This is a genomic window from Kitasatospora aureofaciens (assembly GCF_019192735.1).
In the GTDB taxonomy this organism is placed as follows: domain Bacteria; phylum Actinomycetota; class Actinomycetes; order Streptomycetales; family Streptomycetaceae; genus Kitasatospora; species Kitasatospora aureofaciens_A.
Genome location: NZ_JAHTKP010000042.1, coordinates 1 through 57,671, shown reverse-complemented (window position 1 = coordinate 57,671; position 57,671 = coordinate 1). Strand labels below are relative to the sequence as shown.

Annotated in this window: 43 protein-coding genes and 4 pseudogenes (1 of these 47 running past the window's edge); 21 read left to right on the top strand and 26 right to left on the bottom strand. The window is 71.8% G+C overall.

The genetic code is table 11. The annotated features are described in order from the left end of the window. From KV557_RS30145 to KV557_RS30055, 19 genes and pseudogenes are all read right to left on the bottom strand, one after another. Positions 1–929: the 5' portion of a DUF4910 domain-containing protein gene (locus KV557_RS30145; RefSeq protein WP_218204710.1), read on the bottom strand. 346 nt of this gene lie to the left of the window's left edge; only the first 929 of its 1,275 coding nucleotides appear in the window; its start codon is at positions 927–929; the stop codon falls past the left edge of the window. Further along, the gene (locus KV557_RS30140; protein ID WP_218204709.1) at positions 926–1,951 is read right to left on the bottom strand and encodes an NAD-dependent epimerase/dehydratase family protein; all 1,026 of its coding nucleotides are present in this window, start codon (positions 1,949–1,951) and stop codon (positions 926–928) included. Before KV557_RS30140 ends, KV557_RS30145 begins: the two co-directional genes overlap by 4 nt. Before the next feature lie 3 nt (positions 1,952–1,954). Beyond that, a complete protein-coding gene (locus KV557_RS30135) occupies positions 1,955–2,602 on the bottom strand; it encodes a PIG-L deacetylase family protein (protein ID WP_218204708.1) in 648 nt (215 codons plus the stop codon). Further along, positions 2,599–3,426 carry a glucose-1-phosphate cytidylyltransferase gene (locus KV557_RS30130; protein WP_218204707.1) on the bottom strand — a complete coding sequence of 276 codons (828 nt, stop codon included), beginning with the start codon at positions 3,424–3,426 and terminating at the stop codon, positions 2,599–2,601. The genes KV557_RS30135 and KV557_RS30130 overlap by 4 nt, the downstream gene beginning before the upstream one ends. Beyond that, positions 3,423–4,658, bottom strand: a complete 1,236-nt coding sequence (locus KV557_RS30125; protein ID WP_218204706.1) for a class I SAM-dependent methyltransferase — start codon at positions 4,656–4,658, stop codon at positions 3,423–3,425. The genes KV557_RS30130 and KV557_RS30125 overlap by 4 nt, the downstream gene beginning before the upstream one ends. Continuing rightward, positions 4,659–5,930 (bottom strand): glycosyltransferase, encoded by a 1,272-nt coding sequence (locus tag KV557_RS30120; RefSeq protein ID WP_218204705.1) that lies wholly within the window; start codon positions 5,928–5,930, stop codon positions 4,659–4,661. A gap of 2 nt (positions 5,931–5,932) precedes the next feature. After that, the gene (locus KV557_RS30115; RefSeq protein ID WP_218204721.1) at positions 5,933–7,252 is read right to left on the bottom strand and encodes an O-antigen ligase domain-containing protein; all 1,320 of its coding nucleotides are present in this window, start codon (positions 7,250–7,252) and stop codon (positions 5,933–5,935) included. Position 7,253: 1 nt separating this feature from the next. Further along, on the bottom strand, positions 7,254–8,780 hold the full coding sequence (locus KV557_RS30110) for a right-handed parallel beta-helix repeat-containing protein (protein WP_218204704.1): 1,527 nt from the start codon (positions 8,778–8,780) through the stop codon (positions 7,254–7,256). 8 nt (positions 8,781–8,788) lie between these two features. Then, positions 8,789–10,747, bottom strand: coding sequence for a heparinase II/III family protein (locus KV557_RS30105; protein WP_218204703.1), 1,959 nt, complete (start codon positions 10,745–10,747; stop codon positions 8,789–8,791). Then, positions 10,744–12,945, bottom strand: a complete 2,202-nt coding sequence (locus tag KV557_RS30100; RefSeq protein ID WP_218204702.1) for a bi-domain-containing oxidoreductase — start codon at positions 12,943–12,945, stop codon at positions 10,744–10,746. Before KV557_RS30100 ends, KV557_RS30105 begins: the two co-directional genes overlap by 4 nt. 28 nt (positions 12,946–12,973) lie before the next feature. Beyond that, on the bottom strand, positions 12,974–14,908 hold the full coding sequence (gene asnB, locus KV557_RS30095; protein WP_218204701.1) for an asparagine synthase (glutamine-hydrolyzing): 1,935 nt from the start codon (positions 14,906–14,908) through the stop codon (positions 12,974–12,976). A 3-nt stretch (positions 14,909–14,911) separates the two neighbouring features. Beyond that, complete coding sequence (locus KV557_RS30090) at positions 14,912–16,552, bottom strand: Wzz/FepE/Etk N-terminal domain-containing protein (protein WP_218204700.1); 1,641 nt, start codon at positions 16,550–16,552, stop codon at positions 14,912–14,914. After that, a complete protein-coding gene (locus KV557_RS30085; RefSeq protein WP_218204699.1) occupies positions 16,549–17,913 on the bottom strand; it encodes a Wzz/FepE/Etk N-terminal domain-containing protein in 1,365 nt (454 codons plus the stop codon). The genes KV557_RS30090 and KV557_RS30085 overlap by 4 nt, the downstream gene beginning before the upstream one ends. Continuing rightward, positions 17,910–19,175, bottom strand: coding sequence for a glycosyltransferase family 4 protein (locus KV557_RS30080; RefSeq protein WP_218204698.1), 1,266 nt, complete (start codon positions 19,173–19,175; stop codon positions 17,910–17,912). Before KV557_RS30080 ends, KV557_RS30085 begins: the two co-directional genes overlap by 4 nt. After that, complete coding sequence (locus KV557_RS30075) at positions 19,165–20,481, bottom strand: nucleotide sugar dehydrogenase (RefSeq protein ID WP_218204697.1); 1,317 nt, start codon at positions 20,479–20,481, stop codon at positions 19,165–19,167. Before KV557_RS30075 ends, KV557_RS30080 begins: the two co-directional genes overlap by 11 nt. Before the next feature lie 73 nt (positions 20,482–20,554). Continuing rightward, positions 20,555–22,084, bottom strand: coding sequence for a sugar transferase (locus tag KV557_RS30070; protein WP_308130144.1), 1,530 nt, complete (start codon positions 22,082–22,084; stop codon positions 20,555–20,557). A gap of 721 nt (positions 22,085–22,805) precedes the next feature. Continuing rightward, positions 22,806–24,065, bottom strand: coding sequence for a transposase family protein (locus tag KV557_RS30065; RefSeq protein WP_218204696.1), 1,260 nt, complete (start codon positions 24,063–24,065; stop codon positions 22,806–22,808). A gap of 390 nt (positions 24,066–24,455) precedes the next feature. Then, a pseudogene (locus tag KV557_RS30060) lies at positions 24,456–25,503 on the bottom strand (IS701 family transposase); the annotation flags it as partial. Between the two features lie 320 nt (positions 25,504–25,823). After that, the gene (locus tag KV557_RS30055) at positions 25,824–26,771 is read right to left on the bottom strand and encodes an AraC family transcriptional regulator (RefSeq protein WP_218204695.1); all 948 of its coding nucleotides are present in this window, start codon (positions 26,769–26,771) and stop codon (positions 25,824–25,826) included. Between the two features lie 74 nt (positions 26,772–26,845). On the opposite strand from KV557_RS30055, the gene KV557_RS30050 reads away from it, so the two are divergent. Continuing rightward, complete coding sequence (locus KV557_RS30050; protein WP_256178150.1) at positions 26,846–27,631, top strand: SDR family oxidoreductase; 786 nt, start codon at positions 26,846–26,848, stop codon at positions 27,629–27,631. Between the two features lie 578 nt (positions 27,632–28,209). Then, positions 28,210–28,905, top strand: coding sequence for an alpha/beta fold hydrolase (locus tag KV557_RS30045; protein WP_218204694.1), 696 nt, complete (start codon positions 28,210–28,212; stop codon positions 28,903–28,905). A gap of 341 nt (positions 28,906–29,246) precedes the next feature. On the opposite strand, the pseudogene KV557_RS43210 reads toward KV557_RS30045, so the two are convergent. The 4 genes and pseudogenes from KV557_RS43210 to KV557_RS30030 all read right to left on the bottom strand — a co-directional run. Then, positions 29,247–29,444: pseudogene (locus KV557_RS43210) on the bottom strand (hypothetical protein); the annotation flags it as partial. Between the two features lie 229 nt (positions 29,445–29,673). Beyond that, positions 29,674–30,033, bottom strand: a pseudogene (locus tag KV557_RS44965) (xanthine dehydrogenase family protein molybdopterin-binding subunit); the annotation flags it as partial. Between the two features lie 21 nt (positions 30,034–30,054). Next, complete coding sequence (locus KV557_RS30035; RefSeq protein WP_218204692.1) at positions 30,055–31,041, bottom strand: FAD binding domain-containing protein; 987 nt, start codon at positions 31,039–31,041, stop codon at positions 30,055–30,057. Beyond that, positions 31,028–31,561 carry a (2Fe-2S)-binding protein gene (locus KV557_RS30030; RefSeq protein WP_218204691.1) on the bottom strand — a complete coding sequence of 178 codons (534 nt, stop codon included), beginning with the start codon at positions 31,559–31,561 and terminating at the stop codon, positions 31,028–31,030. The genes KV557_RS30035 and KV557_RS30030 overlap by 14 nt, the downstream gene beginning before the upstream one ends. A 468-nt stretch (positions 31,562–32,029) precedes the next feature. On the opposite strand from KV557_RS30030, the gene KV557_RS30025 reads away from it, so the two are divergent. Beyond that, positions 32,030–33,514 carry an FAD-dependent monooxygenase gene (locus KV557_RS30025; RefSeq protein WP_218204690.1) on the top strand — a complete coding sequence of 495 codons (1,485 nt, stop codon included), beginning with the start codon at positions 32,030–32,032 and terminating at the stop codon, positions 33,512–33,514. A gap of 13 nt (positions 33,515–33,527) precedes the next feature. Beyond that, positions 33,528–34,085, top strand: a complete 558-nt coding sequence (locus KV557_RS30020) for a cysteine hydrolase family protein (protein ID WP_218204689.1) — start codon at positions 33,528–33,530, stop codon at positions 34,083–34,085. A 319-nt stretch (positions 34,086–34,404) separates the two neighbouring features. On the opposite strand, the gene KV557_RS30015 is transcribed toward KV557_RS30020, so the two are convergent. The 3 genes from KV557_RS30015 to KV557_RS30005 are packed head-to-tail and all read right to left on the bottom strand — an operon-like array spanning position 34,405 to position 39,519. Further along, complete coding sequence (locus KV557_RS30015) at positions 34,405–37,155, bottom strand: alkaline phosphatase family protein (protein WP_218204688.1); 2,751 nt, start codon at positions 37,153–37,155, stop codon at positions 34,405–34,407. 4 nt (positions 37,156–37,159) lie between these two features. After that, complete coding sequence (locus KV557_RS30010; RefSeq protein WP_218204687.1) at positions 37,160–38,560, bottom strand: ABC transporter permease; 1,401 nt, start codon at positions 38,558–38,560, stop codon at positions 37,160–37,162. Continuing rightward, positions 38,557–39,519 carry an ABC transporter ATP-binding protein gene (locus KV557_RS30005; protein ID WP_218204686.1) on the bottom strand — a complete coding sequence of 321 codons (963 nt, stop codon included), beginning with the start codon at positions 39,517–39,519 and terminating at the stop codon, positions 38,557–38,559. The genes KV557_RS30010 and KV557_RS30005 overlap by 4 nt, the downstream gene beginning before the upstream one ends. 440 nt (positions 39,520–39,959) lie before the next feature. Here KV557_RS30005 and KV557_RS44585 point away from each other — a divergent pair, with 440 nt between their 5' ends. The 17 genes and pseudogenes from KV557_RS44585 to KV557_RS29920 form a co-directional block, all read left to right on the top strand. After that, on the top strand, positions 39,960–40,871 hold the full coding sequence (locus KV557_RS44585; protein WP_218204685.1) for a helix-turn-helix transcriptional regulator: 912 nt from the start codon (positions 39,960–39,962) through the stop codon (positions 40,869–40,871). Between the two features lie 276 nt (positions 40,872–41,147). After that, positions 41,148–41,342, top strand: coding sequence for a hypothetical protein (locus KV557_RS29995; RefSeq protein ID WP_218204684.1), 195 nt, complete (start codon positions 41,148–41,150; stop codon positions 41,340–41,342). A gap of 53 nt (positions 41,343–41,395) precedes the next feature. Beyond that, positions 41,396–42,730: a nucleotide sugar dehydrogenase gene (locus tag KV557_RS29990; protein ID WP_218204683.1), complete on the top strand. Its 1,335-nt coding sequence runs from the start codon at positions 41,396–41,398 to the stop codon at positions 42,728–42,730. 32 nt (positions 42,731–42,762) lie between these two features. Further along, positions 42,763–45,891: an amino acid adenylation domain-containing protein gene (locus tag KV557_RS29985; RefSeq protein ID WP_218204682.1), complete on the top strand. Its 3,129-nt coding sequence runs from the start codon at positions 42,763–42,765 to the stop codon at positions 45,889–45,891. Beyond that, the gene (locus KV557_RS29980; RefSeq protein ID WP_218204681.1) at positions 45,888–46,694 is read left to right on the top strand and encodes a polysaccharide deacetylase family protein; all 807 of its coding nucleotides are present in this window, start codon (positions 45,888–45,890) and stop codon (positions 46,692–46,694) included. The genes KV557_RS29985 and KV557_RS29980 overlap by 4 nt, the downstream gene beginning before the upstream one ends. Beyond that, positions 46,691–47,992 carry an MFS transporter gene (locus KV557_RS29975; RefSeq protein WP_218204680.1) on the top strand — a complete coding sequence of 434 codons (1,302 nt, stop codon included), beginning with the start codon at positions 46,691–46,693 and terminating at the stop codon, positions 47,990–47,992. Before KV557_RS29980 ends, KV557_RS29975 begins: the two co-directional genes overlap by 4 nt. Positions 47,993–48,020: 28 nt before the next feature. Then, a complete protein-coding gene (locus tag KV557_RS29970) occupies positions 48,021–49,313 on the top strand; it encodes an ATP-grasp domain-containing protein (RefSeq protein WP_218204679.1) in 1,293 nt (430 codons plus the stop codon). Between the two features lie 89 nt (positions 49,314–49,402). Then, positions 49,403–49,798 carry a glyoxalase gene (locus tag KV557_RS29965; RefSeq protein ID WP_218204678.1) on the top strand — a complete coding sequence of 132 codons (396 nt, stop codon included), beginning with the start codon at positions 49,403–49,405 and terminating at the stop codon, positions 49,796–49,798. A 35-nt stretch (positions 49,799–49,833) separates the two neighbouring features. Then, positions 49,834–51,396 (top strand): Ldh family oxidoreductase, encoded by a 1,563-nt coding sequence (locus KV557_RS29960; protein WP_218204677.1) that lies wholly within the window; start codon positions 49,834–49,836, stop codon positions 51,394–51,396. Next, positions 51,393–52,328: a Gfo/Idh/MocA family protein gene (locus tag KV557_RS29955; RefSeq protein ID WP_218204676.1), complete on the top strand. Its 936-nt coding sequence runs from the start codon at positions 51,393–51,395 to the stop codon at positions 52,326–52,328. Before KV557_RS29960 ends, KV557_RS29955 begins: the two co-directional genes overlap by 4 nt. After that, positions 52,325–53,071: a hypothetical protein gene (locus tag KV557_RS29950; protein WP_218204675.1), complete on the top strand. Its 747-nt coding sequence runs from the start codon at positions 52,325–52,327 to the stop codon at positions 53,069–53,071. The genes KV557_RS29955 and KV557_RS29950 overlap by 4 nt, the downstream gene beginning before the upstream one ends. Further along, positions 53,068–53,934: a sugar phosphate isomerase/epimerase family protein gene (locus tag KV557_RS29945; protein ID WP_218204674.1), complete on the top strand. Its 867-nt coding sequence runs from the start codon at positions 53,068–53,070 to the stop codon at positions 53,932–53,934. Before KV557_RS29950 ends, KV557_RS29945 begins: the two co-directional genes overlap by 4 nt. Next, positions 53,931–54,743: a sulfotransferase gene (locus tag KV557_RS29940; RefSeq protein ID WP_218204673.1), complete on the top strand. Its 813-nt coding sequence runs from the start codon at positions 53,931–53,933 to the stop codon at positions 54,741–54,743. The genes KV557_RS29945 and KV557_RS29940 overlap by 4 nt, the downstream gene beginning before the upstream one ends. Before the next feature lie 11 nt (positions 54,744–54,754). Next, the gene (locus KV557_RS29935; RefSeq protein ID WP_218204672.1) at positions 54,755–56,032 is read left to right on the top strand and encodes an ATP-grasp domain-containing protein; all 1,278 of its coding nucleotides are present in this window, start codon (positions 54,755–54,757) and stop codon (positions 56,030–56,032) included. Positions 56,033–56,075: 43 nt separating this feature from the next. Further along, a complete protein-coding gene (locus tag KV557_RS29930; protein ID WP_218204671.1) occupies positions 56,076–56,894 on the top strand; it encodes a glycosyltransferase family 2 protein in 819 nt (272 codons plus the stop codon). A 39-nt stretch (positions 56,895–56,933) separates the two neighbouring features. Next, positions 56,934–57,482 carry an adenylyl-sulfate kinase gene (gene cysC, locus KV557_RS29925; protein WP_374106692.1) on the top strand — a complete coding sequence of 183 codons (549 nt, stop codon included), beginning with the start codon at positions 56,934–56,936 and terminating at the stop codon, positions 57,480–57,482. Further along, a pseudogene (locus tag KV557_RS29920) lies at positions 57,479–57,671 on the top strand (sulfate adenylyltransferase subunit CysD); the annotation flags it as partial. The gene cysC and the pseudogene KV557_RS29920, both read left to right, overlap by 4 nt.

Below are 57,671 nucleotides of genomic sequence, written 5' to 3'. Positions count from 1 at the left end.
CCGGCGTACGGGGTGCGGCTGAGCGAGCCCACGCCGAGATCGAACCCGGGCGAGCAGAACTGCCGCTCGTCGTAGCCGTACGGAGTGAACTCGGCGACGCGGTGCGGGCGTTCGGAGGCGAGCAGCACGTGCCGCAGCACCCGGTCGATCTCCGCGTTGCCGCGCCTGCTCTGCTTGTACGTCAGCCGGCCCGAGTCGCCGGCGCAGGCCAGCACCAGCCCGTGCTTGACCCGCTCCACCCGCTCCGCGTTGCGGGCCAGCCAGGTAATCGCCCCGATGGTGCCGGGCGCGAACAGGAACCGGTAGGTGTACCACGGGGTCTGCTCCGCCAGCGCCCGCGCCAGGAACGTCGCCACCGCGATGCCCGCCAGGTTGTCGTTGGCCAGCGACGGGTGGCAGACGTGGCAGGAGACGATCACCTCGTCGGCGACCTGCCCGGGGACCACGTGCTCGGCGTAGGTGAGGTGGCCGTCCGCGAGTGTGGAGTCGATGCGCACCTCGTACTCGCCGTCCGGCAGCGTGTCCAAGGTCTCCTGGGCCAGGCAGAACCCCCATTCCGGCGTGTAGTAGCTGGTGCGGTACGGCACCCAGGCCGGGTGGTCCGGCAGGGTGTGCAGGTGTCCGCGCAGCTCGGTCAGCGGCATGGTCGCCGACACCGGCACGCTGTAGCCGAGCACGTGCAGGCTGGACGCGGCGAAGTCGACGACCCGGTTGCCGGCGGTGTCGGCGATGTACGCGTCCCGGATGTTCCACTCCTGCGGCACCGTCCAGTCGAGGACCTGCGTCCCGGTCGGCACCTCGTGCACCTGTAGCGGAATGTACTCGCCGACGATCTCCAGGGTGGCGCGCACACCGTCGCCGGTGATGCTCCGGCACAGCGGGTACAGCCGCTCCACCAGCGCGTACATCTGTTCGCCGGCCGCGGTCATCGGCGCCACCGCAGGGTGTCGTCGACGGCGCCGGCGGCGGACGCCGCGCGCAGCACGGCCAGCCGGGTGAAGCGTCGCTCGAAGTCCTCCCGGGTCAGCCCGAACTTCCGGTAGGCGTCGGCGAGTTCGAGCGCGCCCTGCTTCACCGTCCACTCGCAGTCGAAGCCGGGCAGCGCGGCGCGGAACCGGGAGAAGTCCACCCGGTACGACCGCGGATCGGCACCGGTCTCCCCGGTGATCACCACCCGCGAGCCGGATACCGCCTCGGCGACCTGCTCGGCGATCTCCGCGACCGTGACGTTGTTGATCTCGCTGCCGATGTTGAACGCCCGGTCGTGCACCGCTTCCTGCGGCGCGATCAGCGCGGCCGCGAAGGCCCGTGCGATGTCGGCGGCGTGCACCAGCGGGCGCCAGGGGGTGCCGTCGGAGAGCACCAGCACCTCGCCGGACAGGAGCGCGTGGCCCACCAGGTTGTTCAGCACGATGTCGGCGCGCAGCCGGGGCGAGTAGCCGAAGGCGGTGGCGTTGCGCATGAACACCGGGCTGAAGTCGTCGTCGGCCAGCGCGTGCAGGTCGTCCTCCACCCGCACCTTGGACTCCGCGTACGGCGTCACCGGGCGCAGCGGGGCGTCCTCGGTCACCAGGTCGTCGTCGCCGGCGGCGCCGTACACCGAGCAGGTCGACGCGTACAGGAAGCGCCGCACTCCGGCGTCGCGGGCCAGCCGGGCCAGCCGTACGGAGGCGTGGTGGTTGATGTCGTAGGTGAGGTCCGGCGACAGCGAGCCCAGCGGGTCGTTGGACAGCGCGGCCAGGTGGATCACGGCGTCCACCCCGGCCACGTGGTCGGCCGTGACGTCGCGCAGGTCCACCCGCCGCCCCGGCGGGTCCGCGGGCGTCGGGCCGAGGACGCAGTCCGCGAACAGGCCGGCGTCCAGCCCGACGACTTCGTGCCCGGCGGCCGCGAGGACCGGGGCCATCACGGTGCCCAGGTAGCCCTGGTGTCCGGTCAGCAGTACGCGCACGGTTCATCCCTCCAGGTTGAGCGTGAGTTTGGTGACGGCGAACGCCTCGGCGTAGCGCGCGTGGCATTCGATGCCGCGGATCCGCGCCAGCCCGAGGAACGCCTCCCGGTCGTACCAGGGCCGGTGCCGTTGCGAGGGGTAGTGCTCCTGCAACAGCCGCACCTTCTGTTCGGCGATCTCCGGCGACAGCGGCTGGTACGCCGCCGGACGGCCGAGATCGCCGTCCCACTTGACGATCTCGTAGCCGAGCACGAGGTGGTCGCGGAACGCGGTGGTCACCAGCTTCGCCAGGCCGCGGTGGTCCTGGTGCGCGTCATCGGTACGCGGTGCAAGGACCAGATCCGGCTCGGTCTGCCCGCGCAGCTCCTCGACCGCGGCCTTGGCCTCGTCCCAGTGCGCGGGCATCCGGCCGTCCGGCAACTTGAGCACGGTCAGCCGCAGTTCGGCGCCCGGGCAGAAGGCGGCGAGCGCGGCCCGCTCCTCCTGCTCCCGCTCGCTGCCACCGCCGGAGAGCACCAGCGCGTCGACGCGCAGACCCGGCCGCGCGAGGCACAGCGTCAGCAGCGTGCCGCCGGCGCCGATGGCGATGTCGTCGCAGTGCGCGCCCACCGCGACGAGCCGGTCCAGGCGCCCGGCCCCGAGCCGGATCACGCCCTCGCTCCGGCGCCGTACCCGCTGCCGGTCGCGCCCGCGCCCGCGCCGTCCCGTTCCCACACGGCCCACGGGCGGTCGCCCCGGGCGTAGCCGGCGTCGAGCGCGGCCCGCTCCTTCACGGTGTCGGTCGGCTTCCAGAAGCCGCGGTGCTGGTGCGCCACCAGCCGGCCGCGCTTGGCCAGTTGGGCGCATCCGTCGGCGACCAGGTCCCCGCCCTCCGGGATGTGGTCGAAGACCTCCTGGCGGAGCACGAAGTAGCCGCCGTTCTCCCACAACGGCAGTTCGCTCACCGCGGTGATGCCCCCCACCAGGCCGTCCTCGCCCAGGTCCACGCAGTGGAACGAGGACTGCGGCGGCACCACCATCATCGACGCACCCGCGTCGCGCCGGGCGAACCGGTCGATCATCTCCGGCAGCGGGGCGTCGGTGAGCACGTCGGCGTAGTTGGCGAGGAACATCTCGTCGCCGTCCAGGTGGTGGCGCACCCGGCGCAGCCGCTCCCCGATCGGCGACTCGATGCCGGTCTGCGCGAACGTGATCGTCCAGGAGGCGATGTCGGTGGACAGCAGCTCGGTCTGCCCGTTGCGCAGCACGAAGTCGTTGGACGTCGTCTCCTCGTAGTTGAGGAAGAAGTTCTTGATGTGGTGGGCCCCGTACCCGAGGCACAGGATGAACTCCGTGTGCCCGAAGTACGCGTAGTAGCGCATGACGTGCCAGATCAGCGGCCGCGGGCCGACCATCGCCATCGGCTTGGGCATGTCGTCGGAGGCTCCGCTGCGCATGCGCAGCCCGTAACCGCCGCAGAACAGGACGACCTTCATGGCTTGACCTCGACAATGCTCAGTTCCGGGATGGGAAAGACCAGCCGGCCGCCCCACTCGTGCACGAAGGACAACTGCTCGATCAGCTCGGCCCGCAGGTTCCACGGGAGGACGAGGACGTAGTCCGGCCGGTCGGTGCCGATCTGCTCGGGCGGCAGGATCGGGATGCGGGTCCCCGGGGTGAACCTGCCGTGCTTGTAGGGGTTACGGTCGACCGTGTACGGGAGCAGGTCGGGCCGGATGCCGCAGTGGTTGAGCAGGGTGTTGCCCTTGCCCGGGGCGCCGTAGCCGACGACCGTCTCGCCGCGCTCGGCCGCCTCGATGAGGAACCGCAGGAGGTCCCGGCGCACCTTGGCCACCCGGGCGGAGAACTCGGTGTACCCGGACAGCTCCTGGAGCCCGGCGGCCTTCTCCCGGTCCAGCACGTCGGCCACCCGCCGGGTCGGCTCGCCGGCCACCTCGGTCGGCCGGGCCCACAGCCGGATGGAGCCGCCGTGCGTGGGCAGCAGCTCGACGTCCACGAGCGTGAGTCCGCCGCTCGCCAGCGCCCGGGTCGCGGACGCGATCGTGTAGTACTGGAAGTGCTCGTGGTAGATCGTGTCGTACTGGTTTTCCTCGATCAGGGTCAGCAGGTGCTGCACCTCGATGGAGACCCAGCCGTCGTCGGCGACCAGGGCGCGCAGCCCCCGGGTGAACCCGACCACGTCGGGGATGTGCGCGTACACGTTGTTGGCCACGACCAGGTCCGCCGGGCCGTGCTCGGCGCGGACGGCCGAGCCGGTGGCCGGGTCCAGGAACTTCGTGAGCGTGGGCACACCCGCGTCCCGCGCCGACGCGCCGACGTTCACCGACGGTTCGATGCCGAGGCAGCGGATCCCCCGGTCCACCACGTGCCTGAGCAGGTACCCGTCGTTGCTCGCGACCTCGACCACGAAGGCGTCGGGGCCGAGGCCCAGCCGCTGCACGGCATCGGCGACGAACGTGCGCGCGTGCTCCACCCAGGAGGTCGAGTAGGAGGAGAAGTACGCGTACTGGGTGAACGTCTCCTCCGGCGTGATCAGCGGAGGGATCTGCGCGAGCCAGCAGTCGGTGCAGACCCGCAGGTGCAGCGGGTACGCCGGCTCCGGCCGGTCCAGTTGGTCCGCGGCGAGAAAGCTCTCACACGGCGGGGTCGCCCCCAGATCGACGACGCTCCCCATCGCCGCCGAGCCGCAGAGTCGGCATCGTGTCATCTACTGCCCCCAATTCCTGCTCGCGCGGGTGCCCCGCCGCGAGCCAGCGTTTCCGTTCCCTACCGGCGGCGTGCCGTTCGCGCCGCCGGACCGACCCGCGATCGCGGTGCGGTACCCCTCCACCAGGCGCTCCAGCCCGACGGCCGGGCTGAACCCCTGCTCGTAACGGCGCCGGGCCGCCTGGCCCATCTCCCGGTTGCGGTCCGGCTCGGCCGTGATCCGGCGTAGGCAGGACGCGAGTGAGGCTGCCTCGCTCGGCTGGTGCAGCAGCCCGGTCACCCCGTCCTCGACGAGTTCGACGAAGGCGCCGTGACCGGCGGCGACGGCCGGGACCCCCGCCGCCATCGCCTCCACGACCACCAGGCCGAACGCCTCCAGCCACGTCGAGGGAGCCACCACGGCGACCGACCGAGCGACGGCCTGACGGCACTGGGCCGGGTCGTACAGGCCGACGTACCGCACGTCGTCCCGGCCCGCCGCCCAGGCCGTCACCTCCCGCTCCAGCGGCCCCGCGCCGGCGACCACGAGCGGCACGCCCACACCGCCGTCCGCGGCGAGCTCGTCCCACGCGGCCATGAGCAGCCGCACACCCTTGGCCTCCGCGAGTCGGCCCAGATAGAGCAGATGCTCGCCGGCGCCCGTTCGGCAGGCGCCCGGGTCGGGCACGAAGTTGTGCTTCACCGCCAGCCGCTCGGGCGGCAGGCCGGCCCGCACCAGGACGTCGCGCTGCGCCGCGGAGATGCAGAAGAACCGCTCCACGCCGGACCACCACCGCCGCCGGTTGATCGACAGGCTGACCGCGAGCGGCACCGTCGCCAGCCGGGAGTTCCGGTAGCAGCCGTGCCGGACGGCGGGCAGCGGTGACGCCCCGACGCACTCGGTGCACGGCCGGCCGTCCCGCTGCAGCGTGCCGGGCGGGCAGACCTGGGTGTAGTTGTGCAGCGTGGCGACGGCGGGCACGTCGGCGTCGGCGCAGGCGGACAGCACCGCGGGCGACAGGAGGGGGAAGACGTTGTGGACGTGCACCACGTCCGGCCGCTCGGTGCGAAGCCGGGCGGCGAGCTCCGCGCGGACCGCCGGGTTCCACGGCACCAGCAGCGGCACCGCGGCCTTGCCCAGCAGGGACCGGGCGGTGATGTCGTCGCTGCGCCGCTCGAACACCTCGACCCGGTGGCCGGCCTCGCGCAGCAGCTCCACCTCCTGGTCGACGACCTTGTTCTCCCCGCTCGGCTGCGTCGAGGCGTAGCGGTTGTGCACCACGAGGATGTGCATGCTCAGGTCACCTCCGAACTCTGGGCCCGTTGTGGTACGCGTCGTCGAGGGACTTCGGGCGTCGACAGGGGAGCGGCCGCGGCAGGTGTCGCCAGCAGCGAGGCGGCCACGGTCAGATGCAGCAGATACGGCGAGGCGTCGCCCAGCCCGGCCTCGGTGTACGACGCGATCGCGCAGTAGCTGATCAGGAAGATCGCGCAGGCCCTCGACAGCGACGGTGGCCGCAGCAACGCGACGCCGCCCAGCACGATGATGATCGCCGCCACGATGGCGACACCGGTCAGACCCTGCTCGTTGTAGACGGCCAGCCAGCTGTTGTCGATCGGCAGCCCGCCGAACGACTTGTCGCCCAGGCCCACGCCGAACAGCTGCTCCGTGGTCGTCCGGGGCGCTGCCAGCAGGGCGTCCCAGACCTTGGCCCGGCCGGTGAGGTTGGAGAAGTTCTCCTGGCTCTGTCCACGCAGGAACCACGCCTGCAGCACGGAGCTCAACCCCACCGCGGCCACGGTGGCGCACAGCACGGTCCAGGCGAAGAACCGGCGCGCGGCGGCGCTGGTCAGGATGAGCGAGCCGATCGCCAACACCAACCCGATGAGCAGGCCGAGCGTGGCCGTCCGGGTGTGGGTCAGCGCGAGCAGGACGAGTGACGGCACGATGACTGCCGCCGCGCCGGCCCGGTCGGCCTGGCGGTCCAGGACGAGCAGCACGGTGAGCCCGATGATCACTGCGGCGTACTGTCCGATCTGCGGCGGGGTGAGCGGCCACAGCGCGCCGACCAGCCGTCCGCCGTAGAGCTCGGGCATGGCCGCGCCCGGTGAGATGAGCAGGCCGGCGGCCACCGACGCGAGCACCGCGAAGTACGTCCGGATGTGGTGCCGGACGAACCTCGGGCTGCCGTCCCACCAGCGGCTGAGCAGCCACAGCGTGCCGACGAAGAGCGCCAGCCGGAAGCAGCGGAACAGCGCGCCGAATCCGGACTCCAGGTGCGCGCTGGAGATCACGCTGAGCACCAGCAGCAGGGTGAGCAGGAACAGGAAGGCGCTGGCTCGGATGCGCAGCCGGAGATTGAGGGCGAGCGCCAGCGCGAACGCGGAGACCAGCGCGCCCATGGTGGCCATCTGGATGAGGGAGCGGGGCAGCGGGATGATGGTCTTCGCCCCGGCGGAGCCGAGCGTGTTGAGGACCAGCAACCCCCAGACCAGCCCGACGGTCTTCGGCGTGCCGGCCGGGCGCGGTTCGGCGCCGGGCCGCGTGCCCGCAGTGTCCGTGCCAGCGGTGCCCGGTCCGCCCGGCAGCTCGTCGCGCGTCAGGTCCCGGCCCATCTCAACCACCGGCCTGTGGCTGGAAGGTGCTGCCCGCGTCCTGCTGGTACGGCGTGCCCTGCCACTGCCCGAAGTCGAGCGTCCGGCTCGGGTCGTGGGCGACGAAGCTCCATGGTCCGAGGTAGACGTTGTCGTGCCAGCGGTTCTGCTGCTTGCCGGTGATCGCCTCGGCCACCGGTTCGCCCCTGTACGGCGACCAGTCCGGATAGGTGCCGTAGTTGGCCAGCACCGCCATCCGGCCGCACTTCACCGTGCACCCGACGACGGACGCGTCCAGTACGAAGCGGTTGTCGTGGATGTCCACCCGCTGGGTCTTCCACCGGCAGTCGGCGTAGAGCGGTGCGGTGGCGATCGTCGGCTGTGCGCAGCGGGCGGTGTCCTTCACCAGCAACGTGCAGTCGCCGGACGAGGTGTTGGCCGGGCTGTTACAGAACCGGTCGGCGTTCTCCCAGAGGGTGATCCCGGACCAGTTGTTCTCCAGCACGTTCCGGTCGATCTCGATCCTGTCCGTGCGGGCCGGGATCCGTGGTTCGCCGCCGGACTCGGACAGGTAGACGGTCGCGAACGGGAAGTTGTCGCCGCGGTCGGCGGATCTGCGGCCCTCGACCCAGTTGTTCCGCCGGATCGTGTTGTTCCGGATGACCGCGTTGTAGCTGGTCTCGTAGATCAGCGCGGCACCGTCGTTGGCCTCCAGCACGTTGTCCTCGATGCGGAAGTCGTTGTTGTTGGTGTCCGCCCACAACCCGGCTCCGCGGTTGTCGTGCACCCAGTTGCCGCGTACGTCGGCGCCGTTGACGGCCCAGAACTTGACGCCTCCGGTGCAGCCGCAGCCCGGCTGCCGGCGCTCCCACTCGTCGGTGTCGTTGGCCGTGATCTCGTTGCCCTCGACCACCAGATCGCTGATCGGGGCACCGGACTTGTAGGCGTTCATGCCGTACTGCCCGTTGCCGCGCAGGCAGCTGGCGCGGACCCGCTGGCGGGCACCGGCCATCAGCCCGGCGCCGGAGTTATTCTGGATCGTCGTGTGCTCGATCACCCACCCGTCGGCCGAGTCATGGTTGACCACGCCCTCGTTCTGCGGCGCGACGAATCCCTGCACGGTCAGGTAGCGGATGGTGACGTTGCCGGCGGTGCCGCCGAACGCGTACTCGTTGGTCTTCCGGCCGTCGAGCACCGCGCCCGGCGCGCCGAGGTAGCTGTCCCCCTCCTTGGGGATGACCTGGGCGTACCGGTCCGATTCGAGCGTGTGCGTCCCCGGCCGAAGCCAGAACGTGGTGTTCGGGGGGCTGCTCTTGGTCTTCGCGGCCAGGTCACCGACCACTGCGGGGTCGACTGTCACCGCGCCCGTCGGCGCGTTCGCCGGCCCGTCCGCGGGCTTGGCGCACACCTGGGCCACGGCCACGGACCTGGATGGCGTACCGGTCGGCTCCGCCGGGGCGTCCGACGTGCTCGTACAGCCGGTCGCCAGCAGGGCCAGGGTCAGCGGTGCCGCCGCCAACGCCCCCCAGTGCCGCCTCTTGATCCCCACCCGCCCCCCTAGCCGCGGAACCTGAGTACGGTGGTGAACCCCTGCGCGCCGTCGGCGAAGCCGGTGCCGATCAGCGTGGTGGTGGGTTCCTTGCGTCCGAAGCCGGCGGAGTACCAGCCCAGCGGCGGGTCGGTCTCGCCGCGATGCGCCCGCCAGGACAGCTGCCCGGGCAGGTCGAGCACCGCGGAGCGGTCCTCGCCGTCCCGGGTCCAGGTGAGCACCGCCCGGTTCCCCGTCAGGTCCGCGGCGATCACCGGGCCGAGGTGGAACGCCAGGCGCGCGGCCCGGCGCGGGCCGCGCACCTCGTCGATCACCCGCAGCTCCTGGCTCGCGGCGGTCAGCTCCACCCGGCGGCGGTGCACCGAGTGCTGGTAGCCGTCGTGTTCGGCGCACCAGCGGGCGACACCCTCGCCGGATGTGTCCGCGACCAGGACGCGGCTGCGGGCATGCCGGGTCCACAGGAACGGGCCACCGGAGACGGACTGGTCACCGCCGTCCACTTGCAGGGTGTTGTGGCCGAGGGTCGACCGGAAGTACTGCCGCCACTCGGGCTGCCCGTGGTAGCAGAACGTCCCCGGGTCGGCGAGCACGTCGACCCCGTCGTGCCGGACCTCCACGGACAGCGCGTCCGCGTGGGCATGCGCGGCGATCGACAGGAACCCGTGCGGACCACCGTCGCAGCGGCACCAGATCTCCGCCGGACCGCGCAGGATGGTCATGCCCGCGTCGGCGAAGTGGGCCGGTCGGCGTGCCGGGCGGGTCACGGCCGGTGCGGTTCCGTTCTTCGAGTACGGCCGGATGAGCGCGGCCAGCAGCGGGGTGCGCACATCGGTGCCGGTCACCGCCGGCCACCAGGCGAGCCGGCCGAACACGGCGTCCCCGGTGGCCAGCAGCGAGGCCCAGCGGTCGGTGCCCGCGCCGTCCACGACCAGACCGTGCCCGTCGTCCGCGTCCCCCTGGCGCGGCGGCCGTAACCGGTTGTCCACGACGGCCGCGAGCGCGTCGGTCATCCGCAGCAGTACCAGCCGGATGGACGCGGGGACCGGCATGGCGGCGGCATCCGCCTCGGCCACCGCGGCCAGGCCGAGTTCCAGTACGAGTCCGTGGTACTCGGTGGCCAGCTCGCGGTTGAGGCCGGAAGCGAAGGTGTTGCCGCGCAAGTGCCGCTCCAGCAACCGCAGCGCGCCGGATCGCCAACGCGCCGAGGAGGGGAACCACCCGAACGCGCAGGCCGCGGCGAACTGCCCGGCGGCCTCGGCGATGACGTGGTTGTTCGCCGAAGACCCCCGGCTGGGGAAGGCGGCCAGCCAGCGCTGGTGGTGCCAGATCTGGTTCAGCGCCGCCGGGTTGTCCTCGAACAGCCCGGCCGCGCCCGGCCAGCCGTCGAGCAGCCGGCGGATCCACACCCAGGACAGCAGCCGGATGCCCAGCTCGATGCCGCTGATCCAGTGCACGCCGCGCAGCGGTGGGTTGGCCGCCCACCACGACCGCAGGTGCTCGGCCACGCGCTCGGCGTACCGCTCGTCCCCGGTGATCGCGTAGGCGGCGGCGAGCACGGTCAGGTACTGGTGCCGGGACGGTTCCCAGATCTGCTTGATGTCCCCGACCGCGTCCTCGTTCCGGTACGGCACGTCGAAGGCGTAACCGGACGGAGCCCGGCGCCGGGTCTTCGGGTCGCACCACCAGTCCGGGTCGGCCAGGTCGTCGCGGGCCACCCCGAAGTACTCGGCGTGCCCGTCCATCAGCCGGTCCGCCTCGGCGATGAGACGTTTCGCGGCCTCCGGTGGCACCGCGGCGATCGTCCCGGCGGGCAGTACCGCGGTGAACCGGGCGCCGGTCACGCCCGGGCAGTCCGGCAGCGCCGACCGCCACCGCCGCCTGCGCACCGCGTCGCCGACCCGGCCGCCGACCTCCTGCGGTCCCATCCGGGAAAGCCGCCGCAGGTACCAGCCCGCGCTCATGGTCATCGCGCCCTCGCCAACGTGACCGGCGCGCCGGCGGCCAGGCCGGCCTGCACGGCGAGGGTGGCCGCCGTGGTGGCGACCAGCGACTCCAGCGGCACGGGCATCGGCCCGCCGGTCCGCACGGCCTTGATGAACGCGGCCAGCTCGGCGGACTGGCCCTTGTCCCGGGCCTTGGGCAGCCGCGAGCTGACCCATCGCTTGCGGCCGTACACCGAGGCGCGGACGAAGTCGTCGAGCTTCAGTACCTTGTCGTCCGCGATGAGGTCCAGCGTCTCCTTGGGGAAGCCGGCCGGGCCGGTGGTGACGTAGCTGAGGGTGGCGGTGGACCCGTCCGGGTAGCGCAGCACGACCTGCAGGTCCTCGTTGCCGGACGTGGCGGCCGCGTACACCGAGACCGGGTCGGCCTCTAGCAGCCAGCTGGCCGTGTCGATGAAGTGCCCGCCCTCGCCGGCGAACCGCGAGCCCTCCGTGCCCTGTCGGAGGTACCAGCTGCCGTGCTGCAGCCGACCCGCGTTGACCAGGTAGCGGAGGCTCGCCGGACCGGTCCGGGCGCCGAACCGCCCCCTGGCCTCCCTCAGCAGTGGCGCGAACCGGCGGTTGAAGCCCACCTGCAACCGGTCGTTGCCGGACTCCTCCACCGCCGCGAGCACGCCGGCCAGCTCGTCCTCGGTGAGGGCCAGGGGCTTTTCCACGAACACCGTCTTGCCGGCCAGCAGCGCCTTCCGGGTCAGTTCGGCGTGCGAGCTGTGCCGGGTGACCACGAATACCGCGTCGATCGACGGGTCCCCGAGCACGGCGTCGAGATCGGTGGTCGCCTGGGCGAAGCCGAACTTCCGCTGCGCGTTGGTCGCGGACAGCGCCGTGGTGGTGACGACCGTGGACAGCTCGACGCCGTCGCGCTGTGCCAGGTGCGGCAGCAGCATCGACGTCGCGTAGTTTCCCGCGCCGACGAACGCCAGCCGCACCGGCGCCCCTGCGGACCGGGCGAGCGCGTACCGGGCAGGGGTGGGCACCCCGCCGCTGCGTCGCACCGCGGGCACCGCCACCGCCGGGGCCTCCGCTTTCCCTTCCCCCGCGGGTTCGGGGTACCGGAACAGCACAGCCACGGCCTTCAAGTCGCCGTCCTTCAGGCGCTGGTACGTCTCGACGGCGTCATCGAAGTCGGCGATGTGGGAGACCAGGGGCTCCACGTCGACGCGGCCGCGGGCGAGGAGATCGAGGAAGCACGCCAGGTTGCGGCGCTCGGTCCAGCGCACGTAGCCGATCGGGTAATCCCGCCCCTCGAGCTCGTACTCCGGGTCGTAGCGCCCGGGGCCGTACGAGCGGGAGAACCGGACGTCGAGCTCCTTCTCGTAGTACGCGTTCCACGGCAGGTCCAGGCGGCACTTGCCGATGTCGACGACCCGGCCGCGGTCCCGGCTCAACCGGGCGGCCAGCTCGACGGGTTGGTTGCTGCCGCCGCTGGCGGCCAGGTACACCTGGTCCACGCCGTGACCGCCGGTGAGCTCGGTGACGGCGGCCTCCACGGCTGCGGACGCGGGATCGCCGCAGGCCGCAGCGCCCAGGCGCTCGGCGAGCTCGCAGCGCATCGGGTCGGGGTCGGCCCCGACGACGCGGACTCCCGAGGCGGCCAGGAGTTGCACCACCAGCTGCCCGATCAGCCCGAGGCCGATGACCAGCGCCACCTCGCCGAGTTGCGGCTCGCCGCGGCGGACGCCCTGCATCGCGATCGACCCGACGGTGCCGAAGGCCGCGTGCCGCGGCGCGAGGTCGTCCGGCACCCGGGCGTAGAGGTTCTTCGGCACCCAGTTCAGTTCGGCGTGCAGCGCGTGCTCATTGCCGGCGCAGGCCACGAGGTCGCCGACCTTCACATCGTCGATCCCGGCGCCGACCTGCTCGACCACCCCGCACAGCGAATAGCCCAGCGGCGTGTAGGAGTCCAGCTTGCCCATCACCTTGCGGTAGGTTGCGGGCACCCCGTTGGTGGCCACGCTCTGCATGACCTTGGCCACCTGGTCCGGCCGGGAGCGGGCCTTACCCAGCATCGACATGCCGGCCTCGGACACCTTCATGAGCTCGGTCCCGGTGGATATCAGCGAGTAGGCGGTGCGGACCAGCACACCGCCCGGCTTGCACCCCGGTGCCGGCACGTCGAGCACCGCCAGCTCGCCGCTCTTGTAGTTCTGCACAACCTGTTTCACCCGAAGTCCCCTATTTCTACGCCGTCTTCTACGCTGCCGAGCGAGCGCTCCGGTCGGACCCGGAGGTCGCGTCGCGGTACCAGTACTCGAGGGTCAGCACGTGCCACAGATGCTTGGAGAAGTCCCGCTGCCCGGCGGCGTCCTCGGCGACCATGCGCGCGAGCGCGTCGCGGCGCAGGAGCCCGGAGTTGACGAGCACGCCGTCGTGCACCACCTCGCGCACCAGCGGTGCCAGATCCCGGCTCATCCAGGCCCGCAGCGGGGCGCTGAACAGGCCCTTGGGCCGGTACACGATCTCCCGGGGCAGGATCGAGGTGGCCGCCTCCTTGAGGACGGCCTTGCCCTGTCGTCCGACAATCTTGCGATCGCCGGGCACCGCGAACGCCGCCTTGACCACCTCGACGTCCACGTACGGCACCCGCACCTCGGTCGACGCGGCCATGCTCGACCGGTCCGTGTACGCGAGGTTCAGGCCCGGCAGGAACATCCGGGCGTCGCCCAGGCACATGCGGTTGACGAAGTCGTCGAGGTCGTTGTCCTGGTAGACGTCCGCGTGCTCGGTCAGCACGTCCTCGACCGTCCCGGCCAGGTCCGGATCGACCAGGGCGAGCAGCTCGTCCTGGTCGTACATGGTGTAGCTGCGCCGGAACGCGGTCTCCTCCGGCAGATCGGCGAAGGAGAGGAACCGCTTCGCGAACCGCACCGACCGGTATCCCCGGCGGGCCGTGGCGACCGGCAGCCGGTCCACGGTCGCGGACAGGCCGCGCCGCAGGGGCCGCGGGATGCGCTGGTAGCGCAGCGCGATCAGGTTGGCCAGGTGCTTGCGGTAACCGGCGAACAGCTCGTCGGCACCCATCCCCGAGAGCATCACCTTGACCCCGGCCTCCCGGGCGGCCGAGCAGATCAGGAAGGTGTTGATCGCGGCGGGGTCGCCGATCGGCTCGTCCAGGTGGTACGTCATCTGCGGCAGCAGGTCGAGCACGTTCGGAGCGATCTCGATCTCGTGCAGGTCGACGCCGAACCGCTCGGCCACCTGCCGGGCGTAGCGGAGGTCGTCCGGCATCGCCTCGAACCTGGCGTCCTCGGCGCGGAACCCGATCGTGTAAGCGGAGATCCCGGGGTGGTCCCGGGCCGCCAGCGCGGTCAGGTAGCTGGAGTCCAGCCCGCCGGAGAGGAAGGTCGCCACGGGTACGTCGGAGAGCAGGTGGCGTCGGGTCGACTCCTCGACGACGGCGGCGACATCCGGCCGCTCGCCGGCCCGGGCCCGCTCCCGGCCCTCGGCGGCGACGTCCCGGAGGTGCCAGAACCGGCCGCGCTCCACCCGGCCGTCGGGCCGGTACCGGAGCCAGCTCCCCGGCGGCAGCTTCTCCGCTTCGCGGAACGCGCACCGTGAGTCCGGCACCCAGTAGTACAGCAGTGAGGCCACCAGCGCCGCATGGTCCACCTGCAGCGACCCGCCGGTGGCGGCGGCGAGCGCCTTGAGCTCGGAGGCGAACACCAGGCCCTCACCGCGCCGGAGCAGGAAGAGCGGCTTGATGCCGAGTTGGTCGCGGGCGAGCACCAGGTCACCGGTTCGCTCGTCGAAGATCCCGAACGCGAACATGCCGCGCAGCCGGGGCAGGCAGTCCGTGCCCCAGCGCCGCCAGGCCTCCAGCAGCACCTCGGTGTCGGAGGTGCCGCGGAAGCGCACCCCGGCGGCTGCCAGTTCGGCGCGCAGCTCGGGCGCGTTGTACAGCTCGCCGTTGTACGTCAGGACGAGACCGTCCGAGACCATCGGCTGGGCGCCGGTCTCGGACAGGTCGATGATGGCCAGCCGGCGGTGCCCGAGGTGCACTTCGCCGTCACCGACGGGGTGGCTGTACCGGCCCGCCCCGTCCGGACCGCGATGGGCGAGCGTGTCGGTGAGCCGGTCGGTCACGACCTTCCCGTCCGGCCATCGGTACGTGCCTGCGATGCCACACATGTCCTACCTCGCCTCCTGGCCGCTGTCCGGGACCGGTGCGGTCCCCATCGGTTGCCGCTTCGTCCGCCGCCGGCCCGTCCCGGTCCACCGGGCCGGCCGCCGGCTCCGGCCGCGCGGCGTGCCGGGCGGCCCGTCCCACAGCGTGCCGTCGGTCCGGTCACGCGGATCGGGGTCGATCAGCACCACACCGATCACCGGAATGCGCTGGTCCGCGAGCTGCCGTGCCACGGTGTGCAGCCATGCGGCGCTGCCGTGCCCGGCACGCACGACGAGCACGGTCCGGGTGCCGAGGTACTGGAGGTCGGTCCACGCCGTGCCGGGCGCCACCGAGCCGACGCCGAGCCGACGCTCCTGATCCGGCACGGCCGCGGCACGCTCGCCGCCGACCACGGTCGGGTCTCCCGGCTTGGGGCGGCGGTTGGCGAGCTGCGGGCCGGGCGCCACCGAGCCGACGCCGAGCCGACGCTCCTGATCCGGCACGGCCGCGGCACGCTCGCCGCCGACCACGGTCGGGTCTCCCGGCTTGGGGCGGCGGTTGGCGAGCTGCGGGCCGGGCAGACCGTCGACGATGACCACCGGCCCCTCCGCCGCCAGTGCCCCGGCGAGGTCCAGGGCGATCACGATCGTGCTGCGCGCACAGCCCAGTTCCAGCAGCGACACCGGTTCCGCGGAGTCGCGCACGGTGCGGGCCAGGGTCGCGGTGAGCCTGGTCCGTGCCGCCCGGGTCCGTCGGCGCTGCCACAGCCTGGCCGGCCGGCGGGGCACGCGGTGCAGCTCCGCGATGACCGAGGCACCGAGGTTCGCCGCGATCTCCCGGCGCAGCACGGGGCGGTCCGCCACCACCGCGCCGACCGCGGCCACCGCGAGCCCGAGGACGAGCCCGAGGACGAGCCCGAGCCCGGCGTCGGTGGCGGCGGTCCTGGGCAGGGACTGTTTCACCGCGCGCGGGGCGTCCACGATCTGCGTGCCGGCGATGAGCCGGGGCGTGCCGACGCGCGCCTCCGCGGCGCGCTGGCCGAAATCGGTGATCCGCGTGGTGAGCTCGGCCCGGCTGGCGAAGAGCGACTCCAGGTTCGCCGACGCCTTCGGCCCGCTCTGCGCCTCTCCGATCGCCTTGTTGACCTGGGCGAGTTCGTCCCGCATCCGGTCGCGCTGGTCGAGCAGAGCCTTGGCCTCGGCGTCCGCGGCTTCCTGTATCCGCCGCACATGGTCCGCGACGAACGCATCGGCCAGCGCCTTGGCCCGGGCCACCGCTTCCGCGTCGCTGTGACCCGTCACATCGATCTGCAGCAGGTTGTTGGTCAAGCCGGTACCCCCGTAGTCCTGCATGAAGTCCTCCGGTTTCGCCGAGGACCCGAGGGACTTCAGAGCCTCACCGGCGATCCCCGTGGTCTGCAGCAGGGCGACGTCGGTGCGGATCAGCGTTCCGGAGTCGTTCGGCTGGTCCGCCTGATGCGCGACCAGCACCTTGGCCACCGCGGACGGCGGTGGCGGCAGCAGGACCGCCACGGCCGCGCCGACCAGCAGCCCGAGCAGCGCCAGGGAGCACCAGAGGCGGCGCCGCCTGCGCACCGCGACCACCAACGCCTGCAGGTCCAGCAGCGGAGCGGCGGCCGACGACTCCGACGTCGTACTCGTCGTCACCCTGAACCTCTTCTCGCGTCGTCGCCGACCGCGAGCGCCGGCGTGGCGCCGTCCGGAGGATGGCCGGCAGACCGCGTCGGACGGGCCCAGACCGTGCCGGCGACGACAACGCCGACGACCTCGTGCTCGGCGTCCGCACACGCCTCGGCGATGCCGGCGAGCTCCCCTGCGGTCCAGCTGCCCGCGCTGAGCACGACCAGGGCACCGGACTCGTCGTCGCGGTCCGGCACCAGCGGCCGGGACACCGGAACCCCCACCACCCGCAGCAGCGGATCGCTCCCCGCCTCGGCGACGAGCTGCGCGGCGGCCCGGCGGGCGATCTCGTCGCCGTCCGGGACGACGACCAGCAGCCGCCGGGGGGCCGGCAGCTGGTCCCGGAGGCGGGCACACACCCGCCGGTAGCGGATCTGCCTGCCGGCCTCGTCGCCGGAGGCCTGCGGGGCCGGTACGTCCCACCGGATGTCGATGCCCAGCAGCCAGCGGATCCGGGCCTGCGGGCCACGGCCTTCCGGCCGGTGCGCGGGCCGTTCACCGGGCACGTCGACGGTGCCGAGGAGCGCCGAGCCCAGCGCCGCGGCGATCTCCGGTTCGGTGCGCAGTCGGCGTCTCGTCCGTGCGGCGGTGAGATGGCCGATGACCGCGAGGAGGAGGAACAGCAGCGCCCCGGCGACGATGAGCTGCATCCTCGTCGGCGCTGCCTCGCCGGACGGTCGGGCCGCCGGCCCCATGACGACCATGTTGGCCTTGTTGGCAGCCGGGTCGGCCTGGTCCAGCTTCTTGACGGCGTCCTGCAGCGCGGTGCGCAGCTTCGCGAGCTCGGTGCGGGTCTGCACGCTCTCCACGGTCTGCCCCGGATCGGTCGCATCGGCCAGGTCGGTGATGCGGCGGCTGGTCTGCACCACCATCTGCCGCAGTTCCTCGGGCCGCGCCGCTTCGGGGTCGGTGCTGTCGCTTGCCATCCGCGCGGCGAAGGTGACGAACTGCCGGGCCACCTGATCGGAGAGTTGCTGTGCGCGCTCCGGGGTGTCGGCCGTCCCCGAGATCTTGATGATGTTCCCGTCGGTGGCCTGGGCGCTCACCCGATCCCGCAGCTCGCTGCCGCTGACCCCGGTCCAGCCGAGCGTGGCAGCCGCGCGGTCGACCACCACCGAACTGGTCGCGATCTCCGCCTGGGTCAGCAGCTCGCGCTCCTGCCACGCCCCCGGCAGCAGCACCGATGCCGACGTCGTGTACTGCGGCGGAAACAGCAAGGAGGTGCCGTAGCCGACGAGCGCACCCACCACGGCGAGGACGGTGAGAAGCCGCCAGCGCCGACGGAAGATCCGACCGATCGTGACCAGGCGTATCGTGTCATCGCTCAACGGCGCGGCCTTCTCCCCGGCCGGTCCGGGCCGCCCGCCGACGCCGGAGCGTGGTCACGGCAGGCAGCGGCGTACGCGGCGAGCAGCGATCGCTGGGAGTTCCGCCAGGAGAGCGGCCCGCTGATCCGCTCCTGGCCGATCTTGCCCATCCAGGCCCGCTTCTCCGGATCGTCCAGCAGCAGCGCGATGAGCCTGGCGAACTCGGCCTCGTCGTTGGCGGGCGCGTAGACGGCGGCGTCACCGGCGGAGACCCGCGCCTCCCGGAGGTCGAACGAGACGATCGGCCGGCCCATCGCCATGTACTCCAGGACCTTGTTCATGGTCGACACGTCGTTGAGCGGATTGCGCGGGTCGGGGGAGAGGCACACGTCCGCGGTGGACAGGTAGCGCGCCAGATCGGCGTCCGGAACGCGCCCGGTGAACTGCACCTGCTCGGGGAGCCCGAGCCGCCGGGACAGCTCCACCATCGCGTCGAAGGCGTCGCCGGAGCCGACGAACACCGCATGCCAGTCGGTCCTCCCGAGCTCGTCGCGCAGCTTCGCGAGGGCCCGCAAGGCGTAGTCGACGCCGTCCTGCGGGCCCATGACGCCGAGGTAGCACAGCAGGTGAGGCTTGCCGCGCTTCAGCTCCGGCTCGGGCGGTACCGGCTGGAACCGGTCGGTGTCGGGCGCGCTGCGCACCACGAAGACGTCCGCCGGCCGCCGACCGCCGCGGCGCAGCGCGACGTCCCGGTAGCTCTCGTTCGTGGCGAGCACGACGTCCGCCGCCCGGTAGGTCAGCCGTTCCAGCGCGCACACCGCGCGGTAGAGCAGGTCCTCGCCGCGGTCGAACCGGGAGAGGTACAGCTCGGGTACCAGGTCGTGCTGGTCGAAGACGAACCGCGCGCCGCGCCGTTTCAGCCACAGTGCCGGCAGGAACAGCAGGTCGGGCGGGTTGCAGGCGTGGACCACGTCGACCGGGCCGACCTTGCGGGCCAGCCGGGCCGTGTGCCACAACGCCGATCCGTACTCCCGCAGGTAGCCGGCCGGCCCTCCGGTGGCCGCGCGCAACGGGTAGCGGTGGATCCGCACCCCGTCGATCTCCGCTTCCGGTTCCGTGTCCCGCTTGCTCCCCCGGGGACAGATGACGTGCACCTCCCAGCCCGCGTCGCGCAGCGTCGTGCACTCCTGCCACACCCGCCGGTCGAACGGCACCGACAGGTTCTCCACCAGGATCAGCGCGCGACGGGCCGGCCCGTCGCCGCTGGTCGCGTCACCAAGCAAGGCCCACGTACCCCGGTTCGGTCCGACGCGCCTCGGCGTCGGGAAGGCGGATGAGGTCGATGATCACCGGGCCGTCGCCATGGGGCAGCGCCGAGAGCACGGCCGGATCGCTGGTCCCGACCAGGCACACCTCGGCGTGCTCGAGCACCTCGCCGACGGACTCCGCAAGCAGCTGCGCGAGGTGCGGCAGCCGGGTCTCGATGTACTCGCGGTTCGCGCCGAGCAGCCGGGAGAGGTTCACGTTGGGGTCGTAGATCCGCAGGTCGTAGCCCTTGCCGAAGAGCCTCTCCGCCAGCTCGACGAGCGGGCTCTCGCGGAGGTCGTCGGTGCCGGGTTTGAAGGAGAGGCCGAACATGCCCACGCGACGCTTACCGGTGCGCTCGACCAGGCCCACCGCGCGCTGCAGATGTTCGGAGTTGGAGGACAGCACGTGGGCGAGGATGGGCACCGAGACGTCGGCCTGCCGCGCCGCGTGGACCAGGCTGCGCAAGTCCTTGGGCAGGCAGGAACCACCGAACGCGAAGCCGGGCCGCAGGTAGGCGGGGCTGATGTTCAGCTTGCGGTCGGCCAGGAACACGTCCATCACCTGGTGCGAGTCCACCCCGAGCGCCTGGCACACGGCGCCCAGCTCGTTCGCGAAGCCGATCTTGAGGCCGTGGAACGCGTTGTCCGCGTACTTGATCGCCTCGGCCGTCGGGACCGGCACCCGGAACACCTCGCCGGGCAAGCCGTCGTACAGCGCCGCAACCACGTCGCCGCTTGCCGGGTCGAGCTCGCCGATGACGGTCTTCGGCGGGTCGAAGAAGTCCCGCACGCTCGTCCCCTCGCGAAGGAACTCCGGGTTGACCGCGACCCCGACGTCCACCCCGGCCGTGCCGCCGACGTACTTCTCCAGGATCGGTACCAGCAGGTTCAGGCAGGTGCCCGGGAGCATGGTGCTGCGGAACACGACGGTCTGCCGCCCACCCCGCTCGGCCACCGCGGCACCGATCTGCTCGGTGACCCGCTCCAGGTACGTGGTGCACAGGCTGCCGTTGGGCTCCGACGGCGTGCCCACGCAGACCAGCGACACCTCGCTGCCCGTGATCGCCTCGCGGACGTCGCCGGTGGCGCGTAACGCTCCGGCCCGCACGACCTCGGCGATGAGCTCGCCGATCCGCTCCTCGACCACCGGGGCCCTGCCGTCGTTGACCAGGTCGACCTTCACCTGGTTCACGTCCACCCCGATGACCTCGTGACCCAGGCTGGCCAGGCACGCGGCCGACACGCAGCCCACGTAGCCGAGCCCAAAGACGCTGACCCTCATGACCCGTTCCTCCCCTCGGGCAGGCCCTTGCGGCCTGCCATTCGCGCGCCGACCGGACGACGCCCCCCACGCATCAGTAGGCCCCCTGCCCCTGAAGCACCGCACGCAGCGTCTTCCACAAAATCACTGCGTCAAGGGCGAGCGACCAGTCCTCGACGTACCGCAGATCCAGCCGGACCGCCTCCTCCCACGACAGGTCGCTGCGTCCGCTGATCTGCCACAGACCGGTGAGCCCGGGCTTGACGAGCAGCCGCCGCCTGATGTCCGGGCCGTACGCGGCGGACTCCTCCGGCAACGGAGGCCGCGGACCGACGAGCGACATCGAGCCGGTGAGCACGTTGAGAAGCTGCGGGAGCTCGTCGATCGAGTACCGGCGCAGCACTCCTCCCACCCGGGTCACCCGCGGATCCCGGCGGAGCTTGAACAGCAGGCCGGCGCCCTCGTTGCGGCTGGCCAGCTCGGCACGTGCCCCGTCAGCCCCGGCGACCATGGTGCGGAACTTGACCAGGGTGAACTCGCGGCCGTCCTTGCCGACCCTGTGCTGGCGGTAGAACGCCCCACCCCGACTGTCCACCAGCACGAGCAGCCCGACGAGCACCATCAGCGGCGCGAACAGGATCAGCAGGACCGCGGAGCCCAGCCGATCGACGACCTCCTTGACCGCCCGGGGGCCCCCGGTGAAGGTCGGCATGCTGACCCGCAGCATCGGGATCCCGAGCACCGCATCGACGTGCAGCCGCGGGCCCGCCACCTCCATCAGTACGGGGGCCACGACCATCTCGGCATCGCTGCCTTCGAGGTTCCAGGCCAGCCGCTGCAGCCGGTCCGGTGACCAGTGCGGGGCCGGTGTGACCGCAACGACACGGTAGCCGTCGCGGCGGACGTGGTTGGCGGCGTCCGTCAGCCGGCCGACGACCGGCACTCCGTCCAGTCGGTCACCGTCGAGCCCAAGACCGTCCGGCGTGCACACCGCCTCCACCCGCCAGCCGAGGTGCGGGAACTTGCGGGTTCGGGTGATCAGGTCGCGCACGGTGGCCAGGCTCCCGGCAGCGAGCACCGGGCGCAGGCACCGTCCTTCGTTCCGCTGTTTATGCAGCCAGAGGCGCAGCAGATACCGCTCGGTCATGGTGACGAGCGTGATCGCCGGGATCGCGACGAAGATCCAGAGCTTGATGTTGTGCGAGGTGAGGGCGATCCCGCCGAGCGCCAGTACGACGGCCGCCGTGAACAGCGAGCGTCCGAGCCGGCGGAATTCCTCGGCGCCCTGGCCGAGCACAGCCGGAGCCCACGACCGGGTCACCGCAAGCGCTCCCAGTACCAGCAGCTCGGTGCCGAAGGCGAGGATTCCCCATTTCTCGTGCCAGTTGGCCGCGTCCCGGACCCCGAAGAAGCCGCCGATCGCCGCCACCACGAAGGCGGTGGCCACGGTATCGCTGATGATCACAGTACGGCGGTACCGCTGCTCCCAGTCGATCTCGGGCCGGCTGATTACCCCGTTCACCCGACGCCCGCGCGCCGGTAGGAACGGGCGGACTAATTCCCCTTCCCCCTGCTCGACAGCCTCCTCCAGGTCGCCAGTGGGTTCGACGTGTTCGCTCCACACGGTTCCTCCCCCCGGGAGGCCCGCGCCTCCCGCACCTGTTCGTCCCCTCGGGAGGCCCCCGCCCCCCGCGCCGCGCTGTTCCTCCCCCGGGAGACCCCTCCCCCCGCGCATGGCATACCGGCTGTTGCAGCGCTACTTGAACAATCACGCCCACGGCTGGCGCCGGGGACGCGACTGCTGGCTGTCCGTAGCGCTGGACCTGTAGATGACTATTTGTCGCCTCGTGTCCAAGCTTGCGAAGCACGGCCAATCTAGAGCATTGGGGCCGCCCGAAGAAGGGCGTGTGTGCAAATTGTGCTTGTGCTTCGGAGTTGGTGCCGTGTGACCTGTGGTGACGGGAGTTCTACGGGCCGAAACCGATCGGCGGATCGCCCCGTGCGTCAGTCGCCCGGGGCGGGTGGCAGGTGGAAGCCGACCTCGGCGGCGGCCGGCAGGTCGACCGGCTCCGGGTCCTCCATGGTCTGCTGGTCGGTGGCCAACTCGACCAGCTCAAGCACGAGTTCGCGGCCAGGGCACCGCGGTACTGGCGGCGGCGCTCGGACGGCGGGGCGTCGTGGTCCCAGGCAGGGACGTAGTCGTTGACAAAGGCGTGTAAGAACTCCGGTGAGGACGCGGCTGTCGGAGGCGGTTGTTACGGTTCCCTCCGTGAAGGTCGTGGTGCAGGTCAAGCTGCTGCCGGACGCCGAGGCGGCGGCCTCGCTGCGCTCGACCCTGCGTACGGTCAACGAGGCCGCGTGCTGGGTGTCGGTGGTGGCGTTCGAGCGCGGTGTGCCGCGTGAGTACGAGCTGCGCAAGCACACCCCCCGTCGTCCAGGCCGACGAACCCCAGGTCGGCCACCGCACCCAGCTGAAACTCCCGCAGCCGCGCGCACAGCTTCTCGTAGCGGGCGGCCGTGATCTCGCTGCAGGCGCCGCGGCGGGCCGAGGAGATCCACAATAGCCGCCCCTTCGCATCGGTCAGCGCGAGGAACAGCAGCCCGTGGGCCTTGTGCTTCCCCGAGTAGTTCTTCCGGTTCGCCCGCCCGGTCCGCCGCCGGGTGCGGATCAGCGTGCCGTCCAGCAGCACCACGCATCCGCTGTCCTTCGCCACCTTCGCCAGCGCGTGGTCCAGGCGGGGGGAGTGTGCGGCCAGCAGGTCGATCGCCTCCAGCACCCACCGGCGCACCGTGGAGGCCGAGACCGCGTTGCCGCCGGCCAGGTCGGCCAGCCGCTCGTCGTCGCGCAGGTGGGCCAGTGCGATCACGGCGATCCGCCCGGCGTCCAGCTTGCGCCAGCGGGAGCGGATCGTCTTGCGGTGGGCGCGGATCAGGCCGGCCACGTAGTTGACGGTCTGGCTGGACAGCGGCAGGCGCACGGAGTAGACAAGGCTGACGGTGTCCCCGGCGGGGCTGGTCTTGGTTTTCACGAGCTGCCCAAATCCCGTCGGGGGCATCCGTGTTGCGGCGAGAATCGGCCGTTGTTCCGGGCCGGTGGCGCCTTGCCGGGGCAGGTAGCGTCCGGCCGGTGTTCGGGTGATCCAGCCGCGCTCGGCCAGCTTGCGCAGCTTCCCGCGCACCGGCTCCACCTTCGCCGGCACCGGATCCAGCCCCAGTTCGCGGGCCACGTCCTTGGCCTGCAGCGGGCCGTCGCCGCCCGCAACGATCCCCATGATCGCCTGGTAGTCGGCGGGCAGATCCTCCGGGCCGCTGTCCTGGCTGCGGTGAGGGATCAGCAGCTGGCCCGCGGCGCCCGGCGTCGCACCCGTGCCGGGCGCGGGCACGGCGGGTGCTCCGCCGGTGGCCTCCTTCAGGGCCTGCTGCCAGGCCTCGGCGTCGGGGTGCCCGGCGTCAGCGTCCTCCTGGTACTGCCAGTAGACGACCTCAGCGGCCTCCAGTCGGGCCACTTCGGCCTCGGTGTCGGCCAGCTGCTTACGCAGGTGCCCGGCGTGTTCTTCCAACACCACACGGGGCTCCAACAGCCACACCATCAGGTTCTGAGCCATGTCCCATCCCTCGCGGGCCCGCCACGGCGCCCCTGCTCGCACAGTAGGGGGACCGGCACGCAGCGTGCAGGAGATCCGGAAAGACAGCCCAAAACCGGCTGACGGACGATCTCCGCGCGACGATCACCGTGATGAACTGCGCGAGCATCCCAACGGCTCGTCACGCCAGGCCCGGTGACCTGCACGAATCACGATGAAACTTCCTCAATGGTCGCGACGTGCCGAAGCTTGGTGGCTTCTGCGCCAGTTCGACCAGTGCAGGAGTGCGTTCAGGGCTGTGATCGGCGGGCTGAACAGTGTGCCGATCAGGCGGCGGATCTCCGGGACGGTCAGGTCGACCGGGTCTCCGCTTCGGGCCGGGCGGTTCGGATCCGCACGTCTGGTCGGCCTCGCGTCATCGACTGCCGCGGCAAGGAACGCGAGTGCGAGCATGGCCAGGGTGACGTGCCGGTGCCAGGCTGTCCAGTTGCGGACCTGGTAGTGGTCCAAGCCGACCTGACCCTTGGCCGCCTGGAAGCACTCTTCGATGCACCAGCGAGTACCGGCGACGCACGAGCTCCGACAGCGGCACGATCCGGGGCGACCAGCACAGGTAGAAGGCGAGCTCGCCGGTGGTGGGATTGCGGCGAATCAGCAGGTGGCGGTGCTCGTCAGTGCCGATGTGCACCCAGGCCCAGTCGTAGTAGCGGGGCCCCTTCGCCCCGGAGCCGGCGCTCTGCCGGTGCCAGGCCGAGGCGGGCAGGCGAAAGGCGGCCTCGTCCGCGCGGATCGCCGTGCGGCCCTGGTTGATCCGCACTCTGGTCGCGCAGGACACCGCCAGCACGTAGCCGACCCCGTGGGCCTCCAGCCCGGCCCGCAGGCCGGGGTCCTGACCGTAGGCCTCGTCGCCGGTCACCCACGACGTGCTCACTCCGGCGTCCAACGCCTGCTCGATCATCTGCAGGGCGAGACGGGGCTTGGTCGTGAAGACGACGTCCTCGGGTACTCCGGCCTTGCGGCGCCGCTCGGAGTCCCGGCTCCATGTGTGTTCGGGCAGGTAGAGACGGCGGTCGATCAACGCCCGCCCTCTACTGGAGGCGTAGGCGAGGAAGACGCCCACCTGGCTGTTCTCGATCCGCCCGGCGGTTCCGGTGTACTGCCGCTGGACACCCGCCGAACCGCGACCCTTCTTCAGGAAGCCCGTCTCATCCACGATCAAAACACCGTCACCGGCGCCGAGATGGTCCACGACGTAGCGGCGGACCTCGTCGCGCGCCGCACCCGCGTCCCAACAGGCACGCCGCAGCAGCCGCTGCATCGGACCGGGACGGCTATGGCCGGCGTGCTCCGCCAGCTGCCAGCAGTTCTTGCGCTCGGTCCCGGACAGCAACCCGAGCAGATAGGCGCGGGCCGCGGCCCGAGGTTCCACTCGCCCGAACAGGCCCGCAATCCGAGCCATGGCCTGGTCGAACAACGCCTGCCATCGAGCAGGGTCTACGCTACGGCCCGCGGCCACCGCACGATCTTCAAGAGTCCACACAAACCCTTGATCATCTCGCGGTGGCCACACGCATCAGGCGTCGTAGTACTCGCCGTCGTCACCCTGGGCCTTCGCCTCCAGAACATCCGCCGCCACTTCGCGCATCGTCGCAATCACCGCATCGCTCGGGTTCTTGGACATGATCCGCCCGGCGCTCCACCGTCGGAGCCACCGCGAGGCCGGGATCGGCAGCGACCACCGCTTCCCAAACCGCTGCGGTGATGTCCTGGCCCTCACCGTCAGTTGTATCCGCGTGGTTCGTCGCCTGCCGTCTTGACCTGCTTGCGGTAGGCCCCCGGCGGCGATCCGAAGTGTCGTTTGAAGGCTTTGGCGAAGGCGAACTCCGACGTGTACCCCGTGTGCTGCGCGATTGTGCTCAGCGGGGCCGGCGATTGGTGCAGCAACCGCGCCGCGGTGGCCATCCGCCAGTTGGTCAGGTAGGTCAACGGCGGCTCGCCGACCACCGAGGCGAAGCGGCGGGCGAACGCCGCGCGGGACAGCCCGGCGCGGGTGCCCAGCGACTCCACGGTCCAGGGATGGCCGGGATCGTCGTGGATCGCCTTCAGGGCCGGGGCGACTGCCGGGTCGGTCAGCGCGGCCGTCCAACCCCGGGTCCGCTCCTTCGGCAGTTCGGCGTACCACGACCGGAGGATGTACAGCAGCAGCAGATCGATGAGCGCCGTGACGACCGCGTCCGAGCCCGGCTGCGGCGCGTGGAACTCGGCGCACAGCTGATCGACCGCCGAGCGCAGCACCGGGTGGCGGCCCGGAACCGCGGGGAGGTGGATGACCTCCGGTAGATCGCTGAACAGCGGATGCGGGCGATCAACGTCGATCGCGTACGCGCCGCACACCAGCACCGTGTGCGGCCCCGGTCCGTCCACGGTGACCTGGCCGATCGGCGAGGAACGGTCCACGCGCTCCGGTACGAAGTCCACCGGATCGCGGCCCGGCACATCGCACAGGGTGTGTCCGCTGCCGCGCTGCAGGAACACGATGTCGCCGGGTCCGAGCGCGAGCGGTTGGCCGTGCGGTGGCAGCAGGTGGCAGTGTCCTTCCACCACCACGTGGAATCCGGCTCCTGAGATGGGTTGGAACTTCAGGGCCCACGGGGCGTGCGCGTCGGTGCGAGTCACCATCGGGCGTCCCGTGCGCAGGACTTCGAGGGTGTCGCTCAGGATGTCCATAGCGCCACTCTAGTGCCTGCAGGGCGAGACGATATGACAGGGAATCGAGATATCAAGTCATTCACCGTCTCGCTATGGAGGCGTACGTTCTTGCCATGGCGGTCGCCGAACCCCGGCACTGCATCGACGAAGGAATGGATCCCATGTCTCTGGCTGGCAAGAAGATCGTGATCATCGGTGGAACCTCCGGCATCGGCTTCGCGGTAGCCCAACAGGCCGCGGCGGCTGGCGCGGACGTCGTGGTCGCCTCCAGCAATCAGGACCGCGTGGACGCCGCGACAAAGCGGTTGGGCGAGCCGGCCGAAGGCCGCCGCCTGGACGTCGCCGACGGCAACGCCATCGCCGCGTTCTTCGAGCAGGTCGGGGAGTTCGACCACCTCGTCTACACCGCGGGCGAATCTCTGCTGATCAAGCCGTTGGTCGACACCACCCCGCAGGAGGCCAGGGCCGTCTTCGAGCGCCGGTTTTGGGGCGCGTTCCTCTCCGCCAAGTACGCTGCACCGCGACTGCGCGACGGCGGCTCGATCACGTTCAGCTCCGGCGTCCTCGCGATCCGCCCCCTGTCCGGAACCGCGCTCACGGCAGGTATCACCGGCGGCATCGAGGCCCTGTCCCGGGCACTCGCCGTCGAACTCTCCCCCCTGCGCGTCAACGTGATCCAGCCCGGTGTGATCCGCACCGAGCTGTGGGACGGCAGTGTCCCGGACCCGGAGGCTTTCCTCCAGGGCGCCGGGTCCGAGCTGCTCACGCGGCGTGTCGGCACTGCCGAGGAAGCCGCGGCGGCCTATCTCTTCGTCTTGTCCAACGCCTACGTCACCGGCACCACGCTCGCGATAGACGGCGGCGCAGCACTGGTGTGACATAGGCGCCACGCATAACAGCCAACGGAGCAACACCGCACCGACGCGACGCGTTCCTTGCCGCGGCAGTCGACGACGCGAGGCCGACCAGACGTGTGGATCCGAACCGCCCGGCCCGAAGCGGAGACCCGGTCGACCTGACCGTCCCGGAGATCCGCCGCCTGATCGGCGCACTGTTCAGCCCGCCGATCACAGCCCTGAACGCACTCCTGCACTGGTCGAACTGGCGCAGAAGCCACCAAGCTTCGGCACGTCGCGACCATTACCGGCAGCGGCTCTCCGCCCCCTCCAGTGCGTAGATCGCGAAGTCACACTGGAGTATTAGCCGCGAACCCGGGGGTCCACACCCCAGAATCAGGGCAGTGCACCCCCGGGTTCGCGCTGAAGAACCTTCAGTTTCCGCGAACTCGCGGGGATCCCGGGGTATCGCCGAGGTAAGCCCAAAAGGGGCCATTGGATGATCTTGAACCGCTGAACAGCAGGCAGGAATAGCGCTTTCGCCCTGGCCAGTGCGGGCGGGCCGCCGCGAGTTCGGCGAGCATAGGTGGCAGGCCGGGGAGGCCGACGTGGAGGTGGCGATGAGAGTCGTGTTCGTGCACGGGGCGTGCGTGCGGGACGGGTCGTGGTGGTGGCACCGCACCGCCGAGCTGCTGCAGGAGCGGGGGGTGCCGAGCGTGGCCCCGGCGCTACCGAGCTGTGGCGAGGCGGGCCTGCCCGGCGGCGTCGGCGGTCCGGGGCTGCCCGAGGATGTTGCCGTGGTGCGGCAGGTGCTGCAGGCCGGCGACGAGCCGACCGTCGTGGTCGCCCACAGCTACGGTGGTGTCGTCACCGCGGAAGCCGCTGCGGGAATCGGGTCGGTGCGCCACCTGCTGCTGGTCTCCAGCTACCTGCCCGAGGTCGGGCAGAGCCTGTCGGAGTTCGGGGACGGCAGCCCCGCCCCGTTCCTCGACGTCGACCCCGATGCCGGCACGTTCGGGGTCCGCCCCGAACTGCTCGTGGACACGTTCCTGCAGGACTGCGACCCCGAGGTCCAGGCGCAGGCGGCGGACCACCTCGCCCGGCAGAGCGTGCAGGTGACCGGGCAGCCGGTCGGGGCGGCCGCATGGCAGCAGTTGCCCTCGACGTACCTCGTCTGCGCTCAGGACCGGGGCACCCCGCCGCGGCTGCAGCGCGAGTTCGCCCGCCGGGCCGGCAGCGTCGTCGAGCTCGACGCCGGCCACCACCCGTTCCTGTCCCAGCCTGCAGCGGTCCGGGACCTGCTGCTGAGCCTGTGACGGCAGCCGCGACGAGCCGGGCCGGCGATCCGAGGGCCAGGAGGCCGTCGTGAGTGCCGAGGAAGAACTGCTGTCGAGGGCCTACCTGGCCTACAACGGTGGTCGCCGCGCTGGCTTTCGGGCAGGGCGTTCTGGCACTCGGCGGTGGTCTGGTTCCACAGGCAGTGGTTGATCGTGCCGAGGTGCGGGTCGGCGAACTCCTCCCGCAGCAGGGCGACCTCCAGGCGCTGGTCGGCGGCCGTGGCCCGCAGGGTTGGTGCCTGGTCGAGCTGGTCGTTGACCTTGTCGAGGCCGGTGTGGAGGTGGGGTGTGCCGCGTTCCCGATCCGGCCTCTGCCGCGTTCAGAGCAGCTTCTCCATCAGGATCGGCAGGTCGCGTACGCGCCGGCCGGTCGCGTGGTGGACGGCGTTGGCGATCGCGGCGATCGTCCCGGTCATGCCCATCTCGCCGATGCCCCGGGAGCCCAGGGGATTGGCGTCCGGGTCCGGCTCGTTCACGAACAGCACGTCGATGTCGGGGATGTCGGCGTTGACCGGCACCATACTGCCGCGGGCTGGTGTAGGTGACGTCCAGGGTGACCGGGGCCGCGGCCAGCGCCGCCTCCGGGTCCCCCCTCTTCAGGTTGGGGACCACTTCGGCCATCTCGCCGCACACCTCGGTGCCGAAGATCCTGGCCTCCGGGTGCGTTGCGTCGGGGACGAAGGCGGCGGTGTCGTACGCGGCCCGCACCCGGGAGGCCGCGTCCGTCGCCTGCTCGATGGTCTCCGCGACCACGAGGGCGATCACCTGGCCGCTGAATCTGATCCGTTCGTCCTGCAACGGGAGCAGGCTCTGCGGCGCCGCACCGAAGGGAAACAGCAGCGCCGGGGAGAGCGGGTCCGCGTTGTGGTGCGTGAGCACCAGGCGCACACCGGGCATCGTCTCGGCCTGCGCGGTGTCCAGAGCGGTCAGCGTGCCGGCCGGCACGGTGCTGGTCACCTGCACGGCGTGGAGCAGGCCCTCGGGCCGGTACTCCGCCGCGTAGCGGGCCTCGCCGGTGACCTTCGCGCGGCCGTCGCGCCGACCCGTCGCGGTACCGATGGGGGAGCCGGGGGCGAGGGCGATCGGGCGGGGCGCGGTACTGGTCATGATCTCTTTCGCCTTCCAGCCTCATCCGGACACGGTCAGGAGAGCCCTCTCGACGGTGCGACGGGCCAGCTCGACCTTGTACGCGTTGTGCCGTCGTGGGTGGGCGTCCGCCGCGGCGAGCGCTGCGGCCTCCCGGAACACCGCCGCGCTCGCCGGGCGACCGATCAACGCGGCTTCGACTCCCGGTTCCCGCCAGGGTTTCGTCGCCACACCGCCGAGCGCGACGCGGGCGTCGGCGATGGTGCCGTCGGCCAGCACCTCCAGCCCGACGGCCGCGGAGGCGGCGGCGAACTCGTAGCTGACGCGATCACGGACCTTGAGGTAGCAGGAGTGCGCGGCGGCGGCCGAGACCGGCACTTCCACGGCGGTGATCAGTTCGGCGTGCCCCAACGGGTGCTCCCGCTCCGGGGTCTCGCCGGGCAGGGGGAAGAACTCGTCGATCGACAGGACCCGGTGCCCGTCCGGCCCGAGGATGTGCACCGCCGCGTCGAACGCCGTGAGAGCCACCGCGAGGTCGCCCGGGTTGGTGGCGATGCAGCTCCCGCTGGTCCCCAGCACGGCGTGCCCGCGGTTCTCCCCGTCCATCGCCGCGCATCCGGAGCCCGGGTCGCGCTTGTTGCACTCGGTGAACGACGGATCCCGGAAGTAGCCGCACCGCGTACGCTGCATCAGGTTTCCGCCGATGGTCGCCATGTTGCGCAACTGCTGGGAGGCTCCCCGCAGGAGGGCCTCGGACACGGCGGGCCAGCGCCGCCGCACCTCCGGGTGCTCCGCGACGTCGCTCATCCGGCACAGCGCGCCGATCCGCAGCACCGACTCGCCCGCCTCCACGTCGTCATGGCCGGGCATCTGGGTCAGGTCGATCAGACGCGACGGGTGCGCCACCCCGCACTTCATGAGATCGACCAGTGTGGTGCCGCCGCCGAGGGGCGCTGCGGAGGAGTCGCCCTGGAGCAGGGCGACCGCCGCGTCCAGCGTGTCCGCACGGGTGTACTCAACGGCGCGCACGACCGGCCGCCTCCTCCTGCGCCGCCTCCCGCTGCGCCGCCTCCCGCACTGCGGCGACGATGTTCGGATAGGCGCCGCAGCGACAGATGTTGCCGCTCATGAACTCCCGGACGTCGGCATCGGAGCCGGCGTGCCCCTCACGGATGCAGGCGACCGCCGACATGATCTGGCCGGGCGTGCAGTACCCGCACTGGAACCCGTCGTGCTTCATGAACGCGCTCTGCACGGGGTGCAGCGTCCCGTCCACCCCGGCCAGTCCCTCCACCGTGGTGACCTCGTGCCCCGCGGCCTGGTAGGCGAGCATCAGACAGGCCAGCACCCCCCGCCCGTCGACATGGACCGTGCACGCGCCGCACTGCCCCTGGTCGCAGCCCTTCTTGGTACCCCAGAAACCGAGCCGCTCACGCAGGGCGTCCAGCAGCGTGACACGGGGCTCGACCGAGAGATCGTGCCCGACACCGTTGACCCGCAATTCGATATCAGCCCTTGCGGCGCCTTCGTCGACTCGCGAGCCAGGCATACCTTTCGACCTCCGGGCGATTGAGCGCGTACGTCAAACACGCACCGAAACAGACTTGACGCTCGGCGTGCGTGTCATGGCTATTCCGATCGTAGGATCCCTCGATCACGATCGCATGTCGGGAACTCCTGAACGCGCGCCGTGCCCGGCCCGGCGTGAAACCCCCGGCCGGAATCAGGTGGTTCGAGGGCGGTCAGCTTCTTCATGTGCCGCCCGGCCGGCCGGACCTGGCGTGCGATCAGCCGCATGCCGACGGGCCGGCCGGGCCGGGTGTTCAGGACAGGTCGGCACCGGGCCGCTCGGGGGGTGCGCAGTGCGTGGCGGGTTACATCGCTGCTGGCCATACGGGTGGTTCTCCTGTCGTACCCGGCCAGATCGACCGATCGGCCCGGGGCGTCTCACGCGAGACTGCCAGGGAGGAGACCGGGCATCTGACGAGCGGCTCGGCGGACTACCAAACCAACGAAGGTGGACGACGTCATGGCCTCCACTCGCACGACCGCACTGCCCATGCAGACCGATGTCCTGATCGTCGGTGCAGGCCCCGCCGGGCTCACACTCGCCGCCGGCCTTACCCAGCTCGGCGTGGACCACGTGCTCATCGAACGTGCCGATTCGGTCCAGCCCGGTGCCAAAGCCGCCTTCGTTCAGCCCCGCGCTCTGGAGTACCTCGACCGCGTGGGTGTTGCCGACCGCCTGGTGGCCGCAGGAATTCGAGGCCACCACTTCAGCGTGCACGACGGCGCGCGCACACTGCTCCGTGGGTCCTACGACAACCTGGACACCCCGTTCCCGATGATGCTGCTGGTCTCCCAACAGACCACCGAGGAACATCTCAATCGCCGCCTGACCGAGCTGGGCGGCATGGTCCACCGCCGCCACAAGCTCATCACCTTCAGCCCCGACTTTCCCGGTGTGACCGCCGCCGTCGCCGCGCCCGACGGCTCGGTGCGTGCCGTGTACGCCCGCTACTTGATCGGAGCCGACGGCGTTTACAGCAGGGTGCGCTCCACGGCAGGGATCGCCTTCCCCGGCAAAGCACGAGAGCAGCTGTTCGCATTGGCGGATGTCCGCCTCGAGCCGGGTTCAGCTTCCGTGCTTGAGGACACCACCTTCTTCTTCTCTTCCGAGGGAATGCTGCTGACGTCACCGCTGGCCGACGGCCAGCACCGGGTGGTTGCGTCCGTTCCTCCCGGTTCGAAGGCGCCCACTGCCGAAGAGACCGAGACGCTGCTGGCCACCCGCGGCCCGCGGCAAGGTGGGCCGAAGGTCGTCGAAGTCATCACAGCATCCACTTACCACGTGCAGGAACGCGTGGCCGAGAGGCTCTCGGACGGCCCGGTCTTCCTCCTGGGGGACGCTGCGCACACCCACAGCCCGGCCGGCGGCCAGGGCATGAACACCGGGATTCAGGACGCCGGCAACTTGGCTTGGAAGCTCCATGCCGTGCTCACCGGGTTCGCCCCTGAGGGTCTCCTGGACACCTACCACGGCGAGCGCCATCCCGTGGCTTCCGGTCTGGTCGCCTTCACCAGCCAGATCACTTCACTCGCCACCATGCGCGATCCGGAACTGTGCCGGCGGCGCAACGACATCATTGCCGCAGCCGCCAAGGCACCCGGCATCACCGACTGGCTGGCGAGGCGGTTGTCACAGCTCGACATCAGCTATGCGACTGAACCGGCCGACGGTACCTACCACGTCGGGCAACGTGTCTCCCCTGCGCTCGTCCCGGCCGCAGGTCTCGACTGGAACCTGGCCCTGCCGAACCCCTCTACCGGACCGACCGAGAGCGGCCGAACAGGTCCTCTGAACTTCCAGTTCGTCGACGGGCTGGAGACGCCCCTCCTCATCCGTCCGGATGGCTACCTGGCCGCCCACGGGGTCCCGACCGATCCGCACGCCGTGCTTGCCAACCTCGCCTCCTACCTGCCCGGCGGGCCGACGCGATGAGAGGACGGAAAGAATGGCGCAGAACGCCCTCCTTGTGATGGACGTCCAGCGGGGCATCGTGGACCGCTTCGGCGAGGGTGCCGGATATCTGGCACGCCTGCGCGGTGCGATCGAGGCGGCCCGCGCCGCGGAGATGCCGGTGATCTACGTGGTCGTCCGATTCCGCGCCGGGCACCCTGAGGCCGGCGCGCGCAACAAGATGCTCCGTGGGCTCGGCGACGGTGTCTGGTTCACCGACGAGGACCCGGGCGCCGAGATCCACCCGGACATCGCGCCGCGGCCCGCCGATCTCGTCGTGACGAGGACGCGTGTCAGCGCCTTCGTGGGCAGCGACCTCGACCTGCTCTTGCGCGCCCGCGAGATCGACGGGCTGGTCCTCACCGGCATCGCCACCAGCGGCGTCGTCCTGTCCACCCTGCGTCAAGCCTCCGACCTGGACTTCCGCCTCACCGTACTGGCGGACGCCTGCCTCGACGCCGACGCCGAGGTGCACCGGGTTCTCACCGAGAAGGTCTTCCCCCTGCAGGCCGACGTCGTCACCGTCGACGACTGGATCACGTCGATCAAGTGACCCGTACCCCGGTCCCACCCTGTACGCCCGCTCACCAGAAAGGTGGCCTGACTCCTGCACCGGAAACGACCTCGACACTCGTATTCACCCAGGGACAGGGCCCGCACCGCGACGCCGACGGCAAACTCGTCCTCACCACCCCCATGGCGGCCGACCCGCTGGCCATGATCGCCGCCGATGACATCGGCTGCACCGCACCGGCTGGCCAAGGCATTGAAGAAACGCGGGTTCACCATTTCGGCGACGCACCCGGGCCCCGGGCCGGCGTCACCGCCGGCCCGGGGCCCGTTCATGGTTCCCCAGTGGGATCGGAGCCGGATCAGCCGTCGGTCTCCGAGGACGGCAGGTACGCGCCGGGCACGTCGTTGGGTGCGTGGATCTCGGTCTCGCCGGGGTACGGCGTGGTCCAGTTGTGCGTCTGGTACCAGACCAGGTGGTTCATCTGCGCCGGGTTCGCGTGGTCCGGCACCGCGTTCGGGCCGGTCAGCCGCTGCTGCGCCTTCCAGGCGGCCCACTGGGCTGCGACGGCCTGCTCCGCCGCCGGTGGGGCGGCCGTGGCCGGCACCGCCGCCGCGTGGCGGTCCTGCTCCCCGGGCACGTCGACGCCGCACGGGGGCGGCGTGGACAGGCCGTCGGTCAGCGAGGTCCGGTTGGGGACCGCGGTGAACGGCGTGTAGTCCGGCTTGTCGGTGAAGGCCGTGGCCATCGGGCTGGCCGCGCTGTCCTTCTGGTTCATCGGGTGGATCCCGAGGATCTGCTCGATGGTGCGGATCATCGTGATCTGCGAGTAGTAGCGGCTGTCGACGGTCCCGTGCTGCGCCCAGGGGCTGATGATCTGGATCGGGGCGCGGTGGCCGTCCACGTGGTCGAGGCCGGCCTGGGAGTCGTCCTCGACCACGAAGATCGCCGAGTCCTTCCAGTACTCGCTGTGCGAGATCTCGTCGACGATCTTGCCGGTCGCCAGGTCGTTGTCGGCGACCTGCGCGGCCGGGCTCGCCGGACCGCCGGTGTGGTCGCTGGACAGCCACAGCATGTTGAGGTTCGCCGGACCGTTCTGCTCGAAGTCCTGCTTCCAGATCTCGTACCGGTACTGGTCCGGCACGTCGAGGTCGAACTTGGGGAAGCCGGACACCGACACGCTGTTGAGTGACGGGATCGGCGACGACGAGTTGAGGGTGTAGGCGCTGCCCTGCCCGGTCGCGTCCATGGTCTTGGCGTCGCAGTACAGGTTCTGCCAGCTCGCGCCGTCGGGCTTCGTCAGGAACTGGTGGAACTCCCCGAAGTCGCGCACGTCCTGGCCCGCCGCCTGCGCGCCCGTCCACAGGAAGCCCGACCGCTGGTGGCCCAGGGCGTCGTCCTCGGTGTCGTAGCTGCGCTGGTACTCGCCTGCCGAGGACTCGGTGTACTCCGGGTTGTCGGCCTGCATCAGCCAGTTGTGGCCCTCGGCGGAGTTCGTGCCGATGTCGTAGGTGTTGTCGTAGAGCCCGAACTGCTCGGTCAGGGCGTGCTGGTCCGGCGTCACGTTCGCGCCGAACTGGGCCAGCTTCGGATCGCCGTTGCCCTTCGCGATGTCGCCGAAGAGCTGGTCGTAGGTCCGGTTCTCCTTGACGATCAGGAAGACGTGCTTGATCGTCGACGGGTCGCCGATCCGTGCCGGCACCGGCACGGGCTTCGCCTTGTGCCGGCCGGCCGTCTCGACCGAGCCGCTGGTCCAGCCGTTCTGCCGGAAGACCTTGGCGGTCTGGTCCCGGATCTCCCGGTCGCTGGGCAGCGTGAACTGCGTCAGGCTCGACGTCGTGTCGTGGGTGTTGTGCGCGCCGGTGGAGTTGGGCCGCCGCGCGTCGATGCCACGGGTGTTGGTGACGACCACCTTCGAGCCGACGGTGGTGATCTCCGTCGGGAAGTAGTCCGTGGGCAGCAGGCCGACGTAGCTGACCGGCTCCTGCGGACTGGTGTAGCGGTAGACGGCCACCGCGTTGGCACGGCCGAGGGCGACCAGCAGGTGCCCGTCGTCGGTGAGCGTCACCGCGTCGGGCTCGTAGCCCACCGAGGCCTCCGGCCACGGCTTGGTGGAGATGCTCTGTACGACCTTGTCCTGCCCGGTGTCGATGACCGACACGTCGTCGGTGGCGGTGTCGGTGACGAACAGCGCCCCGTTCTTGGCGTACACCGCCGTCGGGTGCAGGCCGACGTCGATGGACCCGACGGGGGCGGCCTGGTCCGTGAGGTCGATCACGCTGACGGTGCCCGTGGTGGTGGCACCGGTCTCCGGGTCGGCCGGCACCTGGGTGCCGTAGGAGTTGAGCGTGTCGTCATCGGCCGTGGCCGCGCGCCCGCCCTCGTTGCTGACGTACAGCTTGTGGTCGACCTGCACGATGCCGCGCGGCGCGTTGCCCACCGTCCAGCTCTGCTGGATCGCGCCGGTCGCCGCGTTGATCGCGACCACCCGGTTCTGCCCGTTGACCGCCGCGTACACCGTCGAGCCGTCGGAGGAGAACACCGCTCCCGACGCCAGCGCGTGCTTGTCCCCGTCGGCCGGGATCGGCACCGCCACCGGGTTGGACAGGGATCCGTCGGCGTTCACGGTGAACCTGGTGTAGCCGTCGAGCTGGCCCAGCCACAGCTGCGAGCCGTCCGGCGAGTACACCGGGGCCTCCTGGCCGACCGTTCCGCCGGCCAGGTGCAGGTCGTCCACCTTGGCGGTGCCGACGCGCTGCTGCACCTGCCCGGTCTTCAGGTTCACCACGACCAGCGCCGCATCGCCGTCGGCGACCGAGGCGGCCAGGTGACCGCCGTCCGGGCTGACGCGGGACGCCATCAGCTTGCCGTCGTTGATGACGAGCCGACTGCCGTACGGGGCGATGTACTGATCGCTGGATATGACCTGGCCGTTGGCGGTGACCTGGCCGACCTGGTCCGTGCCGAACTGGTGGGTGGTCGCGACAGCCGTGCCCGTGGCCACGGCCACCGCCGTGATGCACGCCGTGGCCAGTGTGGCACGGCGGCCCATTCGCCGACCGAGAAGGACGAATTGCTCCTTCGGGGCGCGTCGACGACGCGTTACCTGCATGGCGTCATCCCTTCGTTGAGGAGGAGATCGTTGAGGAGGCGATGTTTGAGGAGGAGAGCAGCTCGACCTGGCCGTCGAACTGCCACAGCGGGTTCGGTGCGTCCCCGGTCGGGGTGTGCACCAGGAAGTAGCCGTTCACTTCCTTCGGTCCGTCACCGTCGGCCATCAGCCGTCCGTCCGAGGCGACGTCGAGCTGGTAGATCGCCGTCCCCGGCGCGGCCGTACCGGGCAGGTGCCAGGTGACGACGCAGCGCCAGTCGTTGCCCGGCCCCACCGGGTCGACCTGGCCGTCACTCCGGTCGCACGCCGCCGTGACCCGCAGCTGTGCCTCCGTGACGGCGGGGCGGTGCAGCTGCTCGGTCTGCAGCCGGTACAGGTGCGCGAACACGGCGGCGACCGACCGCTGCACCTTCGCCTGCGAGATCCCCGAGCCCGTCGAGGGCGTGGCCACGGCGACCGCCCCGAAGGTCAGCGCGAGCAGTCCGGCCAGTGGCAGTACGCCGAGGGCGAGCGCGCGGCGCCCCACGCCGTCCTCGCTGCCGTTGGTGAAGTCCCGCCGTACGAAGAGCAGGTAGGCCGCGGCGGTCGCCACCACGACCCACACCAGGCTGACCGCGACGGCGATCAGCAACTCGTCGAGCCGCACGGGGCCGGCGAACAGTCCGTTCCAGGAGACGAAGGCGTAGCCGGGCAGGGCGAGGCGCAGTGCCACCGGCAGCGGCAGCATCTGCGCGAGCTGCATCGCGACCGCCGCCAACGCGGGGACGAGCAGCCCCATCGGCGAGCGCCCCAGGAGGACGGAGCCGAGCAGCCCGATCGCCGCCAGCGCCAGCGTGGGTGCCAGCGCGCACCCCCACGCCAGCAGCACGTTCCCGGCCGCGTCCGACGGCGGCAGCAGGTGCCCGTCGACGCCGACCAGCGGCCTGTTCCCGACCGCCGCCAGCCCGCCCACCGTGCTCGAGGCCACCAACCCGGCCACCAGCAGCACGATCACGGTTCCGCTCGCCAGCGCCTTCGCCACGAAGATCCGTCGAGGCGAGCGGACCGCCACCAGCAGATGTCGCCAGGTCCCGAGCCGGTCCTCGGCGGCGAACACGTCGCCCGCGACCACGGAGGTCAGCAGCGGAAGCGCCCACGAGCCCGAGAACCCCAGCACCACCAGCGGGCCGGCCCAGCCCGTGGCGTGCATCCAGCGGCCGAACAGCGTGTCGGACGGCAGCGTCCCCTGCTGGGCCACCGCGGCCACGAACAGCCCCGGCACGGTCCAACAGGCCAGCATCAGCAGTCGGATCCGCCACTGCGAGACGAGCTTGACCACCTCGAAGCGGTACGCGCGGCTCACCGGCACCCGGCGCGCCCCTGGCTCGACGCCGACACCGGCCACCGCGTCCCCGGCCGTGGTCATTGCTCACCCTCCTGTTGCTCGCCTTCCTGCTGCTGCTCGGTCAGGGCGAGGTACGCGGCCTCCAACGGCGGGACCACGGGAGCGACCTCGCGCACCCGCACGCCCGCGTGCACCAGCGCGGCCACCAACTGCTCGACGGCCGGTGCCGACGCGCGCACGACCAGCGCCTCGGCCCCGCGCCACGCCCCGGCCTCCTCCACGGCCCGCACCCCCGCGGCCCCGGCGGCCACCCGCCGCGCGGCCCGCGGATCGGAGGTGAGCAAGCGGTAGTCGAGTTCGCGACTCTCGGCCGCCAATCCTCCCAACGGGCCGGAGAAGCGGACGCGCCCGGTCGCGAGGATCGTGACCTCGTCACACAGCGCCTCAAGGTCGTCCATGCGGTGACTGGACAGCACGACGGTCACCCCGTCGCCCGCGAGCCGCCGCAGCGCCCCGTGCACATGCTGCTTGCCCGCCGGGTCCAGACCGTTGGAGGGCTCATCGAGCACCAGCAGCCGTGGATTCGTGAGCAGCGCCGCGGCCAGCCCGAGCCGCTGCCGCATGCCCAGCGAGAACCTCCGCACCCGGTCGTCGGCGACCTCCGTCAGCCCGACCTCGGCCAACACCTCGTCGATCCGCCCCGCCCGAGTGTCCTGCCCGCGCAGCGTCGCCAGCGCGGCCAGGTTCTTCCGCGCGGTCAGCGACGGATACAACCCGGGTCCGTCCACGAATCCGGCCACTCCGTGCGGCGCCGCCAACGCCCGCCCGACCGGCCTGCCCAACACCTCCAACTCGCCGCCGTCGGGGACGGCCAGCCCGAGCAGCAGCCCGAGCAGCGTCGTCTTCCCGGCACCGTTCGGTCCGGCCAGCCCATGGATCTGCCCGGGCACCAGGGACAGCTCAACACCGTCGAGCGCCACGACGTCACCGAAGCACTTCGTCAATCCACGTGCCCGTACGGCAAGTTGTGTGTCGCCCATAGCTCCTTCTCGTAGTCCCTCAGGGAACGTAGGGCGTTGACGGGGCGCAGTCAGGAGCGTGCGGTTGAACACCGATGAAACAGCAGACGGCTGGCTCTCCGGCGGCGTACGGGGGGTCAAGGGGTCGCAGGTTCAAATCCCGTCGTCCTGGCCATGAAGTCGCTTGTGAGAGCGGGTGCCAGGGAATTTCGTTGTCGGCTATCGATCAAATGTGGACGAACGGCTATGCTCAACCGGCCTTGCGGTGATGGCTCGTACGGGGAGCCGCGCAAGGCCGGTCGCCGGCCGTCCGCACATGGCCAGAGGGCAGGACGCGGCGGGCTGCGGCCGGGGTGAACGGAACGGGGGGACACCTGATGCGTGGAAATGAGGACGCAAGACAGACGGACCGGAAGGTCTACGGACTGATCTACCGAAATCCCGGGTGGTCGCTGGAGGAGGTGGCGGCGGAAGCCGGGTGCTCGCTCGCGGAGGCGGAGCACGCGTGCGAGCGGCTGAACTCCACCGGGCTGCTGGCGCCGTCACCCGGCGCGCCGTGCGGGTTCGTCACCGTGGACCCGGAGGCGGCGCTGACCCGGCTCTTCTCGGCGGAGGAGCGGCTGGTGACCGCTCACCTCCAGCATGTCGCCAGGATCCGTACGGCCATCTCGTCGCTGGTGCACGGTTTCCCCGATCTGCGGGACGAGCGCCGCGAGGCCGTGGAGGTCGAAACGCTGGAGACGCCGGCTCTGGTGAACGCCTTTCTGGACGACGCCGGGAGCATGGTGCGGACGCGGCTGCGTGCTATGCACCCCGGTGGGCCGCCGCCCGAGGAGCTCATCGACGACATGCTGCTCCGGGACAAGGAGATGGAGGGCCGGGGTATCGCGGTGGACGGGCTGTATCAGCGCCGCACCGCGGCGATCCCGTACATGGCGGCCTATCTGGTGGACGCGGCCCGTCCGGGGAAGGAGGTCCGCGTCGCCGAGTACCTGCCGTTGCGCATGATCCTCTTCGACGACGAGCTCGCCGTGCTTCCCATCAACCCGGAGGACAGCAGCCAGGGTGCGTTCGCCATCCACGGGAAGGAGCTGGTCGCGTCGTTGCACGCGCTGTACGACTACTGCTGGCACAACGCCACGCCGGTGCAGCAGGCACCGGAGCAGCAGGCGGTCGCACTCGGGCTGGACAGCCAGGAGCTGGTGGTGGTCAAGCTCCTCGCCGATGGGGTCAAGGACGAGGCGATAGCGCGCCAGCTCGGCATTTCTCCGCGCACCTTCAGCAGAATCGTTTCCGGGCTGCTGGAAAGGCTCGGCGTGAAGACGCGGTTCCAGGCCGCCATGCGGATTGCGGAGCTGGGGCTGCTGGGCTGACGGACGGCGGCAGACGGAGGCGGGCCACTCGGGTGGCCCGCCTCTTTCGCGTCCCGGTCGGGCGGTTTGTCCTGATTTGCCCCCCTTGCCGTCTCGAATGGTGAGACGAACGCGGCGCGTGGCAAAGCTCGGTCATGACGGATTGCTGCCGTCCGGATTCGTTGATCCGTGCGGACGTGTCGAACAGGATTGGTGGTGCGAGCTCGGACGGGGCCGGCGGACAGAGCCGGATCCGACTCGCTCTCGAATTCCTGACACACCATCCGGGGGATACCCATGTCTGCTCGTGCCCGTCTGTGTTCTGCCGCCGTCTTCGTCCTCGCCCTGGCCGGCGTGAGCGTGGCCTCCTCCGTGGCCTCCGCCGAGCACGGTGCCGACCGGACAATCGCGGCTCAGAGCGCCCCGGCCCCGGCCGCTGCGGCGCAGACCGGCAACGCGGTCGTCCAGCCCAACGAGAACGGCTGGTGGTAGAGCGCGCAGTCGTCGTCCCCCGCGCACATCCGACCGTTCTTGAGGAGCTAGAGATGGATCTGATCGCCAGCGTGCCACCGGTCTCCGCGGCTTCGGCGGCGCCCGGATACGGACCGACCGCGGTGCTGGACCGCGCCCGCACCACCGAGGTCGCCGTCGTCGGCATCGGGTACGCGGGGCTGCCGCTGGCCGTCGCGGCCGCGGAGGCCGGGCACCGGACCCGGGGACTGGACCTCAACGAGTTCCTGGTGGCCCAGGTCAACATCGGCAGCCCGCCGGTGGACACCGTGACCGAGGCGCAACTCGCCGCCGTTTCCGGCCTGCTGGACGCGACGACCGACCCGGCGTTCCTGCGCGACTGCTCGGTGATCGCCGTGTGCGTGCCCACGCCGGTGGACGCCCACGGGGTGCCCGACCTGGGGCCGCTGCTTTCCGCGACCCGTACGGTCCGGGACCACCTCAGGCCGGACCAGCTGGTGATCATCGAATCGACCACCTATCCCGGCACCACCGACGGGGTGATCCGCGAGACCCTGGAGGAGTCCGGGCTCGTGGCGGGCGAGGACTTCTACCTGGCCTTCTCTCCGGAGCGGGTCGATCCCGGCAACCAGCGCTTCGGCTTCCACAACACCCCCAAGGTCGTCGGGGGGCTCACGGCCGAGTGTCGCGCGCGGGCCGCCGGCTTCTACCGCAAGCTCACCGAGCAGGTCCACGTCACCCGCTCCACCCGCGAGGCCGAGGCCGCGAAGATCCTGGAGAACACCTACCGCCAGGTGAACCTCGCCCTGGTCAACGAGTTCGCGCAGATCTGCCACCGGCTCGGCGTCGACGTGTGGGACACCATCGACGCGGCGGCCACCAAGCCCTTCGGGTTCACCCCGTTCCGCCCGGGCGTCGGTGTCGGCGGCCACTGCATCCCGGTCGACCCGCTCTACCTCGTGCACCGCGCCGCGCAGGAGGGGCTGCCCTTCCGGATGGCCGAGCAGGCCCAGCGCATCAACGACTCGATGCCGGTCTGGGTCGCCGCACGCGTCAGGGACCTGCTGGCGCGGCACGGGATCGCCATCCGAGGCGCACGGGTGCTGCTGCTCGGAGTCACCTACAAGCCGGACGTCGCCGACGTCCGCCACTCGCCCGCCGAGTCGCTGGCCGCGGAACTGCTCGGCGCCGGAGTGGACGTCGTCTTCCACGACCCGTACGTGGACGCCTTCTCGGCGCGGGGCCGCGAGCTGCGCCCCAGCCGGGACCTGCCGGCCGACGTGGCGACCGCCGACCTCACCGTCGTGGTGCAGCGCCACCGGGCGTACCAGGACGAACTGCTCGCCGGGGCCCGGCTGCTGCTCGACCCCAGCGGACCCGCCGCGACCGCCGGGACCTCCCGCCCATGACCGCTCACCGACTTGCCGACAGGCCAACGACCATGGACACCACCACCACGGCCACCACGGCCACCACGGCCACGACCACCGGCGTACCGGGGCTGATCCGGGCCCGCGTCCTCGCCGAGCCGACGGCGACCGCACTGCGGACCGCCCACGGCACCGTCAGTTACGGCGAACTGTGGCAGCGGGCGGAACGGACCGCCGACACCCTGCGCGCGCACGGCGTGCGCCCGGGGGACATCGTCACCGTGCGGCTGCCGTCCGGCCCCGAGGCGATCACCGCCATGCTCGGGGTCTGGCTGGCCGGCGCCGCGTTCCTGCCGGTCGACATCGCCACTCCGGAGGAGCGCCGGGCCCATCTGCTCCGGCACTCCCGGGCGGTCGCGCTCATCGACAGCGCAGGCGTCAGCGACCTGCGCGGGGCTGCGGACGGCGTGGAACCGTGGTCGCTCTCATCGGGCGACCCCGCCTACGTCATCTACACCTCCGGGTCGACCGGCACCCCCAAGGGCGTCCTGGTCGGGCACGCGGCACTCGCCGGCCATGTCGACGCCGTCATCGGCCTGTTCGGGCTGACCGGGGCCGACACCGTCCTGCAGTTCGCGAGCATCGGATTCGACGTCGCCCAGGAGGAGATCTGGCCTACCCTGGCGGCCGGCGGCACACTCGCCTTCCACGGCGGAGGAGTCCCCGACGCCGAGGGGCTCTCGGATACCGTCCGCGAGCTCGGTGTGACGATCCTCCAACTCCCGACGGCCTACTGGCGGATGCTGTGCGCCGAACTGGACGGCGCGGACCGGCCCTCCTTCGGCCGGGTGCGGACGACCGTCATCGGCGGCGAGAACGCGACCGCCGCCGACGCCCGGGCCCACCACCGCACGCCGCTCGGCCACACCACGCTGGTGAACGGCTACGGCCCGACGGAGACGGTGGTCACCGCGACCGCGCTGGTGATCCCGCCGCACGGGGCGGTCCCCGCCACCGGAGGCCTGCCGATCGGCGGCCCGGTCGGCGCCCGCCGCCTCCACGTCCTCGACGACCACGGGCGGCCCGCCGCGTCCGGCGAACCCGGCGAACTGTGGATCGGCGGCCCCCTGCTGGCCGCCGGCTACCTCCACGACCCGCGGCGCACCGAGGAGCGCTTCCGCCCCGACCCCTTCGACGGCGGCCGGAACGCCCGGATGTACCGCACCGGCGACCTCGTGCTGCGGCACCCGGACGGGAACCTGGAGTTCCTCGGCCGCGTCGACAACCAGGTCAAGATCCGCGGCCACCGCGTCGAACTGGACGAGGTGGACCGGCACCTGCTCGACGTGCCGGGCGTGACCTCGGCCGTCGCCTTCACCCTGGACGACGGGACCGGCGGGCAGCTGCTGGCCGCCGCGGTGACGCTCGCCGCCGACGGCCCCGGCCCGGAGGCCGTCCGGGAGCGGATGCGTGAGCGGGTGCCCGGCTACCTGGTGCCGGGCCGGATCGCCGTTCTCGACCGGCTGCCGCTGACCACCTCGGGAAAGATCGACCGCCGCGCGTCGGCGTCGGCCGCCGCGGCGCTGCTCGCGACCACAGCGCCCGCAGTGGACCCGGCGGAGACGGCCGCGCCCGCTCTCCCGCCGCTCGACGAGACCGTCCAGCTCCTGCGAGGACTCCTGCAGGCCCCCTGGCTGGGGCCCGACGACGACTTCCTCGCCCACGGCGGCGACTCGCTGATGGCGATGCGCGTGTGCTCGCGAATGCGCTCCCGTGGACTGCCGATGCGGCCCGCGGACCTGCTCGCCGGACGCACCGCCCGGTCCGCCGTCACCCGCGCGCAGGAGCGGACGGCACCGACCGCGCCGGTCGAGGCCGAGCCGGCCGGCTCGCTGAGCCTGCTGCCCGCGCAGCAACGCTGGCTGTACGACGGCGAGTTGGCCGGGCCCGACCACTTCTGCCTGAACGCCCTGTTCACGGTCGATCCGGGCCTGGGCGCCGAGCGCCTCACCGCCGTCGCCGGCGAACTACTGCGCCGCCACCCCGCCCTGCGCACCGCACTGGACACCGACGGCACCGCCCGGTTGCTGGAGCCGGACACCGCGGGCGTCGTCGAGTGCGCCGACCTTCGCGCCGTCCCCGCTCCCGAGCGCGGCGCGCAGCTGGAGGCGGTGCTGGCGTCGGCGCAGACGTCGATGTCGCTGGCCGCCGGCCGGGTGTTTCGGCTGCTGTCCGTCGAACTCGGCGACGGCACCGCCCGGTTGCTGATGACCGTGCACCACTTCGTGCTGGACGGCGTCTCCATGGGGCTGCTGGTGGACGATCTGGAAGCGCTGCTCGCCGGCGGCACGCCGGAGGCCGCGACAGCCGGCCCCCGGGCGATCGGGACGGCGCTGCGCTCCTGGCTGGACAGCCCGGAGGCCCGGCAGGACGCCGCGTCCTGGGCCGCCCGCACCGGCGAGTTCGCCACGCTGAAGCCGGCGTTGGACGGACCCGATCGGCTGCCGAGCCTGCGCGTCCACCGGTTCAGGCTCGACCCGCAGGCCACCCGGCTGGTCACCCACGCGCTGCCCGCCGACGGCATCGCCCCGCACGACTTCACGCTCGGCTGCCTGGTGGGCGGACTCGCCCGCTGGACCGGTGAGCCGGTGCACGGCGTGGACGTGTACGCGCACAGCCGGGACACCTCGGTGGGGGAGCTCGACCTGTCCCGCACGGTCGGCTACGTGCAGAGCACCTTCCCGGCGGTGCTGGGCTGGTCCGGCGGCGGCCTGCCCGCGCTGCGCGCCGCCCTCGCCCCGCTGGGCGAACTGCCCGAGCGGCGGTACGGCTTCGACGCGCTGCGCTTCGGCTCGCCCGAACCGGCGGAGCGGACGGCGCTGGACGCCTGCCAACGGCCGTCCGTCCGCCTGAACTTCCGCGGCCACCTGCTGCGCCTGGAGCAGCGCGCGCCCGGCGCCGCACTGCGGCCGGCGGATGAGGGCTTCGGCGCCCAGCGCTCCCCGCTGCAGCGAGAACGCTACCTGCTGATGGCCGAGGGCGACATCGTCGCCGGCGAACTGGAGCTGAGCCTGAAGTACTCGACCGGGCACTGGAGTTCGGAGCAGATCGAGGCCCTGGCCGACGAGATCGGGCGTGTCATGACCGAGGCCCTCGCCGAGGTCGGCGCCCAGTCGGTGACGACCGGAGGTGTCCGGTGAGCGCGACCACAGCACCGCACGTTCCCGGTGTCCCCGCCGAGCACCAGCCGGCGACGGGCAGCGCCCCGGGTTGGCCCCTGGTGCTGTACTTCCACCACGTCCACCCGGACGTCCGGCACTACACCGCCCTGACGCCAAGGGAGTTCGCCCTCGGCATGGAGCGGGTGCTGGAGGAGTTCGACCCGTACCGGCCCGCCGACCTCCTCGCTCCGGACGGCCCCGGCCGACCCGAGCGGCCGACGGTGCTGGTGACCTTCGACGACGGGTACCGGGACAACCTCGTCCACGCCCGGCCGATCCTCCGCGAACTCGGCCTGCACGCGGTCTTCTTCGTCTGCACCGGCCTCCTGGGGCAGCGCAGCGAACAGCCGCGCGAGGACTACCTGACCCGGGACGAGTGCGACCGGCTGGCCGGCGACGGCCACCTGATCGCGGCGCACACCCGCACCCACCCGCACCTCGACCGGCTGCCGCCGGACCAGGCGCAGAACGAGGTGAGCGCGTCCCTGGCGGACATCGCCGCCTGGTACGGACCGGGGCCCGCACGGCTCTTCGCCTACCCGTACGGCGGCATCCCCGCCGAACCCGGCCTGCCCGACGACGCGCTGGCCTTCGGAACCGTGCGCTCGCCCGCCGATCCGTGGGACTCGGCCCCCCGGACCATCCGGCGCACCTACCTGCCGTCCGGAGCCACCGCGAGCTGGGACGGGCTGGTGCGCCACTGGCGCGCCCAGTGGGCGCCCGCCGAGCCGCGGCCCCGCTCCGACGACCGTCCCGACCGCCTCCGAGGAGAACGACCTTGACCGAGTCGACCGAACACATCACCTGGCGGACCCGGGTGACCAGCGCCATGCCGGCCACCCGGGAGTCCCGGATCATCGCGGTGAACGCGCTGGTCGGGTCGGTCGGCACCGGCATGTTCCTGGCGGGCTCCGCGCTCTACTTCACCAGGTACGCCGGACTGTCCGACACCCAGCTCGGAGTCGGCCTGGCCCTGGCGGGCGTGGTCGGCCTCCTCACCGCCGTCCCCATGGGCCGGCTCGCCGACCGCTTCGGCCCGCGCACCATGCTGATGATCGTCTGCCTCTGGCGGTCCGTCGGCTATCTGGCGTACCTGAACGTCCACGGCTTCGGCCAGTTCGTCGTGACGGCCTGCCTGCTGTTCGTCATGGACCGGGCCGGCCAGCCGCTCAACCAGGCGCTCGTCGGGCAGCTGATCACCGGCTCCGAGCGGAACCGCACCATGGCGTTCATCCGCGCGCTGCGCAACCTCGGCTTCACGGTCGGCTTCTCGATCGCCGGAGTCGCGCTGACCACGGACTCCGCGACGCTGTTCCGCTGGCTGTTCATCGGCAACTCGATCAGCTTCCTCTTCGTGTTCGCCCTCATCGGCATGCTCCCCAAGGTCAGGCCGGTCGCCGCCAGGGGCGGGTCGGCCGAGCGGACCTCGGCCGCGGTGATCCCGCCGATCCGCGACTGGCGGTTCGTGGCCGCGACGGCGTCGAACGGGGTGCTGTTCCTGCACGACGCGATCCTCATCACCGTGCTGCCGCTCTGGGTCGCCGAGCACACCCGGTCCCCGATCTGGATGATCACGGTGCTGGTCACCACCAACACGGTCATCACCGTGATCTGCCAGGTCCGGGTGACCAAGCACATCGACAGCATGGCCACCGCCCGACGCGCCACCAACCGGTCCGCGCTGCTGCTGACCGCGGCCTGTCTCGCCTTCGCCCTCAGCGGTGTCGTCGGCGCTCCGACGTGGGCCGCCGTGGCCCTGGTCGCCGCACTGCTGCTGCTGACCGTCGCCGAACTGCTGCACTCGGCCTCGTCCTGGGAGATCTCCTTCGCACTCTCCCCCGAGGCTGCCCAGGGCCGCTACCTCGCCTTCTTCAACGTCGGCTTCTCGGTCGCGGAGATCGCCGGTCCGGCCGTGGTGCTGTGGCTGCTCTCCCGGACCGGCCCGGCCGGCTGGCTGGTCCTGGCCGTGTGCTTCCCGCTCGCCGCCGCGCTGAGCTGGGCGGGCACCCGCCCGCGGCCGGACGAGCAGGCGGACGGCGCCGGCGACACCGCCCCCGTGCCCGCCGCAGCGGGCTCCTGACCCCATCCCGTACCGACGGAGGAAATCCATGTCCGACACCCCGACCCCCATGCACCTGCTGATCATCAGCGGCGGCCGCGACCTGCCCGACCGGGCCCGCGATGCCTGGCCCGGGCTGCGCACCACGGTGATCTGCCGGCCGGAGGTCGTGCCCCGGCTGCGCAGCCGGGAGAAGATCGAGCGGCTGATCGTGCTGCGGGAGGACGCGCCCGTGGCGGAATGGGTGGCCGCCGCACGCTTCGTGCACGCGGCGGACCCGGTCGACCGGCTCACCAACTTCACCGAGAAGGACACCGAGAAGACCGCCGCGATCGGCGTGGCGCTCGGTCTGGCCTGGCACAGCCCCGAGACGGTCCAGGCCGTCGCGGACAAGCACGCCATGCGGCGGGTGCTCGCCGAGGCGGGCGTCAGCGACGTCCTCGCCGAGACCGTGCACGACGCGGAGGGCATCCTCAAGGTCGTCGAGAAGGTCGGCTACCCGCTGATCTGCAAGCCCGTCCGCGGAGTCGCGAGCAAGGGCGTGACCAGGATCGACGGCCCGGGCGACATCGAGCGGGCCCTCGCCTGGGGCGCCTCCGGGGCGACCGACCTCGACTCGGCCGACCTGCTGGTGGAGCCGTTCCTCAGCGGTGACGAGTACAGCGTGGAGTGCGTCAGCGAGGACGGCGAGCACCTGGTCGTCGGCATCACCCGCAAGATCTCCGAGCACGACCACTTCGTGGAGGTGGGGCACGTCGTCCCGGCTCCGCTGCCGTCCTCCGACGAGGAGCGGATCGCCGGCGCCGTCCAGGACATGCTCCGGGCGCTGGACATCCGCCGCGGTGTCACTCACACCGAGGTGATCGTGGCCGCCGACGCGGTGCACATCGTGGAGACCCACCTGCGCCCGGCCGGGGACGAGATCCCGGAGCTGTGGGCGAGGGTCTCCGGTGTCGACCTGATCGACGTGGTCGCCCGCCAGGCCGTCGGGCTCTCGGTCCTCGACGAAGTGCGGGCCGCGCTCCAGGCCGGCCGGCAGGGTCCGCGCGCCGCGGCGATCTGGTACGCGTGCCCGGACGCCGTCGGCGAGATCGTCGCGGTCGCCGGCGAGGACGACGCCCGGGCCGTGGAGGGCGTCGTCGACGTCGAACTGCTGCGTGAGCCGGGCAAGCGGCTCAAGGGCGTGACCGGCTCCTTCGCCCGCGCCGCACACGTCTGCGCGGTGGGGGAGAACCAGGACGAGGCACTGCGGCGGGCCCAGGAAGGCGTGCGAAAGCTCTCCTTCACGGTACGCAGCGAGGGTATGGCCGCCCGGCACGAGGCCCTGGCCGTCAACGACTGACGATCACCGGCTGACCGGCCGTCAACTACCGCCGCCAGCTACTGCCGTCAACTACTGCTACAGCTACGAGAGACAGACAAGGAAACACCATGCGCAGCGAGAACATCCCCGACTACGCCTTCGGCGGCCTGCACCACGTCCAGCTCGCCATCCCGCCCGGCTCCGAGGACCTGTGCCGCCAGTTCTGGGGCGACGTGCTGGACATGACCGAGCTGGAGAAGCCCCCGGTGCTGGCCGCCCGCGGCGGGTGCTGGTTCCGCGGCGGCGACCTGGAGGTCCACCTCGGCGTGGAGGAGGACTTCAGCCCCGCGCGCAAGGCGCACCCGGGCATCCTCGTCCGCGACCTCCAGGCGCTCGCCAAGCGCCTGGAGGCCTGCGGCCACGAGGTGACCTGGGACGACAACTTCCCCGGCCACGACCGCTGCTACGCCTTCGACAAGCTCGGCAACCGGCTGGAGTTCCTGGAGCCGAAGCGCGCGTCCTGACCCCGCATCATCCACGGCTATTCGAGGAGTCGGCAATGACCGAAGCAGCGGGCAGGCAGCCCGCACTCCGCGTGGCGGACCTGATCGTGGCCGAAGGGCCCGAAGGCGCCGAGCGCATCCTGATCCCGGGGCTCACCGCCACCGTGGCCGCCGGTGAGATCGTCGCGGCCCTGGCGGACGACCCGGCGTCGGCGGCGGCCCTGGTGGAGGTTCTCGCCGGAGAGCGCCGCGCCCAGTACGGCGAGATCGTGGTGGGCGGCGGCGGCCGGCCGCGGCGGGTCGCCCCGGCCCGTCCCTCGGGCGTGGCCGTCGTACGGCCCGGGCAGCACGGGCCGGCCGCCGGCCGCACCCCGGTGGTCGCGGTCGTGGACGCGACCGGCACCCGGCCCGGCGCGGCGGACGGCGCGGCCGCCGAGGCGCGGACGGCGGCCGGGCAGGGCAGCGCGGTGCTGCTGGTGGCCGTCGACGCCGAGGTCGCCGGCGTGGCCGACCGGGTGGTGTACCTGAACCGTCCGCCGCGGCCGGTGACCGCCTGCGAGCCGGCGGAGCAGGAGATCCGGTTCACCCCGGAGGCGCTGACCGAGGCGGCGATCGGCTCCCTCGCCGCCGCCGGAGTCGACGCCGGCCGCGCGGCGCTGGTGGCGCGGATCCTGGTCGACGCGGACGTGCGGGGCCACTTCTCGCACGGGGTCGGGCTGCTCCCGATGTACCTGGACCGGCTGGAGCGGGGCGGTATCGACCCGGTCGCCGAGCCCGGGTGGATCTCCGAGGACGGCCCCGTCACCGTGCTCGACGCCCGTGGCGGCTTCGGCCAGGTCGCCGCCGAGCTCGCGGCCGACACCTGCTCCCGCCGGGCGGCCGAGACCGGGCTCGCCGCGGTGGCGGTCCGTGGCAACAACCACATCGGCATGCTGGCCGCCTACCGCGAGCACTTCGTGCGGCATGGTGTGGTCGGTCTGGTCCTGAACATCTCGGGCCCCAGCGTGGCGGCCCCCGGCGCCGGACGTCCCACGCTCGGAAACGACGCCGTGTGCATGGTCGTCCCCCGTGCCGAACAGCGGCCGCTGGTGGTCGACTTCGCCACCGGAACCGTCGCCAGCGGCAAGATCCGGCACGCCGCGCACCGCGGAGAGCCGGTGCCGGCGACCTGGCTGGTGGACCGTCAGGGACGGCCCACCACCGACCCGGAGGAGCTGGACCGGGGCGGTGCCGTCCCGGTGTTCGGCGGTCACAAGGGGCTCGGGGTGGCGGTGATCACCGAGGTGCTGGCCGGCATCCTGGCCGGCGGTACGGTCAGCCCGCTGGTGCACAAGCAGCGCGGTGAGCCGGAGCGCTCGATGGACTGCTCGCAGCTGTTCCTGGCGCTGTCCCCGGCGGCCTTCGGCAACCCGCCGGTGGACGAACTGCTCGGCGTGCTGTCGGGGGCGATCGCCTCCGGCTATCCGCAGGGTGCGCCCGCAGTCCACCTGCCCGAGCAGCAGGAGGAGTTGGCCGAGTCGGCGGCCCGCGAGCACGGCGTGCCGGTGCCCGCGTCGGTCGTCGAGCGGCTCGGCTGGGCCGCGGACCGCCCCCTCGCGACGGCGGGAGGCGCGCGATGAGCCTCGGTGTGGGGATCGTCGGCTTCGGCGTCGCCGGCCGTCAGCACGCGGCGGCCCTGGACGGGCTGGCCGAGGCCAGGGTCGTGTCCGTGCTCGACCAGGACCCGGCGGCGGATACCGGTGCGCTGCGGCGGGCCGCCTCCTGGCAGGAACTGCTGGCCGACCCGGAGATCGGTCTGGTGGCGCTGTGCGTGCCGCCCGGCGGCCGGGCGCAGCTCGCGGTGCAGGCGTTGGAGGCCGGCAAGGCGGTGCTGCTGGAGAAACCGCCGGCGGTGTCGGGCGCGGAGATCGACCTGCTGACGCGGACGGCGGCACGGGTCGGGAAGCCGGTCGGCGTGATGCTTCAGCACCGGATGCGGCTGCCGGACGCCGCGCTCGCCGCGAGCTGGGCGGATCCGGCGGTCACGGCGGTCCTGGAGGTGTCGCGGTTCCGGCCGCCGGTCCACTACCGGCGCGTCGGCTGGCGCAGCGACCCTGCTTCGGCGTTCGGCGGCATCGCCGCGCACCTGGGCGTGCACTACCTGGACCTGGCCTGCCAGCTGCTGGGCCGTCCGGAGAACGTGCGGATGGCTCCGGCCAGGGAGCTGGCCCCGGGCATCGACACCCGGGTCACCGGCCTGGTCGAGTTCGAAACCGGTGCCACGCTCGCCTTCACCGTGACCGCCGAGTCGGCCATCCGGGCCGAGCGCCTGCAGGTGCTGGGTCCCGACCGGGGGCTGTGCATCGTCGACGGCACGGTCAGCACCCAGCTCGGCGAGACCGAACAGACCTGGCCGATGGCGTCCACCCCGGAGCTGCGGTGCGCGGTCTACCAGGAGATGGCCGAGGCCGTGGCGACCGGCCGGCAGCCCCGTCGCTGCCACCTGGAGGGGGCCCGTGGCGTGACCGAGATCCTCGCGGCGGTCGCCCGGCAGCAGGTGGTGACCGCATGACGACCCTCCTGGGACTCTCCTCGGGCTCGGCGCCCGGGCTGGGCGCCTCGGAGCTGGCCCGGCTCGTGCTCTCGCTGGGCGGCTCCGCGGTGGACGTTCGCGCGGGCAAGGGCCACGCCTGGCAGCGGGAGGGCCTGGCCGGCCTGCGGACGGCCGGGGCGAGGGTGTGCTTCGTGGGCGTCGGGACCGTCCTTGGGCGGGCCGACGGCCCGCTCCTGGCCGCCGACGAGCCGGCACACCTGGAACCTGGCCTGCCCGTGAAGGTGTTCGCGGCGGCGGGCTGTACGGAACCCGGCCGCTTCGAGGCGACGCTCGCTCAGGTGACCGAACTCGCCGAGCTGGTGGGCGGCGTGGACCGGGTCCTGGTGGAGACCCATCACGGATACGCGGCGGTCCCCGAGCTCGCCGAGTTGTGCGAGCGGGCCGGCACCGGCGTTCTCCTCGACACGATGGGCCTGGCCCGGATCCACCCCGACCCCGCGGCCGCGGCCGCCCGGCTGGCCCCGTGGACGTCGTACGCCCAGGTGAAGGGCTTCGACTGGAGCGCCCCCGAGACCTCGCGGCACCAGCCGCTCGCCACCTCGTGCGCCGCCGAGACCCGCGAGGTGCTCGCGGCGGCCGGGGCGCTGCGCGCGGTCACCGTCGAGTCCAAGGCGCCGTCCCTTGCGGAGGATCTCGCACTGCTCCGGAGCTGGTACCCGACCGATACGTCCCTCCTCGTGGAGGCGGAGGCTCTCTCATGAAACTCGCCATCATCAACGACGAGCTGTCCCAGGACATCCACGCGGCCGCCGCCGAGGCGTCCCGGCTCGGCTTCGGCGGCCTGGAGATCAGGTCCGCCGGCGAAGTGCCGCCGCACCTGATGGACGACGCGCAGCTGACCGCCGTGCGCGACGCCGTGACCGGCCACGGACTGGAGATCGCCGGATTCGACCCGCCCGCGCTGAAGTGTGCGCTGCCGCGCACCGAAGCGGAGATCGCCGAGGTGCGGGACCTGGTCGTGGACTCCGTCCGCCGGGCCGAGCTGCTGGGCGCGCCGTTCGTCCGGATCTTCACCTTCTACCGCGAAGGGGACCCGGACCCGCGCGGCGCGGCGAAGGCGGCGCGCGAGGTGCTGGACAGCGTGCCGTTCGACCGGGTGCCGCTGGTCGTGGAGACGGGCCAGCGGACCAACAGCCCCACCATGCGCCACACCCTGGAGTTCCTGGACGAGCTCGGCGACGACCGCCTCGGGATCCTGTGGGACCCGGGCAACAGCGTCTTCAGCGGCTGGGACCCGGTCCCGTTCCCGCACGACTACGCGGCCGGCCGGGACCGGATCCGGCACGTCCACGTGAAGGACCCGGACGGGCAGAACAGCTACGTCCGCCTCGGCGACGGCGACCTGCCGTGGCCCGCGATCCTCGCCACGCTGGCCGAGGACGGATACCAGGGCTGGCTCTCCCTGGAGACGCACTGGCGGATCGGCCGCGTGCTGACCGCAGAGCAGCGCGACGAGCCCTGGGGCGAGGAGTTCACGGCCGGCGGGTTCGAGGCCAGTTCCCAGTGCATGCGGCTGCTGTGGGAGATGGCGGAGGCGGTTACCACGAAGGGGGTTCGGAAATGAGTACATCACCAGTGATCCTGCTGGGCGCCCAGCGCTGCGGGACGACAGCCCTGGCCTACGCCATGAACCTGGCGTTCCACGACGCCGGAGGCCACTTCACGGTCAACGGCAAGCTGCCCTATCTGCTCCACCGCTGGCTGAGCGAAGATGATCTGACGGAACGTCATCTCCGTGCCGACGAGATCCTGCACGCCCTCGACCGCCGCCCGCCGGACGGCGCCGGGGTGAACGCCTGGCGCGCCCGGGTCGAGCAGAGCCTGCGGACGGCGGCCCGCGACGTCGCCGAGGGCGAGGCGGGGAGCGACCACCTCGCGCTGGCCCGGCGCATCCTCGTCGAGAGCAACGAAGGCCAGCCGTTCTGGGGCGACAAGTACAACGAGTACCTGCTCCAGCTGCCCTGGCTCGACGCGGTGCTCCCCGACGCGCGGTACGTGATGCTGGTCCGCCATCCCGAGGAGGCCGCCCGCTCCATGCTGCGGTGGACCGGCGACCGGCCGTGGAAGCCGGTGACGCACGCGGCGGCCGTGGCCAAGTGGACGGCATGGAACGCCCGTTGGCTCGACTTCATGCCGCAGGTGCCGGCCGGGCGACGCCTGGTGATCGAGTACCAGGCCCTGTGCCGGGGCGAGGAGGGCGACCGGCTGGCCGAGTTCACCGGGCTCGACCTGCGCCGGTACCTGGCGGGCCTCAACCCGCGGACCCCGGCCGCGGCCGACGCCGCACCGCTGCCGGACGAGACCGCCGCCGTGTGGCAGGCGCTGCGGGAGTCCGCCGTGGCCCCCGCCCCTGTTCCCGCAACAACCGTGTAGAGGTGACACCCGTGTCCGCAACCCGCATTCTCGTCCTCGGTGGCAAGGCCGGCATCGTCCGCAAGGCCGCCGCCCTCGGCTTCGAGGTGGTGCACGTCCAGAAGCCGTCCGCGTTCGACCCGGAGGTCGTTCCGCACTGCTCGCAGCTGCTGCTCGTGGACTACCAGGACGTGCCGACCGTCACCGCTCTCGTCCGCGCGCTGCACGAACGGCAGCCCGTCGCCCGGGTGTTCACCCAGGCCGAAGCGGCCCAGGCGGTGGCCGGCCACCTCGCCGACGCCCTGGGGCTGCCCGGCAACGGCGCCCGGACGACCCGGCTGCTCCACGACAAACCCGCCCTGCGGGCGCTCCTCAACGCGGAGGGCATCGGTCCCGTCCCGACCTTGACCAACCCGGGCCGCGAGGAACTGCGCGACTTCGTCAAGACCCATGGGGCGGCCGTGCTCAAGCCGACCATGGGTTCGGGCAGCCTGGGCGTCCGCAAGATCGGCTCGGTCGACGAGGTCGATCCGGCCTGGGCCTGGCGCGAGGAGTTCGGCCTCGACGAGTTCATGGCCGAACAGCTGCTCGTCGGCGAGGAGTTGAGCGTGGAGACGTTCTCCGTGGGCGGCCGCCACCGGGTCGTCGCGGTCACCGGCAAGGACACCGGCGGTGGCGTGGTGGAACTCGGCCACGTCGTGCCCGCGCAGATCAACGCCGAAGAGCTGGACGCCGTACGGGAATTGGTGACCGCCGTGCTCGACGCGGCCGGCCTGGTGGACGGTCCCGCACACACCGAGATGATCCTCACCGCCGACGGCCCCCGGGTCGTGGAGGCGCACAGCCGCCGCGGCGGAGACCGCATCAACGACCTCGTCCGTCTCGTCCACGGCGTCGACCTGGAGGAGGCCACCTACCGCCTCGCCGCCGAGGCCGACCCGCTGCCCGGGACCTGCCCGGCCGAGGGCGCGGCGGCCGTCCGCTTCCTGGTCGCCGAGCCCGGTCTGGTCACATCGGTGACCGGGGTCGAGGACGCCGAATCCGCCGAGGGCGTGGTCCAGGTGGACGTCCAGGTGGCGGTCGGCGACACCGTGCACGAGCTGCGTTGGTCGGAGGACCGCTGCGGCTTCGTGATGGTGCGCGCGGCCGACGCCGTGACCGCCGACCGGCTGGCCCGGGAGGCCGTCGCACGCATCCGGATCACCACCGAACCGCTCGCCGGAACCGCAGGAGGCCGGGCCACCCTGGGCGACCTCCTCGGCGAGGTCGACGAGGTGCTGGACCCGTTCGCAGCCACTTGCACGCCCTGAACCGCACGCCGTGAATCACGAAGAACACAGGGGGAGTTCGGATATGAGTACCAACGCACAGCCGCGCAAGCGGGTCTCGGTCGTCGTCGCCACGCGCAACCGGCCGTCCGACATCCGGCAGTTGCTCACCGCCGTCGCCGGCTGCGACACGGGGATCGTCCACGAGGTGCTCCTCGTCGACGACGCGTCCGACCGGCCGCTGCGCGTGGAGAGCGAGGAGCAGGCGTTCGATGTGCGGCTGATCCGCAACCCGCGCCAGATCGGCGCCGCCGCCAGCCGCAACCTGGCGGCCGAGGAGGCGACCGGTGACGTCCTGGCCTTCCTGGACGACGACGCCCGTCCGCTGCCGGACTGGTTCCAGGTCCTCGACACCGCGCTGACCGAGGACCGGGCGGCGATCACCGGCCGGGTCCTGCCGTTCGACAGCGGGGTGGTGGCGCGCGCCCGGCAGTACCGCTACGAGGTGCGCTACGCGCAGCACGCCGCGGACAGCGCGGTGACCTTCTTCGCCGGTGGCAACTCCGCCGTGTGGACGGACCTGTTCCGGGCCGCCGAGGGCTTCCCCGACGTCGTCACGGCCAGCGACAACGGGCTCGTCGAACGACTGGGCGAGGCGGGCGGCCGGGTGCACTTCGTGCCTGCCCTGCGGGTGGCGCACCGCAACAGCAAGGGCGCCGCCATCGCCTTCCGCGAGGCGTGGCGGGCGGGCCGGCTGGCACCGCGCAGCACGCCCGTCGCGGCGCTGAACCGGTTCACCGCGAGCGCCAGGATCCAGCCCTGGTCGGACGACCCCGCGGCGGCCGGCCTCAACCTGGGCCTCCAGGCGGCGAACTCGCTGGCCGCCGCGCTTCCGGTGGGCTGAGCCATGACGACGAGCATACGAAGGCCGGAGAGCGGGAGCGTGGACGACGGGACCCGCGAGGGAGCCACCGTGTGGCTGACCGGTCTGCCGAGCGCCGGCAAGACCACCATCGCGCACGAGCTGGCGAGGCGCCTGCGAACGGACAGCCACCGGGTCGAGGTGCTCGACGGCGACGAGATCCGTGGGTTCCTCTCGGCGGGCCTCGGCTTCAGCCGCGAGGACCGGCACACCAACGTCCAGCGGATCGGTTTCGTTGCCGAACTACTGGCTTCTCATGGGGTGTTGGTGCTCGTCCCGGTGATCGCACCCTATGCCGAGAGCCGTGCGGCGGTGCGCGCACGCCACCGGTCCAAGGACACCGCCTACCTGGAGGTGCACGTTGCGACCCCGGTGGAGGTCTGCGCCGAGCGCGACGTGAAGGGCCTGTACGCCCGACAGGCGGCGGGCGAGCTCAGCGGCCTGACCGGGGTCGACGACCCGTACGAGGCGCCCGAGGCGCCGGACCTGCGGGTCGAGTCCCACGACCGGACAGTGCGGGAGTCCGCGGCCGAGGTGTACGCGCTGCTCGCCGAGAGGAGGCTGGTGTGACGACGGCGACCGATACGCTGCGACCCGCACCGCGGGTCGGCGGCCCTTACGAGATCAGCCACCTGGAGGCGCTGGAGGCCGAGTCGGTGCACATCTTCCGCGAGGTCGCGGGGGAGTTCGAGCGCCCGGTGATCCTGTTCTCCGGCGGCAAGGACTCCATCGTCATGCTGCACCTGGCGCTCAAGGCCT

Coding starts and splice junctions, on each gene's coding strand:
- KV557_RS30065 (WP_218204696.1), bottom strand. CDS start 24,065: ATGGCTCAGAACCTGATGGTGTGGCTGTTGGAGCCCCGTGTGGTGTTG.
- KV557_RS30055 (WP_218204695.1), bottom strand. CDS start 26,771: ATGGACATCCTGAGCGACACCCTCGAAGTCCTGCGCACGGGACGCCCG.
- KV557_RS29930 (WP_218204671.1), top strand. CDS start 56,076: ATGAGTACCAACGCACAGCCGCGCAAGCGGGTCTCGGTCGTCGTCGCC.
- KV557_RS30125 (WP_218204706.1), bottom strand. CDS start 4,658: ATGACACGATGCCGACTCTGCGGCTCGGCGGCGATGGGGAGCGTCGTC.
- KV557_RS29960 (WP_218204677.1), top strand. CDS start 49,834: ATGACCGAAGCAGCGGGCAGGCAGCCCGCACTCCGCGTGGCGGACCTG.
- KV557_RS30005 (WP_218204686.1), bottom strand. CDS start 39,519: ATGGGCGACACACAACTTGCCGTACGGGCACGTGGATTGACGAAGTGC.
- KV557_RS29995 (WP_218204684.1), top strand. CDS start 41,148: ATGTCTGCTCGTGCCCGTCTGTGTTCTGCCGCCGTCTTCGTCCTCGCC.
- KV557_RS29985 (WP_218204682.1), top strand. CDS start 42,763: ATGGACACCACCACCACGGCCACCACGGCCACCACGGCCACGACCACC.
- KV557_RS29965 (WP_218204678.1), top strand. CDS start 49,403: ATGCGCAGCGAGAACATCCCCGACTACGCCTTCGGCGGCCTGCACCAC.
- asnB (WP_218204701.1), bottom strand. CDS start 14,908: ATGTGTGGCATCGCAGGCACGTACCGATGGCCGGACGGGAAGGTCGTG.
- KV557_RS30030 (WP_218204691.1), bottom strand. CDS start 31,561: ATGCCTGGCTCGCGAGTCGACGAAGGCGCCGCAAGGGCTGATATCGAA.
- KV557_RS30120 (WP_218204705.1), bottom strand. CDS start 5,930: ATGCACATCCTCGTGGTGCACAACCGCTACGCCTCGACGCAGCCGAGC.
- KV557_RS29940 (WP_218204673.1), top strand. CDS start 53,931: ATGAGTACATCACCAGTGATCCTGCTGGGCGCCCAGCGCTGCGGGACG.
- KV557_RS30075 (WP_218204697.1), bottom strand. CDS start 20,481: ATGAGGGTCAGCGTCTTTGGGCTCGGCTACGTGGGCTGCGTGTCGGCC.
- KV557_RS29945 (WP_218204674.1), top strand. CDS start 53,068: ATGAAACTCGCCATCATCAACGACGAGCTGTCCCAGGACATCCACGCG.
- KV557_RS30045 (WP_218204694.1), top strand. CDS start 28,210: ATGAGAGTCGTGTTCGTGCACGGGGCGTGCGTGCGGGACGGGTCGTGG.
- KV557_RS30050 (WP_256178150.1), top strand. CDS start 26,846: ATGGAGGCGTACGTTCTTGCCATGGCGGTCGCCGAACCCCGGCACTGC.
- KV557_RS29970 (WP_218204679.1), top strand. CDS start 48,021: ATGTCCGACACCCCGACCCCCATGCACCTGCTGATCATCAGCGGCGGC.
- KV557_RS29955 (WP_218204676.1), top strand. CDS start 51,393: ATGAGCCTCGGTGTGGGGATCGTCGGCTTCGGCGTCGCCGGCCGTCAG.
- KV557_RS30105 (WP_218204703.1), bottom strand. CDS start 10,747: ATGACCATGAGCGCGGGCTGGTACCTGCGGCGGCTTTCCCGGATGGGA.
- KV557_RS30020 (WP_218204689.1), top strand. CDS start 33,528: ATGGCGCAGAACGCCCTCCTTGTGATGGACGTCCAGCGGGGCATCGTG.
- KV557_RS30010 (WP_218204687.1), bottom strand. CDS start 38,560: ATGACCACGGCCGGGGACGCGGTGGCCGGTGTCGGCGTCGAGCCAGGG.
- KV557_RS30130 (WP_218204707.1), bottom strand. CDS start 3,426: ATGAAGGTCGTCCTGTTCTGCGGCGGTTACGGGCTGCGCATGCGCAGC.
- KV557_RS29950 (WP_218204675.1), top strand. CDS start 52,325: ATGACGACCCTCCTGGGACTCTCCTCGGGCTCGGCGCCCGGGCTGGGC.
- KV557_RS30015 (WP_218204688.1), bottom strand. CDS start 37,155: ATGCAGGTAACGCGTCGTCGACGCGCCCCGAAGGAGCAATTCGTCCTT.
- KV557_RS29990 (WP_218204683.1), top strand. CDS start 41,396: ATGGATCTGATCGCCAGCGTGCCACCGGTCTCCGCGGCTTCGGCGGCG.
- KV557_RS30115 (WP_218204721.1), bottom strand. CDS start 7,252: ATGGGCCGGGACCTGACGCGCGACGAGCTGCCGGGCGGACCGGGCACC.